Below are 56,828 nucleotides of genomic sequence, written 5' to 3' on the forward strand. Positions count from 1 at the left end.
CAAGCAGGGCATCAAGGAAAAGTTCGCGCAACTGCGGGCGATGGGCATCAAGACGGTGATGATTACCGGCGACAACCCGCTCACCGCCGCCGCAATTGCCGCCGAAGCCGGCGTGGACGACTACATCGCGCAGGCACGCCCGGAAGACAAGCTGGCACGCATCCGTGCCGAGCAGACCGGCGGGCGGCTGGTGGCGATGGTTGGCGACGGCACCAATGACGCACCGGCGCTCGCGCAGGCCGACGTTGGCCTGGCAATGAACTCCGGCACGCAGGCGGCCAAGGAGGCCGGCAACATGGTCGATCTGGATTCGGATCCGGCCAAACTGCTGGCGGTGGTCGAAGTGGGCAAGCAGCAGCTGATTACCCGCGGCGCATTGACCACCTTCTCGCTGGCCAATGACGTGTCGAAGTACTTCGCGATTTTGCCGGCGCTGTTTGCCGCGGCGATTCCGTCGATGACCGCGCTCAACGTGATGCAGCTTTCCAGCCCGCGGCATGCGGTGCTGGCGGCGCTGATCTTCAATGCCTTGATTATTCCGGCATTGATTCCGCTGGCGCTACGCGGCGTGCGTTTTCGTCCTTCCAGCGCCACCGCGCTGTTGCGCCGGAACATGCTGATCTACGGCCTGGGCGGCGTGTTGCTGCCGTTCGTGGCCATCAAGTTGATCGACCTGGCGCTGGCCGCCACCCTGGGAGCCTGAGTCATGACCACTTCTTCCAAGAGCACTGCCGTGTCTATCTCCCTGCCATTGCGCGACGATGGCGTCCTGCGCGCCTCCATTGGCCTTGCCGCGTTCACGCTGCTCGGCCTGGGCCTGGCGTATTCGCTGGTGGCCACCGGCATCACCGGCGCGCTGTTCCCGGCGCAGGCGCAGGGCTCGCTGGTGCGCTCGCAAGCGCATGTGGTGGGCTCGGCGCTGGTGGCGCAGCCCTTCACGGATGCGCGTTACTTCCAGCCGCGCCCGTCGGCGGCCAAGTACGATCCCACCGCCGCCTCCGGCAGCAACCAGGCGCGTTCCAATCCGGACCTGCAGGCGCGCATTGCCACCACCCGAGCAGAAGTCGCCGCACGCGACGGCATCGCCCCGGACGCGGTGCCCGGCGAGTTGCTGACCCAGTCTGGCAGCGGCCTGGACCCGCACCTGAGTCCGGCCGGCGCACAGGTACAGGTCCGCCGCATCGCCGCCGCCCGCGGCTGGCCGGAACAACGCGTCGCCTCACTCCTGCAGGCCACCACCGAGCAACCCCAGTTCGGCCTGCTTGGGCAGCCACGAGTGAATGTGCTGGCGCTGAATCTGGCTTTGGATGAAGCTGGGAATGGAGAATCGAGAGTCGGGAATGGGGCAACGCAACAGCGCTAGCATTGCCGGGCCGCGATAAGCTCTTCGATTCCCGATTCCCGATTCCCGATTCCCGAATGTCCGACGCCCGCACCCAACAAGCCGACGCACTGATCGGCGAACTGCAACGCGAACACGGCGGGCGGCTCACGGTCTTCCTGGGTGCTGCGCCGGGCGTGGGCAAGACCTACGCCATGCTGTCGCGGGCGCGCGAGCGTCTGCGGCAGGGCATGGACGTGGTGGCCGGGGTGGTGGAAACCCATGGGCGCAGCGAAACCGCTGCGCTGCTGGAGGGTCTGCCGCTGCTGCCGCGCATGCGCGTGAACTACCAGGGTCGGGTACTGGAAGAGCTCGATCTGGATGCATTGCTGGCGCGCAAACCGCAGCTGGCGTTGATCGATGAGCTGGCCCACCGCAACGTGCCCGGCAGCCGGCATGAGCGACGCTGGCAGGACATCGTGGAATTGCTCGATGCCGGCATCGATGTCTACACCACGGTCAACATCCAGCACCTGGAAAGCCTCAACGACATCGTGCTGCGCATCACCGGCGTACGCGTGTCCGAAACCGTGCCCGACGCGGTCTTCGACCGCCTGCGCGACATCGTGCTGGTGGACCTGCCGCCGCGCGAACTGATCGAGCGCCTGCAGCAGGGCAAGGTGTATCTGCCCGAACAGGCCACCCAGGCGCTGCAGGCGTTTTTTTCGCCGTCCAATCTCACCGCCTTGCGCGAGCTGGCGATGCAGACCGCCGCCGACCGCGTCGACAGCGATCTGCGCGACACCCAGGCCGCGCGCGGGCTACCCGGCACGGCCGCGTTGCGTCGCCGCGTGGTGGTGGCCATCGATGGGCGCGGTAGTTCGGAATATCTGGTGCGGGTGGCGCGGCGCCTGTCCGAACGCCGCGATGCGCCGTGGACGGTGGTGACGGTACAGACACGCACCGTCACCGATGCCGACTGGCAGCTGGAGATCGACCGCGCCTTCGCGCTCACGCGCCGGCTTGGCGGCGATACCGCGCTGCTGCACGGCGCCAACGTGGCCGAGGCCCTGCTGGATTACGCCTCGCAGAATGGTGTGTCCACGCTGTTGCTGGGGCGCACGCGCGAACGCCCGCTGGCGCGCATGTTCAATCGCACGCTGACCCAGCAGTTGTTGCAGCGAGGCGCGCATTACGAACTGGTCATCGTCAGCTCCGCCGACGCGCGCGCACGCGCACGCCAACGCTGGCGTAATCCGCGCAATTGGTTGCAACGCTACGACCTGGCGTTTGCGGCGATCGCGGCCGCCGGTGCGGTCGGCGTGGCCTGGCTGCTGCAACGCTGGACCGATATCGACGATCTGTCGATGGTGTTCATCGTCGCGGTGGTGCTGGTCGCCTCGCGCACGCGCATGGCCGCAGCGGTGATCGCGGCGCTGCTGAGTTTTGTCGCCTACAACTTCTTCTTCATCGAACCGCGTTTCACCCTGCACATCAGCGCCCGCCAGGGCGTGGTCACGGTGTGCCTGTTTCTGCTCGCCGCGCTGGTGGCCGGGCGGCTGGCTTCGCGCCTGCGCAGCCAGGTGCTGGCGCTGCGCGCGGCCAATGCGCACGCCAATGCATTGCAGGCGCTGGGCCGCCAGCTCAGCACCGCCGCCGACCTGGGGCAGGTGCTGGAGGCCGGGCGGCGTGCGCTGACTACCGCACTGGACGCCGAGGTGTGGTTGCGGCTGGAACAGCGCGAAAGCGAGGCGCCGGCCAGCCTGGGTGCACTGGATCGCAGCGCTGCCGACTGGACCCAGCGCCACGGCCAGCCGGCCGGGCGCTTCACCGACACCCTGGCCGGCGCGCAATGGTGGTGCCTGCCGGTACGCCATGAGCGCGGCACCCTCGGCGTGGCCGCGCTGCGCCTGCGCCAGGGCGTGCAGCGGCCGGGGCTGGAGCAGCGTCGGCTGGCCGAAGCGATGGTGGAAGACATCGGTCAAGCCGCGCTGCGCACGCGCCTGGTCGCCGACCTGGAAGGCGCGCGCGTCAGCGGCGAAACCGAGCGCCTGCGCTCGGCGCTGCTGTCGTCGGTCTCGCACGACTTGCGTTCGCCGCTGGCCTCGATGATCGGCTCGGCCAGCAGCCTGGCCAGCTATGGCGATGCGATGGACACGCAGGATCGCCACGCGCTGCTGGACACCATCCAGCTCGAAGGCGAACGGTTGGACCGCTACATCCAGAACCTGTTGGACATGACCCGGCTCGGCCACACCGGGCTGACCTTGAATCGCGACTGGATCGGCGTGGACGAATTGATCGGCTCGGCCACCCGCCGCCTGCAGCGCTACCAGCCTGAGGTGCGCCTGCAACTGGAGCTGGCCACCGATCTGCCGGCGATCTGGGTGCACCCGGCGCTGGTGGAGCAGGCCATCTTCAACGTGCTGGAAAATGCGGCGAAATTTTCGCCGCCAGGCATGCCCGTCACCGTGCAGGCGCAACTGCGCAGCGGTGCCCTGCAGATTGACATCGGCGACCAGGGGCCGGGCATTCCCGAAGACGAGCGTGCACGCATCTTCGACATGTTCTACAGCGTGGAGCGCGGCGACCGCGGCCGCCACGGCACCGGCCTGGGCCTGACCATCTGCCAGGGCATGATCGGCGCGCACGGCGGCAGCGTGGAGGCATTGGCCGGTGCGCATGGTCAGGGCACCACGATTCGCATTACGCTGCCGTTGCTCGTTCCTGCCGCGCCACCCCGCCCTGATGCCGACTGACGCCACTGCCATCCCCCCCGCCCGTGTCCTCATCATCGACGATGAGCCGCAGATCCGCCGTTTTCTCGACATCAGCCTGCGCGCCCAGGGCTACCGCGTGCTGCAGGCCGGCACCGCCGAAGAAGGCCTGGCCACGCTGGCCGGGCAGGGCGCCGAACTGGTGGTGCTGGATCTCGGACTGCCCGATCGCGACGGCCACGAGGTGCTGCGCGAGATCCGCCAGTGGTCCAGCGTGCCGATCATCATGCTGACCGTGCGCGCGGGCGAAACCGAAAAGGTCGCCGCGCTGGACGCCGGTGCCAACGACTACGTGACCAAGCCGTTCGGCGTGCAGGAATTGATGGCGCGCATCCGCGCATTGCTGCGCCAGTCCGGTGCCGGCAGCACGGTGGAAGAAAGCGTGTTCGACGACGGCCGCCTGCATATCCATCTGGGCTTGCGCGAAGTCAGCCTCAATGGTGAAGCGGTGCCGCTGAGCCGCAAGGAATACGCCTTGCTCGCGCTGCTGCTCAAGCACGCCGGCCGGGTGGTCACCCAGCCGCAACTGCTGCGCGAAGTGTGGGGCCCCACCCACGAAGACGACACCCATTACCTGCGCATCCTGGTCGGCAAGCTGCGCCAGAAACTGCACGACGATGCCGCCGACCCGCACTACATCGTCACCGAACCGGGCGTGGGGCTGCGGTTTATCGGTGTGGCGCGCTGAGCGCAGGCGTGGATGGCACGCAGGAATCAGCCTGCGGCGATACGCGCGCAGACCGGATGCAGTTGCCGCCGCGTCGATGCTGCCCGACCGAGATGGCTGCCGCCCCGGCCAAGCAGTGCTGCTACGTGCTTATGGAGCGCGCACGCTTGTCTACGGTGCGCGACGCAGCGTGATCCGGGTCAGCTCCGATGGGCGACCCAACCGCAATGCCAGTCCAGGCCAGAGTGCAGTGCCATTGTTGACGTACAGCTGCATGCCCGCGACCTCGTACAGCCCCGACACGAAGCCCGCGTTGGCCAACGCGAACAACCGGTCCACGCCCAGGATCAGACCACCATGCGTGTGGCCGGACAGTTGCACGTCCACGCCTTGCGCCGCTGCCTGGCGTGCCTGCCTGGGTTGATGGTCCAGCAGCACGATGGGCGTGTGCGGCGGTGCCCCGTGCAGGGCGGCGTGCAGGTCCGGTGGCGGCAGGCCCGCCTCGGGCGCGGACAGATCGGTGACACCGGCGATGATCAGCGCGGCATCACCGCGACGTAGCACCGTATGGCTGTTTTCCAGCGGAATCATGCCCAGCGTGCTCAGGTAGCGCGTCCATGCCGTGGCCTCGAAGAAATATTCGTGATTGCCGGGGATGAAGTAGACCCCGTCGCGTGCGTGCAGCGCGCGTAACGGCTCCACGTCCTGGCGACGGTGTTCGATGCTGCCGTCGATGACGTCGCCGGTGACCACGATCAGATCGGTCTGCAGACGGTTGCCGCGTTTCACCACCTCCTGGGCCCAGGACGCGTCGAACAGCCGGCTGATGTGCAGGTCGGTCAATTGCAGCAGTGTGTAGCCGTCGAACTGCGGCGGCAGGTTCCTGATCCGGATCTCGACCTGCTTGACCGCCGGCACGCGGATCGCCTGGTGCACGCCCACGGCAGCCAGAACACAGGCGCCAAGGCCGATGGCGTAGCGCAGGCCCGCCGGCACCGTGAGCGGGTGGCGTCGTAGCCAGCCGGCCAGCGCGACCAGATCGAGCAGGGGTTGCAGCAACGCCAGCAGCAGGATCGCGGCAAATGCCCAGTTGAAGAAGATCACCAGGCTGCGCGGCATCTCCGGCGAAAACACGCTGCCGGAAGAGAGCCGGCAATACAGGTGGTATTGCGAGGCCAGCAGCAATGCCGCCGCGACAGCCAGTTTCAGTGCCGGTGACCATGGCAGCGGCCAGAGGAATCTGCCGATGACGTAGATGGACGGGAGCGCAAAGACTATATGGAACATTGGAGGTTTCGTCGGTTGGAGGCGAAGGATGGCGCAGGCCATGCAGTCGGATGGTCGGCCTTGGGCTGCGAAGGTGTGGGCCGGATGCGTGCGTGCGCCATTTCCGGGTCGCTGGCGAAAACTGCCTGCGGTAGGGATATGCCAAATGCAGCGGCAAGCGGTCTGTGCGCGCCAAGCCAAGGTGCGCCACGGATCGCGATCGACCCGGCCGCCGCGCACGACGCCTCATGCGGTAGCGGCGCGGCAGAGGTCGAACGTGTCAGCGATGCGATGCCTGCTGCGCCGAAGGCCAGCACAGGCCTCTCACCTGACACGACATGCGCTAGCCGGGCAGCATGCCGGTCGCCAGTAATGCATCGCGCGCAGCACTGCCATTGGCGATCATCCAGCCAGGATATTCGGGGGGAAGTGCGCTTGCCTGGTCCAGGGCAGCCAATGCGTCCGCGCTCAACGTCACATCGCTGGCCAGCAGGTTGGCGTCCAGCTGCTGCACCGAGGTGACGCCCAGCACGATGCTGGTCACCACCGGCTGCTGCCGCAGCCAGGCCAGCGCGACCGCTTCGAGTGTGCTGCCATGCGTGCTGGCCACCTCATCCATCACTGCGAGCAAGCCCTCGCCCCTGGCCTCATCCACCGGAGGAAAGGGGACGGTGGCGCGACGGCCTGCCTGCTGGCCCTGGCGGTACTTGCCGGTGAGATAGCCGCCCGCCAGCGGGCTGAAGACCAGCAGCGCCATCTGCTCGGCGGCGAGCAGCGGCACCAGCTCGCGCTCGGCATCGCGGCCGGCCAGCGAGTAGTAGCCTTGATAGACCTGTGGGCGGGTCAGGTTGAGGCGTTCGGCGATTCCCAGTGCCCTGGCCGCCTGCCACGCGGCCCAGTTCGACACGCCGACATAACGCACATGCCCCTGCCGCACCAGATCGTCGAGTGCACGCAAGGTTTCTTCGATCGGCGTTGCCGGGTCCCAGCCATGCAGTTGATACAGATCGATGTGGTCGGTGCCAAGGCGCTTCAGGCTTTGCTTGACCTGATGCATCAGGTGATGCCGCGAGGTGCCGGCGTCGTTGGGCCCGGCGCCGGTGGCGTGCGCAGCCTTGGTCGCAAGCACCACCTCATGCCGTGCGATACCGTGCCGCTGCAGCGCCCGCCCGATCATGGCTTCGGACTGGCCGTTGGAATAGACATTGGCGGTGTCGATGAGGTTGATGCCGGCGTCGTACGCGCGGCGGACCAGCGCGTCCACCTGAGCCTGGTCCAGGCCGCCGGCGGCCGCATACTTGGCTTCCGGAATGCCGAAAGTCATCGAGCCAAGGCTCAGTTCGGAGACAAACAGCCCTGTCGTTCCTAATCTGTTGTAGCGCATTTCCGTGTCTCCGGTCGTTGGTGAGTGGCGCCATGAAGACATGCATAAACGAGAATTGCAAGTTCCGGAACTAATCGGTACCGTATTTATTCATGAAAAAGACAACACCGTTGGACAACCCGTTGCATGTTCCATCGCCGCCGCACGACCCCGCAGCCGTCGCAACAGCACGCGGCCGCAGGCGTGACCACGGGCGCGACGCTGTCATCCTCGATGCCGTGATCGACGTGCTTGCCGAGCACGGGTACGAGGGCATGACGATGGATCTGGTGGCGCAGCGCGCCAAGGCCGGCAAGGCCACGGTCTACCGGCGCTGGAAATCCAAGGCCGACCTGGTGGTGGACGCGGTTGCGCACGCCAAGCGCGGCCAGGTTGATCCCGCCGCGCTACCCGACACCGGAACGCTGCGTGGAGACCTGCTCGCCCTGTTCAAGCCCAGCTCGGTCAAGGAGGGGGAGCGCACGCTGCAACTGATGGCCGGGCTGGCGGCTGTGCTGGCACAGCACCCGGAGCTGGCCGACGCGGGCAATGCCGCCATCGTCGAGCCGTGGGTGGTGGCCAATCGTGTCTTGATGCGGCGCGCACTCGCGCGCGGCGAGTTGTCTGCGCATGCCGACATCGAGTGCGCCGCGCAGGTGGTGCCGTCGATGGCCGCGTATCGGGTGCTGATCCAGCGCAAACCGTTCGACCTGGCGTTCCTGGTCCGCATGCTCGATGGCCTGCTGCTGCCGGCGCTGTGCAATGCGCCGGCGGCGAGCGAGCCAGGCGACCGCCACGTCCAGGGCGAGCGCTAGCCGGTTGAGGTGCCAGTTTAGTTGGGTGCCTGGCGATGACGTTCGGACGGTCACGATTCCAGGCCGCGCCGCAGTGCACGAACGCATGACCGCGGCTGCATCGTCGCTCAACTGTGCATGTCGTGGCTCAAGCGTCCGGCAGCACCTTACCCGGATTCAAGATCCCATCCGGATCCAGCGCGGCCTTGATCGCACGCATCGCCGCCAGCGTGGCCGGGTTGAAGGCCTGGGTCATGAAATCGCGCTTGGCCACGCCGATGCCATGCTCGCCGGAGAGCGTACCTTCCAGCGAGAGCACCAATGCGAACAGCCGCGGTAATGCAGTGTGTGCGCGTGCATCTTCGTCGGCATCGGCGGGGTCGTACATGATGTTGACGTGCAGGTTGCCGTTGCCGGCATGGCCGAAGGCGACGATCGGCAGCGCGCATTCCACAGCAAGCGCCTCCACCCCGGCCACCAGGTCGGGAATGCGCGAGACCGGTACCACCACGTCTTCGTTGATCTTGCCGGGCTTGATGGTGCGCAGTGCCGGCGACAGCGCGCGGCGCGCGGCCCACAGTTTTTCGCGCGCGCTGCCATCGGCGGCGATGTCCAGGCTCAGCACGCCCTCGCCATCGGCGGCGGCGTGCAGTGCTTGCAGTGCGTAGGGCAAGGTGTCGTGATCGCCATCGGCTTCGATCAACAGCATCGCGCCGGCCTCGGGCACATCGCTGCCGTTGCGGCGTAGTAGCGCAATCGCGCTGGCATCCATGAATTCCAGCATCGTCGGCGTGGTCGGTTGCGCCATCACCCGCGACACCGCCGCCGCCGCGCTGGCTGCGTCGCGATACAACGCGCGTAGCCCCGCCTGCGCCACCGCGCGCGGGGTCAGCTTCAAGGTCGCTTCGACGATGATCGCCAGGGTGCCTTCGCTGCCGATCAACAGATGCGTGAGGTCGTAGCCGGTGGAATTCTTGGTGTAGGCACCGCCGCAGCGGATCACTTCGCCGGCACCGGTGACGGCCACCAGGCCGAGCACGTTGTCACGGGTAGTACCGTACTTCACCGCGCGCGGGCCGCCGGCGTTGGTGGACAGATTGCCGCCGATACTGCAGATCTCCGCACTCGATGGATCTGGCGGCCAGAACAGCCCATGCGGCTGCAAGGCCTGCTGCAGATCGCCATTGAGCACGCCGGGCTGCACCACGGCGCAGCGGTCTTCCGGGCGCAAGGCCACGATGCGATTCATGCGCGTCATCGAGATCACCACGCCGCCGGAAAACGGCACCGCCGCGCCGGTGGTGCCGGTGCCCGCGCCGCGCGCCACGATCGGCACGGCATGCGCGCGGCAGGCCTGCACGATGGCCACAACATCCTCGGTATCGCGCGGCAGCGCCACGGCGGCGGGCAATGCCCAGCGACGCGAATCGTCTTCGCCATAACGGCGGCGCGCGTCGTCGCCGGTCAGCCAGCCGTCGGGTCCAAGCCGGGTCGCCAATAACCCGGACAGCATGGTGGGAAGTAGGTCGGTCATCGCAGGTCGCTACGTGCGTTGGGAGTCATCTAGCAATCGTCGGCGCGGAAGGCGTCGCGGATCCAGTTCAGCACCGGCGGCTCGCCGCTGGCGTCCACCACATCGAAGCGGCAAGGTAGCGATGCCAGCGCCGGGTGTGCGCCGAGGAACAATTGCGCGGCCAATACCAGCTTGCGGCGCTTGCGCAGATCCACCGACGCCGCGCCGCTGCCGAAGCGGGCATCGCGGCGGTAGCGCACTTCCACGAACACCAGCATCTGGCCGTCGCGCATCACCAGATCCAGTTCGCCGCCGCGGTAGTTGGCATTGCCCACCACCAGCAGCAAGCCGGCCTGCTGCAGCAACGCGCAGGCCGCCGCTTCCACCGCCGCCCCGCGTTGCTGGCGCGCTGCCGGCATGGGCCTCAGCGGCCGTCGGCGATCGGTACCGGGCGGCCACCGTTGAAGGTGGACCAGGCCGGCGTGCGCAGCACGTTGCCGAAGCCGTCCAGATGCAGGGTGCCGGTGGCGCCACGCAGCCCGCCATCGCTACCGGTGGCGAGTTTTTCCAGATACGCGCTGATTTTCCAGGCGTCGTAGCCGAACGCGAACAGGCGTGCGGCCGGTCCGCGCGCGCTGGGCAGCGTGCTGGCCACCTGGCTGGCCGCCGGCAGGCCGGACACCCCGAGCGCGGTCCAGGTTTCGCTGGGGTAGATGATGCCGTCCAGTGCCAGGTCGTCCTCGGCCTTGCCGGTGCCAGCGATCAGCTGCGAGGTGGCCACGCGCGACTTGCCGGCAAACCCCGACAGCGCCAGTTGCGGTGCCAGCGCGCGGGCGGTGTTGCCGCGCACGGCCAGGAACACCGCGTCGGCGGTGCCGTAATTGCGCAGCTGCGCGCCAATGTCGCCGGGCGCATCGGCCACGCTGATGCTGCCGGCGACAGCGCCGCCGCGCTCGCTGAAGCGGTCGCGGAAGGCCTTGATGGTGCGCTTGCCGTTGTCGTCGCTGGTGCCGACGATCAGCACGTTGCGGCGCTCGCGCGAGAGCAGGTATTCGGCGGCCATGATGCCGTCGTCTTCCGGCGCCAGCGAGAAGCCCGCGCTGCCGGTCGGCGGTGCCTTGTTGTCGGTGGGGCGGTTGAGTGCCAGCACCGGCACCGCGAGCTGGCCGCGCGCGAACAACGCGCTGACCTCGTCGCGACCCAGCGGGCCGACCACGTAATCGACGCCGGCACCCACGGCCTTGTCGTAGGCGGCATTGGCACCGGCGGCGGTGCCGGCGGTGTCGAAGAACTGCACCTCCGGGCGGCGGCGGGTTTCGGCGTAGTAGCCGGCCAGCAAGCCGTCGCGCACCGGCGCGGAGGCGGTGGCCAGGTTGCCGGTGAGCGGCAACAGCACGCCCAGCTTGACCGGCGGGCGATAGCCGTCGCGTTCGGCTGGCGGCCGCTTGCTGGTGTCGAAACCCCATTGCGCATCACGCTCGAACGCGCGCGGCAGCGCCAGGCCGCGGCTGATGAGGGCGCGCCCAGCAAAGTTGTACAGCGGGTCGCCGGCCGGCAGCGCGGTGGTGCGGCCCTTCAAGGTGGCATCGTCCAGCGCGGCCAGCAGGCGCACGATGGCGCGCTGGTTCTCGCTGCGCGCGGTGCCGGTCAGGCTGGCATCGGCACGCGCACGCACTGCGGCCGCGCCGAACAGGTCGCCGGTGGCTTCCAGCGCGGCGGCGTGGGCTACCAGCCAGCGCGTCTGCAGCGGTTGGGGTAGTCCCTGTGGACTGTCGCCCAGGGCCTGAAGCGCTTGCGCTCCCTGCTTGTCGATCACCGCCAGTTCGCCGGTCAGCAGCCCGAAGCGGGCGCGGTCTTCGCCACTCAGGTGGCGTGCGTTGACCTGCGCCAGCAGCGTGCGGGCACGCGCATCGTCGCCGGCGTCGTGCCAGCCGAAGGCGGCGGCGGCCAGCTGGCGGCTGCGCTGCGCACCACTGGCGCTGGCGGCGTCGGCTTCCAGCTGCTGCGCCGCCTCGCGCGGCTTGCCCTGGTCCAGCAGCGCCAGCGCCGCGCTCTGCGTCGGCGAGGCAGTCTGGGTGATGCTGCTGGTGGCACAGCCGGCGGCCAGCATGACCAGCAGCGACAGGGCGGAGATCCTTGCAACACGCTTGTTCATTTCAGATCCATTGGACAGGGGCCGCCAGGGCGGTCCGTGGAAAACCGCTACGATTCTACCCTTTGCCCCTGGAAGACCGCTGATGATGTCCCCTGGAACCCTGCACGTGGTCGCCACGCCGATCGGCAACCTGGCCGACCTGTCGCCCCGCGCGCAGGAGGTGTTGCGTGGCGTGGCCGCGATCTGCGCCGAAGACACCCGCCACACCCGCCAGTTGCTCAGCCACTTTGGGATCGACCGCCCGCTGCTGGCCCTGCACGATCACAACGAAGAGGCCATGTCCGAGCGCATCGTCGCGCGCCTGCGTGAGGGCGAATCGCTGGCCATCGTCAGCGATGCCGGCACCCCGCTGGTCAGCGACCCGGGCTTCAAGCTGGTGCGCGCCGCGCGTGCGGCTGGCATCAAGGTCAGCCCGGTGCCGGGGGCATGCGCGGCGATTGCCGCGCTCAGCGTGGCCGGCCTGCCCAGCGACCGCTTCGGCTTCGAGGGATTTTTGCCGGCCAAGAGCGCCGCCCGCCGCGAGCGCCTGGCGCACCTGGCCGGCGAGACCCGCACCCTGGTGTTCTACGAATCCTCCCACCGCATCGTCGAATCGCTGGCCGACCTGCGCCTGGCCTTCGGCGACGAGCGCCCGGCGGTGATCGCCCGCGAACTGACCAAGCTGTTCGAAACCGTGCTCGACGGCAGCCTGGCGCAGCTGCAGGCCCAGGTCGAAGCCGACGACAACCAGCGCAAGGGCGAGTTCGTGGTGATGGTGCAGGGTGCTGCCGATGCCGCCGACGGCCAACTGGCCGAAGGCCGCCGCGTCTACGCCACGCTCGCCGAACACCTGCCGCCGTCCACCGCGGCCAAGCTGGCCGCCGAACTGACCGGTGCGCCGCGCAAGGCGTTGTACGGCGGCTAATCTTGCCGTGGTAGGAGCGCACCCGGGCGCGAGGGAGCGTTCCCGATCAAGCCCGTCGCGCCCGGGTGCGCTCCTACGATGTGCGCTGCGCCGTTTTGCATGGCGGCGATAGCGTAGAATGCTCCCCGGCGGAGTCGGCCAGACAGTCGCGTCACTCGCAAGGGTGCCGAGGAAAGTCCGGGCTCCACAGGGCAAGGTGCCAGGTAACGCCTGGGCGGCGCAAGCCGACGGAAAGTGCAACAGAAAGATACCGCCTACGTCCCTCGTCACCCCTCTGCCGCCACTGGAACGTGCCAGCGATGCATCGCATCGCCAAGTGCGCTCGGAGGCCGCAGAGGGGTGGCGAGGGGCCGGTAAGGGTGAAATGGTGCGGTAAGAGCGCACCGCGAGTCCGGTAACGGAACGGCACGGCAAACCCCACCTGGAGCAAGACCAAATAGGGATCCATTGGCGTGGCCCGCGCTGGATCCGGGTAGGTTGCTTGAGCGCTGCGGTGACGTAGCGCCTAGACGAATGACTGTCCACGACAGAACCCGGCTTATCGGCCGGCTTCGCCGCCTTTTTTGGGCGTAGGCCCAAAAAAGGCGCCCACGCTTCGTACCGCCGCAGGCGGTACAAAACGCGGGTCCCGGCTCCGGGCATGCCAAAACCCGCGGCTGTCGCCGCGCCCCCTTGACTCAAGGGGGCTTGCAGTTAGTTGGTTGGTCGAGGAACTCTCGCTACGCGATCAACTCCCTTCCACCGCCTGCGGGGGAAGGTGCCCGAAGGGCGGATGGGGGCGAGCACTTAGCGCAGGCTTCAGCAGTACGAGGCGCGGTTTCCGCTCCGGGCATGCCAAAACCCGCGGCTGTCGCCGCGCCCCCTTGACTCAAGGGGGCTTGCAGTTAGTTGGTTGGTCGAGGAACTCTCGCTACGCGATCAACTCCCTTCCACCGCCTGCGGGGGAAGGTGCCCGAAGGGCGGATGGGGGCAAGCATTTAGCGCAGGCTTCAGCAGTACCAGGTGCCGGCCCCGGCTCCGGGCATTCCATACCCCTCGCAGCCGTGTCCGGTGCTAGCCGAACGAGCGGGTGAACAGCTCGTCCAGGGCGTCGACGATGCGCCGCCCTTCGTCCTTGAGTGAGCCAGCCGGCTGGGTGAGTACCGCGAGCGGGACCGACGTCATTTCCAGCGGTTGCAGGATGACGCGGTGGCCGGCGACCACGAATTCGGGAGTGAAGCGGGAGGGGGTCGGGGAGTGCGCAGACTTGCTGACCAATGGCACGACGACGCGGCGCGGGGAGGCACCGAAGATCTTCGACTGCACGACCACCACATAAGGAATGTTCTTGTTGCGTCCGACGTTGGCGTAGACATCGAACTGGTCGGTCATAGCGTGGAAAACTCGTCGGCGAAGGAGCCGTGCGCGTCGGTGAAGGTTTTCCATTCGCTCGCGGCGCGCTGCAACTCCATCGCCCTGGCGCTGTGGGTGTCGCGCTCCCTGGTCACGTACTCGGCCAGCAGTTCCTCCACCTTGGCCGACAGGTTGCCGGTCATCGCGCGGGCCTGGGAGGCCAAGTCAGCGTTGATGGTCAGGTTGAGCGGCTTCTTCTGTGCAGAAGCATCGTAATAGCGGTTCATGCGTTGCCTCCTAGGTCATGCGCACGCTATGCGCATGATTGTGGGTTGTCAACGTGTTCGGGGATGTCCAGCCGCGTTTCGCCCTGGAAGATGCCATTCGGGCCGAAGCGGCGCTCGTGGATGAAACCGCCGCCGTGATGGTCCACCGCTACGATGGTGCTGGCGCGGGTGCCGTAGGTCGGGCCGGCAATGAAGGCGGCCGAAAGCAGGCGCTCGGTAGGCAGGTCCACGCCGGTGTCGGGCAGGGCGTGATCGGGCGCGGTGGCTCGGTCGCCCAGCGCGTCCCACAGCGGTTGCAGGTCGTCGCTGTCGTGGGTGCACCAGTTGTGCAGGGCGCCGGTCAATGCGCGCGTCTTTGGCCACTGCATGTCCAGCGGACCGTTGGACATGCCATGGATGCCCGGTGCCAGTAGGCGTGCCAGTGGCGGGTGATTGCTCAGATGCGCGCAGCGCTCGGCGTCGCATAGCAACAGATTGAAGGGTGGGAAGGCGTGTGCGGCGCCGGCCAGGTCGTCGGCGTAGGCGGCGGCGCCTGGGCTGCCGGACAGGTAGTCCGCGATCAGATGCCCGCGCGAGCGGCCCGAGGCGGTGGCGAGCGGATCGCGCACGTTGGTCACCACGGCAACGCGGTCGTCGCTGCCCAGTCCGACCCAACTGCCGCCCGAGCGCAGGTCGCGGCCCGCCAGCACGCTGTCGGCAGGCGCCGCCCACCGCGCCAACGGGGCGGTGGGCCGCTCGTGGAATTCGTCGCGGTTGCCGGCCAGCAGCAGGCGCCAGCGCGGGTGGGTTTTCCAGGCAAGGGCGACCAGGCACATGCCGGCCATTGTCGCCGCTTTGCGCAGTTGCGGCGTGGCGCTGGCGCAGCGTGAAGTGAGATCCAGGTCGAGTTTACATGGCCTTCACAGCGCTGAATTTCCGTTCAATCTCAAAATATGAGATGAAACAGCAACTTGTGGATAAGCTTTGAACAAGTCTCTAAAGAGTGGCGCAACTCATTGATGTGACTAGCGATTTGCGGCCGTCAAAGTTGTTGACAACCTTGGGCGCACTGCTACTGTGGGCATCGGAGGGAAAACCAGGTGTTTTGTGGTTTTTCGTGGTTCAATAACCCCTAGCGGTATTCGAGGTTGCATTCGGTGTTTCAAGGCGAAACTGCCATCACGGTGGACGACAAAGGGCGCATGGCGGTTCCTACCGCGTATCGCGACCTGGTCGCGCGCGTGAGCGGCAATCGCCTGGTGCTCACCTACAACCCCTTCGAAGCCGGCTGTCTGTGGCTGTACGCGGAGAAGGAGTGGGAACGGGTGCGCGACGATGTGATGTCCAAGCCCAACACCCAGCGCGTGGTGCGCACGCTGCAGCAGAAGCTGGTGGGTTCATCGGCCGTGCTGGAACTCGATGCCAATGGCCGTCTGAGCATTCCGGCCAGCCACCGCAATGCGGTCGGCATCGAGAAGAAAGCCGTGCTGCTCGGCATGGGCGACAAATTCGAACTCTGGAGCGAGCAGGCACATCGCGCACTGATCCAGCAGACCTTGTCTGACGGGGATCTGGGCGATGAATTGCTCGATCTCAGGTTGTGAGCCGGGGTGCCCGGATGCGCGGTGAAGCGCAGCCCGGTCACCCGGTGTCGCAGCCGCCGGCGGCGCATGTGCCGGTGCTGTACACGCAGGTTCTAGAGGGCCTGCAGGTGACCGAAGCCGGAACTTACCTCGATGGCACGTTCGGTCGTGGCGGGCACGCACGCGGCGTGCTGGAACACCTTGGGCCGGGAGGTCGACTGCTGGTGATGGACAAGGACCCTGAAGCGATCGCGGTGGCCGAACAGCGGTTCGGTGGCGATGCGCGCGTGTCCATCCGTCGCGGCAGTTTCGCCACGCTTGGCCAGATGGTTGCGGCCGCAACGGTGGACGGCATCCTGCTGGACCTCGGCGTGTCTTCGCCGCAGCTGGACGTGGCCGGGCGCGGTTTCAGCTTTGGCAAGGACGGCCCGCTGGACATGCGCATGGACCCGGACAACGGCCAGAGCGCGGCACAGTGGCTGGCGCAGGCGAGTGATCGCGAGATCGCCGATGTGCTGTGGACCTACGGCGAAGAACGTCAGAGCCGGCGCATTGCGCGGGCCATCGTGGCGCGTCGCGCCGAACAGCCGCTGCTGCGGACTGCGCAACTGGCCGATCTGATCGCCTCGGTCATGCCGCGCGGCGACAGCAAGACGCATCCGGCCACGCGCAGCTTCCAGGCCATCCGCATCCACATCAACCGCGAGCTGGCCGATCTGGAAGCCGGGCTGGACGCCGCCCTGGACGCGCTCAAGCCGGGCGGCCGCCTGGCGGTCATCAGCTTCCATTCGCTGGAAGATCGCATCGTCAAGCAATTCATGGCCCGCTACGCCAAGGCCCCGCCGAGCAACCGTCGCCTGCCCGAAGCGCAGCCGTTCGTGCCCACGTTGCAGCTGGTGAGCGGCGCCATCAAGGCCGACGACGCCGAATTGAACATCAACCCCCGCGCCCGCAGCGCGGTGTTGCGGGTGGCTGAGAAGCTGGGAATGGGGAATGGGGAATCGAGAATGGGTAAAGGCGACAGCGCCGCTGCTTCCCGATTCCCGACTCCCGATTCCCGATTCCCGGCGTTTCCGAACGGAGACGCTGCATGAGTCGCCTGCTGCTCATCGTGCTGCTGGCCTGCAGCATCGCCTCGGCCATCGGGGTGGTGTACATGCGCCACATGCATCGCAAGCTGTTCGTGCAGTTGTCCAAGCTCGAACACACGCGCGATGAACTGAATATCGAATTCGGCCGGCTGCAACTGGAGCAAGCCACCTGGGCGGAAAGTAACCGGGTCGATCAGGTCGCGCGCGCGCGCATCGGGATGAAGTTCCCGGAGACCAACGACATCGTGGTCGTGCGTCCATGATCCAGCGGCAGCACAGCTCGGTTGCACGGCGTAGCCGCCCGCAGGGTGGCGCACTGGATGGTGCTGCGCCCATGACAAAACGGCAGGACAGCCGTTTTGCACGGCGTAGCCGCCCGCAGGGTGGCGCACTGGATGGTGCTGCGCCCATGACAAAACGGCAGGACAGCCGTTTTGCACGGCGTAGCCGCCCGCAGGGTGGCGCACACGGAGGTGCGCCATGAAGGCTGGTCGCAACCGTCCCCGCAGCAACTTCAACCTGCGCGGTCGCCTGACCCTGGTCGGCATCGCGCTGGGCCTGTGTTCGGTCACTCTGATCGGGCGCGCGGCATTCGTGCAGCTGGTCAACCGCGATTTCTACCAGCGTCAGGGCGAGGCGCGTTACTTGCGCGAACTGCCCATCGCCACCTCGCGCGGCATGATTACCGACCGCAACGGCGAGCCGCTGGCGGTGTCCACGCCGGTGGAATCGATCTGGGTCAATCCACAGGAATTGCTGCGCAATCCGGACCGCATTCCCGAGCTGGCCACCGCGCTGGGCCAGCCGCTGGACGAATTGAATGCCCGGCTGGCGCAGAAGGCCGGCAAGGAATTCATGTACCTGCAGCGTCGGATCAACCCGGACAAGGCGCATGCGATTGTCGATCTGAAGATCCCCGGTGTGTTCTCGCAGCGCGAGTTCCGCCGCTTCTATCCGCAAGGCGAGGCGATGGCCCACGTGCTGGGCTTCACCAACATCGACGACCGCGGCCAGGAAGGGCTGGAATTGGCCTTCGACGAATGGTTGCGCGGCAAACCCGGCTCCAAGAAGGTGGTGCGCGATGCGCGCGGCGCCATCGTGGAGAGCGTGGACCTGGTGCGTCCGGCGCAGCCGGGCAAGGACCTGACCCTGAGCATCGACCGCCGCATCCAGTTCCTGGCCTACAAGGAACTGCGCAACGCGCTGGTCGAAAACAACGCCGCCGGCGGCTCGATGGTGGTGATGGACGTGGCCACCGGCGAAGTGCTGGCGATGGTCAACCTGCCCACCTACAACCCCAATTCGGTGACCGGCATCAATCCGTCGGCGCGTCGCAACCGCGCGGTCACCGATCTGGTGGAGCCGGGTTCGACGATGAAGCCGCTGACCGTGGCCACCGCGCTGACTGCCGGCGTGGTGACCAAGGACACCGTCATCGACACCAACCCCGGCTACATGTCGGTGGGGCGCTTCACCATTCGCGATGTGCCGCGCAACAACGGCGTGCTCAACGTGACCGGGGTCATTACCCGCAGCTCCAACATCGGCGCGGCCAAGATCGCGGCCAAGGTGCCGGACCAGACCTTCTACCAGTCGATCCGCAACTTTGGTTACGGCAGCGCGCCGCATAGCGGATTTCCGGGCGAATCGTCCGGCGTGGTGCTGCAGCCGCAGCGGTGGAGCGGCCCGTCCAAGACGACGATGTCCTACGGCTACGGCCTGTCGGTGACACCGCTGCAGATCGCGCAGGCCTATGCCACGTTGGGCAATGGCGGCAAGCTGACGCCGCCAACCTTCGTGCGTGGCCAACATAACGAATCGCGCCAGGTGGTCACGCCGGAAGTGGCGCGCGAAGTCATCGACATGATGGAAACCGTGGTCACCCAGGGCGGCGCCAAGGGCGCGGCGATCCTGGGCTATCACGTGGCCGGCAAGACCGGTACCGCGCGCAAGAACGGCGCCGGCGGCTACGAGCGCGGCCACTACAATGCGCTGTTTGCCGGCCTGGTGCCGGCGACTCGCCCGCGCTTTGCCACCGTCATCGTCATCAACGATCCGCAAGGCAAGGTGTACTACGGCGGCCTGGTGTCGGCGCCGGTGTTCCACAAGGTGATGGAAGGTGCGTTGCGCCTGATGGACGTGCCGCCGGACGACATCCAGTCGTGGCTGGCCGCACAGGCCGCAGGCAAGACCGGTCAGCCGGTGGTCAAGCCGCAGCCGGCCGATCTGGATCCGGCACTGGTGCCGGACCCGGTGGACGAAGTGTCCGCCGGCATTCCGACGGCGATCGCAGCGCCGGCCGCGCCCGCGCAGCCGGCGCCGTTGCAGGAGACCCGCCAGTGAGCCGCAGCATGCCGCTGTCGCAGCTATTGCCGGACCTGACGCTTGTGCGCGATGTGCAGGTCTCCGGCCTGGTGATGGACAGCCGTGCGGTGCGTCCGGGCGATGCCTTCGTGGCCATCGCCGGGTTCGGTGCGCATGGGCTGGGTTTTGTCGCGCAGGCGCGCGCCAATGGCGCAGTGGCGGTGTTGTTCGAACCACCGGCGCCGGCCGAGCTGCCTGTGCCTGCCGATGCGATCGCGGTGCCCGGCCTGCGGATGCGCCTGGGTGCGATGGCCGATCAGTTTCATGGTCACCCCTCGCGTGCGCTGCGCACGGTTGGCGTCACCGGGACCAACGGCAAGACCTCCACCGTGCAGCTGCTGGCGCAGGCCTTGACCTTGCTCGGCACACCGACCGGTACGCTGGGCACGCTGGGCGTAGGCCTGTACGGCGCGACCGTGCCCACCGGATTCACCACGCCGCTGGTGCTGCCCATGCACGCCTTGCTGGCGCAGCTGCGCGAGGAAGGCGCGCAGGCGGTGGCGATGGAAGTCAGCTCGCATGCGCTCGATCAGGGCCGCGTGGATGCGGTGCATTTCGACGTGGCGGTGTTCACCAACCTCACCCGCGACCATCTCGATTACCACGGCGACATGGCGCAGTACGGCGCCGCCAAGGCCAAGCTGTTCTCCCGCGCCGGATTGAAGGCGGCGGTGGTGAATCTGGACGATGCGTTCGGCCGCAGCCTGTTTACCTCGCTCGATCCGGCACTGCGCGCGGTCGGGGTGAGTTCGCGTGGGCAGGCCCAGGCAGGCGTGCGTGCGCAAGCCCTGCAGCTGGACCACAACGGGATTGGTTTCGCGCTGCATCTCGCTGGCGCGGTGCATCCGGTGCACTCGCCGTTGCTGGGCCGCTTCAACGTGGACAACCTGCTGGCGGTGGCCGGCGCGCTGCATGCGCTGGACTACGCCCCGGCACAGATCGCGCAGGTGCTTGGCCAACTGCAGCCGATCCACGGCCGCATGAATCGCCTCGGCGGCGCGCATGGCGCACCCCTGGTGGTGGTCGATTACGCACACACCCCCGATGCGCTGGAGCAGGCGCTGAGCAGCCTGCGCGCGCATGCGCAGGACCGGCTGATCTGCGTGTTCGGCTGCGGTGGCGAACGCGATGCCGGCAAGCGCCCGCAAATGGCGGCCATTGCCGAAGTCAACGCCGACGTGGCGATCGTCACCGACGACAACCCGCGCGGCGAAGAAGGCGATGCGATCGTTGCCGACATCCTGCGCGGTTTCGCGCGTCCGGATGCGGCCATCGTGCAGCGCGACCGCGCCGCGGCCATCCACCAGGCCATCGGCATGGCGAGTGCCTCGGATATCGTGCTGATCGCCGGCAAGGGCCACGAGCCCTACCAGGAAGTGGCCGGCGTGCAGCATGCCTTCGATGATGCAGTGGTGGCGGCGCAGGCCTTGCTGCCACGCACCGTACTGGGAGTGCGCGCATGAAGCTCACCCCGCTGTCGCTGATCGCGCATTTTGCCGGCGGCGAACTGCATGGCGAGGACGCCATGATCGATGCGGTCGGCAACGATACCCGCACGCTCGCCAGCGGCAGCCTGTACGTGGCGCTGCGTGGCGAGCGTTTCGACGGGCACGACTTTGCCGCCGACGCGGTGGCGCGGGGTGCCAGCGGTGTGCTGGTCGAGCGCCTGCTGCCGGCGCTGGGCGTGCCGCAGGTCCTGGTGGCCAACACCGAACTGGCCCTGGCGCGCATTGCTGCCGGCCTGCAGCGCGACCGTGCCACCCGCGTGATCGCGCTGACCGGCTCCAACGGCAAGACCAGCGTCAAGGCGCTGCTGCTGGCGATCCTGACCGAAGCCGGGCGGGTGGATGGCACCACCGTCTACGCCACGCCGGGCAATCGCAACAATGAAATCGGCCTGCCGCTGGCAGTGATCGCCGCGCCGGACGATGCCGATGTGGCGGTATACGAAATGGGGGCCGGCAAGCCCGGCGATATCGCCTATCTCACCGAAATCGCGCGGCCGCACGTGGCCCTGGTCAACAATATCGCCCCGGCTCATCTGGAGCGCCTGGGCAGCCTGCTTGGCGTGGCACGGACCAAGGGCGCCATCTACACCGCGCTGCCGGCCGATGGCGTGGCGGTCGTCAATGCCGACGATGCCTTTGGCGCCTGGTTCGAGCAGCAAGTGCTGGCGCAGCCGGTGCACGGCCGTCGCGTGCTGCGCTACGGCCTGCAGGCCAGCGCCGAGATCACCGCGCGCGGGCTGCGGCTACATCCCGAGGGCGCGCAGTTCACGCTGGTGACCCCGCAAGGCCAGGCGCAGATTGCGCTGCCGCTGCCGGGTCGCCACAACGTACTCAACGCGCTGGCCGCCACCGGCCTGGCGCTGGGTGCGGGCATTGCCTTGCCGGTCATTGCCGCCGGCCTGGCGCAGGCGCGCCCGGTGGCGGGCCGGCAGATTGCCCACCCGCTGCCCGGTGGCGCGCTGCTGATCGACGACAGCTACAACGCCAACCCCGGTTCGCTGGATGCCGCCATCGATGCGCTGGCCACCGCCCCGGGCAAGGGTTGGCTGGTGCTGGGCGACATGCGTGAACTCGGCCCGGAAGGCGCCGCATTGCATGCCGCTGCCGGTCGGCGCGCACGCGCGGCCAAGCTGCAGCGCCTGTACGCACTGGGCGAGCTCAGTGCCGCGGCTGCGCAGGCGTTCGGCGCCGGTGGGCGGGTGTTCGCCACGCACGCCGAATTGATCGATGCGTTGCAGAGGGATCTGGCCGGGACCGGGGAGCGGGGACCGGGGACCCGGGATACGCAACAGCAAGTACCAGAAAATACGCAGGGAACTGTTTTGAGTCACCATCAGCAAACGCAGTCTACGGATGCCCTCCCGGCTCCCGGCTCCATCACCATCCTGGTGAAAGGTTCCCGTGGTAGCGCCATGGACCGCATCGTCGCCGCGTTGCTCGCCGCTGCGGGGAAGGCCTCCCATGCTGCTTGAATTGGCACGCTGGCTGCAGCAACTGGAGAGTTTCTTCGGGCTGTTCAACTACCTGACCTTCCGCGGCATCCTGGCGGCGCTGACCGCGCTGTTCCTGTCGTTGTGGATGGGCCCGGCAGTGATCCGCAAGCTGGCCCAGTTCAAGGGTGGCCAGCCGATCCGGCAGGACGGCCCGCAGACGCATTTCTCCAAGGCCGGCACGCCGACCATGGGCGGCTCGCTGATCCTGCTTACCGTGACCCTGTCGGTGCTGCTGTGGGGCGACCTGCGCAACCGCTACGTGTGGCTGGTGCTGGCGGTGATGCTCTGCTTCGGGGCGATCGGCTGGTACGACGACTGGATCAAGATCGTGCGTCGCGATCCCAACGGCCTGAAGTCGCGCTCGAAGTACCTGCTGCAGTCCATCTTCGGCCTGGCCGCCGGCCTGTTCCTGTACTACACCGCCGACGTACCGGCGGCGATCACCTTCTACATCCCGATGTTCAAGTCGATCGCGCTGCCGCTGGCCGGCGTGAGCTTCGTGGTGATTGCCTACTTCTGGATCGTGGGCTTTTCCAATGCGGTCAACCTCACCGATGGCCTGGACGGCCTGGCGATCATGCCCACCGTGCTGGTGGCCTGCGCGCTGGGTGTGTTCGCCTACGCCTCGGGCAACGTGGTGTTTGCCGAATACCTGAAAATCCCGCTGATTCCCGGAGCTGGCGAGCTCATCATCATCTGTGCGGCGATTGCCGGGGCAGGGCTGGGCTTTCTGTGGTTCAACACCTATCCGGCGATGGTGTTCATGGGCGATATCGGCGCGCTGTCACTGGGCGCGGTGCTGGGCACCATCGCGGTGATCGTGCGCCAGGAAATGGTGCTGGTCATCATGGGCGGCGTGTTCGTGATCGAGACGCTGTCGGTGATGATCCAGGTGGCCAGCTTCAAGCTGACCGGCAAACGCGTGTTCCGCATGGCGCCGATCCACCACCACTTCGAACTCAAAGGCTGGCCGGAACCGCGCGTGATCGTGCGCTTCTGGATCATTTCGGTGGTGCTGGTGCTGATCGGCCTGGCTACGTTGAAGGTACGCTGATGAACGACCTATCCCGCCAGGCCACGCGACTGGACGCCATTGGCGGCCGTTACGACCCGTGGCTGCTCGGCGCGGCGGCCACGCTTGCCTCGCTGGGCGTGGTGATGGTGGCCTCCAGCTCGATCGAGCTGTCCGAGAACCCGTTCTATTACCTCACCCGCCACCTGCTGTTTCTGGGCATCGGCGTGGGCCTGGCGTTCTGGGCGATGCGCACCGAACTCAAGACCATCGAGCAGTACAACCAGGTCCTGCTGCTGGCCTGCTTCGGTCTGCTGGTGGTGGTGTTCGTGCCTGGGCTGGGCAGCAGCGTCAATGGCGCCAAGCGCTGGATCAACCTGGGCGTGTCCAAGTTCCAGACCGTCGAAGCGGTCAAGGTGCTCTATATCGTGTGGTTGTCCAGCTACCTGGTGCGCTTCCGCGACGAGGTCAACGCGACCTGGCCGGCGATGCTCAAGCCGCTGGGCGTGGCGGTCGCGCTGGTGGGCCTGTTGCTGATGCAGCCGGATTTCGGTTCGTCCACGCTGCTGCTGGCCATCACTGCCGGCATGCTGGTGCTGGGCGGCGTGAACCTGCCACGCATGTCGATGCCGATCGTGATCGGCCTGCCGGTGTTCGCCTTCATCGCGATCCTGGAGCCGTACCGCCTGCGTCGCATCACCTCGTTCCTGGATCCGTGGGCCGACCAGCTGGGCTCTGGCTACCAGCTGTCGAATGCGTTGATGGCGGTTGGCCGCGGCCAGTGGACCGGTGCCGGCCTGGGCGCCTCCGTGCAGAAGCTCAATTATCTGCCCGAAGCGCATACCGACTTCATCTTTTCGGTCATTGCCGAGGAGCTGGGTTTTGTCGGTGTATGCGGGGTCATCGCACTGTATGCACTGCTGGTCGGCCGTGCGTTCTGGCTGGGCATGCGCTGCGTGGAAATGAAGCGCCACTTCTCCGGCTACATCGCCTTCGGCATCGGCCTGTGGATCAGCCTGCAGAGCTTCGTTTCGGTCGGCGTGAACTTGGGAATTCTGCCGACCAAGGGCCTGACCCTGCCGCTGATTTCTTCCGGCGGTTCATCGGTGCTGATGACCTGCGTGGCGATGGGCCTGCTGCTGCGCGTGTCCTATGAAATGGACCGTGCCGAGCGGCTGCGCAGCAAGCTGTCGCCGCAGGGCGTGGGCACTGCACCCTCCGAGCCGGCTGAGCCGGCGGCCGACCCGGCTCCGCCGGCGTATACCGCGGGACGCAAGCCGCAGCGTGAGACGGCGGCAGCGCCGGCACCGGTGGCGGCGGCGTCACCTGCAGCACCTTCAGTGGCACCGGCGTCGGCGATCCTGCGCGGCACCAGCCGCATGCAGCCGCGCGTGGAACCGACATTCGGGAGGATTGCGTGAGCGTTCATGCGAATCCCTCGCAAGAGCCCGCACATGCATGTGCGGGGAATCAACCAGTGATGATTCTGGCCGGCGGCACCGGTGGGCATATCTTCCCTGGTCTGGCCGTGGCCAAGGTACTGCGCGCGCGTGGCGTGCCGGTGACCTGGCTGGGCGCCGACGGCGCGATGGAAACGCGCCTGGTTCCGCAGCATGGGATCGCCATCGACACGCTGGCCATCAGCGGCCTGCGTGGCAAGGGTGTGCTGAAACTGCTCGGTGCCCCGGTACGAGTGATGCGCGCAGTGCGCGCGGCCGGCTTCGCGCTGCGCAAGCGCCAGCCGTGCGCGGTGGTCAGCTTCGGCGGGTTCGCCGCCGGCCCGGGCGGCCTGGCCGCTCGCCTGCTTGGCGTGCCCTTGCTGGTGCACGAACAGAATCGCGCGCCCGGCATGACCAACAAGGTGCTGTCGCGGTTTGCGCGCCGCGTGCTGACCGGATTTCCCGGCAGCTTCGCAGGCGAAGAGGCAGTGGGCAATCCGGTGCGCGCGGAAATCGCCGCGCTGCCCGCGCCGGCCACGCGCCTGGTCGGTCGTAGTGGGCCGGTACGTGTGCTGGTACTCGGCGGTAGCCAGGGCGCACGCGTGCTCAATCAAGCGGTGCCGTTGGCGCTGGCCGCGCTCGCTCACCCCGACGTGCAGGTGCGCCACCAGTGCGGCGAAAAGCTGCGCGGCGAAGCCGATGCGGCGTATGCACAGGCCGGCGTCGATGCCAGCGTCGAACCGTTCATTGCCGACATGGCCGCTGCCTACGCCTGGGCCGATCTGGTGGTGTGCCGTGCAGGCGCCTCCACGCTGGCCGAACTATGCGCCGCCGGTGTCGGCAGCGTGCTGGTACCCTTTGCCGCCGCCGTGGACGATCACCAGACCCGCAATGCCGAATACCTGGTCGGCGCGGATGCCGCGGTGCTGCTCAAGCAGGACGACAGCTTGCCGGTGCGCCTGCAGCAGGTCCTGCAGACCCTGCTCGCCGACCCCGCACGCCGCCTGTCGATGGCGCAAGCTGCCCGCACCCTGGCCAAGCCAGATGCCGCCGAGCGCATTGCCGACATCATTCTGCAAGAGGCCGGGAATGGGGAATCGGGAATGAGGAATCGGCAGAGCTCAGAACACTTGCAGGAACCTATCTCGATGCACGCAGACAAGCGCACCGACCAAGCATCCGTTGCCGTTGGCGCTCCGCTCCACACGATTCCCGATTCCCGATTCCCGATTCCCACCTCCACCGGAGGTGCCCAGTGATCCGTCGTCTGCAGGATAGTGGCGATCTGGTGCGTGCATTCCCGCGCGTGCATTTCGTGGGTATCGGCGGTACCGGCATGAGCGGGATCGCCGAGGTCATGCTGACGCTGGGCTATGAAGTGTCCGGCTCCGACAACTCCGATAACACGGCCACGCGACGGCTGGCCAAGCTGGGTGCGCGCGTGATGCGTGGGCATTCGGCCGCCAACGTGCTGGGAACCGATTGCGTGGTGGTGTCCAGCGCGATCCGCGAAGACAACCCAGAGCTGATGGAAGCGCGCAGCCAGCGCATTCCGATCATGCCGCGCGCCGCAATGCTGGCCGAGCTGATGCGCTTCCGTCGCGGCATCGCCGTCGCCGGTACGCACGGCAAGACCACTACCACTAGCCTGGCCGCAGCGGTGTTGAGTGAAGGTGGGCTGGATCCGACCTTCGTCATCGGTGGCCAGCTGCTGGCCGCCGGTGCCAACGCCAAGCTCGGTGGCGGCCAATGGCTGGTGGCTGAAGCCGACGAGAGCGACGGCAGCTTCCTGCGCCTGAATCCGTTGATGGCGGTCATCACCAACATCGACGCCGACCACCTGGAAAACTACGGCAACGATTTTTCGCGTATCCAGGCGGCATTCGCAGAATTCCTGCAGCGCCTGCCGTTCTACGGTCTGGCGCTGCTGTGTATCGACGATGCGGAAGTCGCCGCACTGGCCGGCAAGACGCCGCGTCATGTGATGACCTACGGCATGAGCGAGAACGCCGACGTGCGCGCCGAAGACGTGGTGCAGGATGGCCCGCGCATGCGCTTCACCCTGCGCCTGCCCGAAGGCACCACCACGCCGGTGACGCTGGCCTTGCCGGGCCGCCACAACGTGCTCAACGCCTTGGCCGCTGCCGCGATCGGCTGGCAGCTGGGTGTGGCACCGGAGACCATTGCGCGCGCGTTGGAAAACTTCGCCGGCATCGGCCGGCGCTTCAACGACCTGGGCGAAGTCACCACCAGCAACGGCGCACGCGTGCGGGTGATCGACGATTACGGCCATCATCCGCGCGAGCTGGAAGCGGTGTTTGCCGCCGCCCGTGGCGGCTGGCCGGACAAACGCCTGGTGGTGGCCTTCCAGCCGCACCGCTACAGCCGTACCCGCGATCAGTTCGATGCGTTTGCCGCCGTGCTCAGCACCGTCGATGCATTGGTGTTGAGCGAGGTCTACCCGGCCGGCGAAGCGCCGATTCCCGGCGCCGACTCGCGCGCACTGGCGCGTGCGATCCGCGCACGCGGCCGCAGCGAGCCGGTAGTGGTCGGGCAGATCGCCGGCCTGGCCGAAGTGTTGCCGGACGTGCTGCAGGATGGCGACCTGTTACTGATGATGGGTGCTGGCGACATCGGTTACGTGGCGCAGCACATCATCCATCACGGCTTTGTCGGAGAGCAGGCATGAGCGCGGCCATCGCCGCCGCACGCAGCAACGGTCCGGCCGTGTTCGGCCGCGTCGCCGTGCTGCTGGGCGGTACCTCGTCCGAGCGCGAGGTGTCGTTGAATTCCGGCAGCAACGTGCTGGACGCCTTGCGCGCCTGCGGTGTCGATGCGCAGCCGGTGGACGGCATTCCCGCGCTGGCGCAGGCGCTGGTCGCCGGCCGCTTCGATCGCGTGTTCAACGTGCTGCATGGCCATAACGGCGGCGGCGAAGACGGCATCGTGCAGGGCTTGATGGAAGCCTTCGGCATCCCGTACACCGGCTCGGACGTGCTGGGTTCGGCCCTGAGCATGGACAAGATCCGCACCAAGCAGGTGTGGCTGTCGCTGGGCCTGAGCACGCCGCGCTATGCGCGCCTGGCTGCCGGTGCCAGTGCCGCCGACATCCACACCGCCGCCCGGCAGATCGGCTTGCCGGTGATCGTCAAGCCGGCCAACGAAGGCTCCAGCGTCGGCGTCAGCCGCGTGTTCGACCAGGCCCAGCTCGAAGAAGCGGTGCGGCTGGCTGCGCGCTACGACGGCGCGTTGCTGATGGAGCAATTGATCGAGGGCGACGAACTCACCGTGGCCGTGCTCGGCGACACCGCGCTGCCGTCGATCCGCATCGTGCCCAAGGGGCAGTGGTACGACTACAACGCCAAGTACATCGCCGAGGACACCCAGTATCTGTGCCCGGGTCTGGAAGGCGAGGCCGAAACGCAGATCCGCCAGCTCGCCCTGGACGCCTTCCGTGCTGCGGGCTGCCGCGGCTGGGGCCGCGTGGACGTCATGCGCGATCGCGCCAGTGGTCAGCTCTATCTGCTGGAAGTGAACACCGCCCCGGGCATGACCAGCCACTCGCTGGTGCCCAAGGCCGCACGCCAGCTCGGCATCGATTTCGAAACGCTGGTCTGGCGCGTACTGGAGCAGACGCTGTGAAGCCGGGAATCGGGAATCGGGAATCGGGAATGGGTAACAGCGGATGCGCTGTTGCCGTTGCGATTCCCTATTCCCGATTCCCCATTCCCGCGCGCGGAGCGCGCGCATGAACGCTACCCTACGCATCCTGGCCTGGCTGCTGGCGGTGGCGCTGGTCGCGTTGCCGGTGGTGGCCGTGCTCAATGGCTGGGTCGGTGCCGAGCGCTGGCCGTTGGCCAAGTTGCGGGTGTCCGGCGATTTCAAGCGGGTGCCGGCCGAAGAGTTGCGCGCGGTGGTGCTGCCGTATGCGCGCGCCGGCTTTTTTGCGGTGAAGCTGCAACAGGCGCAGGACGCCATCGCGCGGCTGCCGTGGGTGGAAAGCGCGCAGGTGCGCAAGCGTTGGCCGGACGTGCTGGAAGTGCATGTCACCGAGCACAAGCCGTTCGCGCGCTGGGGCAGCGACCGCATGCTGTCCGAACAGGGCCGGTTGTTCCGCACCCCGCCGTTGTTGAAGGATTTCAAGTTGCCGCAACTCGGTGGCCCGGACAGCAAGACCCAGGACGTGGTGGCGCTGTACAACGAGTCGCGCGCGCTGTTCGCACCGACCGGCCTGGACGTGGAACGTCTGGAAATGGACGCACGCGGCAGCTGGTCGCTGGGGCTGAGCAATGGCGTGCAGATCATGATCGGCCGCGACGATGCGCGCGCCCGCCTGCAGCGGTTTGCCCGTGTGTTGCCGCAGTTGGCCGACCCGCAGCGCCCGATCGCGCGTGCCGACCTGCGCTACACCAACGGATTTACCGTTGAACGGCGAATGGAGAATGGGGAATCTGGAATGGAGAAGAAGCCCAAGCAGGCATCGCCCGCTGCGCCTCACGCACTTGTTCTGAATTCTCCCCGCATTCGTGCACCGCTGTTGACGATTCCCCATTCCCCATTCGCTATTCCCGGCTTTAAGACATGAATCGCAAAGGCGACAAATCCCTCATCGTTGGACTGGACATCGGCACCTCCAAGGTCGTTGCGCTGGTCGGCGAGTATTCGCCCGGCAATCCGATCGAAGTGATCGGCATCGGTTCGCATGAATCGCGCGGCCTCAAGCGCGGCGTGGTGGTGGACATCGAGTCCACCGTGCAGTCGATCCAGCGCGCGGTCGAAGAGGCCGAGCTGATGGCCGGGTGCGAGATCCGCTCGGTGTATGCCTCCATTTCCGGCAACCACGTGCAGTGCAAGAACTCGCCCGGCATCGTGCCGATCCGCGATGGCGAAGTGACCTGGAGCGATCTGGAACGCGTCCTGGATGCGGCCAAGGCGGTGGCCATTCCGGCCGATCAGCGCATTCTGCACGCGATTCCGCGTGAGTACGTGCTGGACGATTCGCAGGAAGGCATCCGCAACCCGGTCGGCATGACCGGCGTGCGCCTGGAGGTGCATGCGCACCTGGTGGTGTGCGCGCAGTCGGCCGCCGCCAATATCACCAAGTGCGTGCAGAAGTGCGGCCTGCAGGTGGACGATCTGGTGCTGTCTTCGCTGGCCTCCTCGGTGGCGGTGCTGACCGCCGACGAACGCGAGCTGGGCGTGGTGCTGGTGGACATCGGCGCCGGCACCACCGATCTGGCGGTGTATGTGCAGGGCGCGATCTGCCACACCGCTTCGTTGCCGATCGCCGGCGACCACGTCACCAACGACATCGCGCACATGCTGCGCACGCCCACGCCGGAAGCCGAGCAGATCAAGGTCCGCTACGCCTGCGCGCTGGCACAGCTGGCGACCGCCGAAGAGAGCATCCAGGTGCCGTCGGTGGGCGACCGCCCACCGCGTCGCATGCCGCGCCACGCGCTGGCGCAGGCAGTACAGGGCCGTTACGAAGAAATTTTTGAAATGGTGCAGGCCGAGCTGCGCCGTTCCGGCTTCGAGGAAATGGTGCGCGCTGGCATGGTGCTCACCGGTGGCGCCTCGAAGATGGAAGGCGTGGTGGAGCTGGCCGAAGAAATGCTGCAGATGCCGGTGCGCGTGGGCATTCCCCAACACGTCACCGGCCTGGGTGAAGTCGTCGGCAACCCGGTGCACGCCTCTGGCGTGGGCCTGTTGCTGATGGGCAGCCAGATCGAACATCCGCGTCGCCCGTCGATCCCGACCGGGCGTGCGGGCAGCTTGTTCAAGAAATTGAAGAATTGGTATCGCGGCGAATTCTGACGAATCGGGAGTCGGGAATCGGGAATCGGTTGAAGCAAAAGCAAAGCGGTTGCAGCAGGTTTGAGTGGAGAGCGGCGAGAGCGGATAGGGCGTAATTTTTTGTGTTTCCGCCGAGGAGGCGGTGGTTGGTGTGGAGGTGATTCGCTGTTGCGATTCCCCATTCCCAATTCCCGATTCCCGGCATTCAAACAACAACATTCGCCGACATGCGGGTGTTGGGCTGGCGAACGGAGCAATCCGATTCCCCATTCCCGATTCCCCATTCACGGCATCTAGAGAGGACACTGACATGGCACATTTCGAACTGATTGAAAAAATGGCTCCCAACGCGGTCATCAAGGTCGTGGGCGTGGGCGGCGGCGGTGGCAACGCGGTCGCGCACATGGTCAATACCAATGTCGATGGCGTGGAATTCATCACCGCCAACACCGACTCGCAGGCGATCAAGAACTGCGGTGCCAAGCTGCAGCTGCAGCTCGGCACCAACGTCACCAAGGGCCTGGGCGCGGGCGCTAATCCGGAAGTCGGCCGTCAGGCCGCGCTGGAAGATCGCGAGCGCATCATGGACGCGCTGCAGGGTGCGGACATGGTGTTCATCACCGCCGGCATGGGCGGCGGTACCGGCACCGGTGCTGCACCGGTCGTTGCGCAGCTGGCCAAGGAAATGGGCATCCTGACCGTGGCGGTGGTCACCAAGCCGTTCCCGTTCGAAGGCCGCCGCCGCATGCAGGTGGCACTGAAGGGCATCGAGGAACTGAGCCAGCATTGCGACTCGCTCATCACCATCCCCAACGAAAAGCTCATCACCGTGCTGGGCCGCAACGCCACCATGATCCAGGCCTTCCGCGCTGCCAACGACGTGCTGCAGGGCGCCGTGCAGGGCATCGCCGACCTGATCGTGCGTCCGGGCCTGATTAACGTCGACTTCGCCGACGTGCGCACCGTGATGTCGGAAATGGGCCTGGCCATGATGGGCACCGGTTCGGCACGCGGCGACGACCGCGCGCAGGCCGCTGCCGAAGCGGCCATCCAGAATCCGCTGCTGGACGATGTGAACCTGGCCGGTGCCAACGGCATCCTGGTCAACATTACCGCCGGCCCGGACTTCACCATGTCCGAGTTCGACGAAATCGGCCGCACCATCGAAGCGTTCGCTTCCGAAGATGCCACCGTGGTCGTCGGCACCGTGCTCGACCCGGACATGCAGGACGAAGTGCGCGTGACCGTGGTCGCCACCGGCCTGAACCGTGCGGTTGCCCGCCAGACCCAGCGTCCGGACCAGCGCGCGCCGATCAAGCTGGTGCGCAATGCCACCACCGGCCAGCCGGAATTCGGCGACTTCGACACCAGCAGCGGCGACGCGGTGTCCAAGGCCGTCGGCGGCAGCATGGGCCTGGGCCTGCGTCGTCCGAGCAGCGACTCGGTCGGCAGCAGTTCTGCCGGCAACTCGGCGCCGCCGGCAGCCGATCTGCCCAACGACTACCTGGATATCCCGGCGTTCCTGCGCCGTCAGGCCGACTGACGGGCGCCGGCTGCGTCGCCACGGTGGCGCAGCCCGTCCAGCCCGACGATCGTGTCGGGTCCGCTATGCCATGTCTTTTCTGCCGGGTCGGACACGATCCGGCAGCTTTTGCAATAGCGTGACTGCCGGGTGACACCTGCCATCACGCATGACTTGTTAAAATTCGGCTAACCTCACCGAATTAGACAGCCTGTTCAGCGTCTGTCTGCATTGTTCCCCCAGACTCCATCCTATGACCCAGCAACGCACCCTCAAGAACACCATTCGCGCCACCGGCGTCGGCCTGCACAGCGGCGACAAGGTGTACATGACACTGCGGCCGGCCCCGGTCGACTACGGTGTGGTGTTCCGGCGGGTGGACCTGGAGCCGGTGGTCGAAGTGCCCGCCGACGCCGAACTGGTCACAGAAACCACGCTGTGCACCGGGCTGACCTGCAACGGCGCCAAGATCCAGACGGTCGAACACCTGATGTCGGCGCTGGCCGGCCTGGGCGTGGACAACATCATCGTGGAGCTGTCCTCGGCCGAGTTGCCGATCATGGATGGCTCGTCCGGTCCGTTCGTGTTCCTGCTGCAGTCGGCAGGCATCGTCGAACAGAACAAGCCCAAGCGTTTCATCCGCATCAGGCAGCCGGTGGAAGTGCGCGAAGGCGACAAGATTGCCCGTTTCGAGCCGTACGAAGGCTACAAGCTGGGGTTCAGCATCGAGTTCAACCACCCGATGATCCCGGCCAGACAGTCGCGCCAGGAGATCGAGTTCTCCACCTCGGCCTACGTCAAGGAGATTTCGCGCGCCCGCACCTTCGGCTTCATGCGCGACCTGGAATACATGCGCGAGCGTAACCTGGGCCTGGGCGGCTCGATGGACAACGCCATCGTGCTGGACGAGTTCCGCGTGCTCAACGAGGACGGTTTGCGCTACACCAACGAATTCGTGCGCCACAAGATCCTGGATGCCATCGGCGACCTGTATCTGGCGGGGGGCGCCATCCTGGGCGCATACGAAGGCTTCAAGTCCGGCCACGCGCTCAACAACAAGCTGGTACGTGCCCTGCTGGCGGACCAGAGCGCCTGGGAATGGGTCAGCTTTGCCGACGGCGCCGAGCCGCCACCGGTCACCTACGCCAGCCCCGTCTACGCCTGAGGACCCGGTGGCATGGGCCACCTGCCCAGTCGTCAGGGGATTCCAATGTGCGGGGGGGGGGCGGCTGCAGCGGATGTCTCCAGTCCGCCCTGTGTGTTGCAGCGGCGTCGTTAGGTTCGCTCGGCGGCTGTTCGCTGTCAGGGAATGCCGCAACTGGCGGTCAAAGTGTGAATTCTGTCAGATTCTTGGCCCGTTATTAACTTTTATTTAAGGCTTCCCTAACTCCTGCACGGCGTATGCCCGCTAGGATGCCTCGGGTCGTGAGCGGTCTTCGCGCGCTTTTCACGTGGTGACCGCCGTCACGTCACACGGTAAGTGACCTACCGCTTGGTCGGCAGGACATCCTGCAGGGAGGCAAGCGCCTCACGCAGGCCCTTGTGTGTGGCTTCGGATACCGGCCGTGGACGGTCGCGGCTTTGCTGCGTTGGGGAATGCGGCGAGATGCTTGCCGTCTTGACGGTCACTGCGGTGGCCTTCAGCCCGATGGATCGGGCGGCATCGAGGATGTTGGTCTCGGCAAGCCGCACCTTGGCATGCCAGATCGGTGAATCAACCAGAAAAACGAGCTGTTCGCCTCGGACATTGGCCAACCGGCAACGGGTGGCCAGATGAGGTGGTAACAGGGGGCGCAACTGCCGGTCCAGCGCATCGAGCCACAAGGCGCGACGCAAGGGGTCGCCAGCCTTTTCGCCCAGCGCGGCCTCGATGGCCGGCTGCGGAGCGGACGGGTTGCGTGCGTTGGACTTGGGCTTGGACATGACACTCATATGGCGTTGAAGAAAGTTGTAATCAAATCCCGTCAGACACGGGCAGAACGATTGGCCCAACAGATTCAGGGTTTTGCTGCGGATCGGCCGATGCTGGTCCTGGGTGCGGTTCTTGGCCTTGGCATGTTGATGGGCGTCGGTGCCAGCACCGCCACCGGCATGGTGACCAATTCCGCGCTGCAGGCCAAGGTGGCCCGGCAGCAGGCCGAGCTGGCACAGGCACAACGCGCCTCGCAGACGCAGGTCAATGCGCTGGCCGCACGCCTGGGCGAGCTGCAGGCGCAGGCCACCCGACTCAATGCGCTGGGCGAGCGGTTGACCGACATGGGCAAGTTGAAGGACGGCGAGTTCGACTTCGACGCCCCTGTCGGCGTCGGTGGCGGCGACGAGCCGGCCAGCGACATGCCGGTCGAGTCGCTCAAGCAGAGTCTGGGGGAGGTGGAGCAGCAGTTCTCCACCTCCGGCCAGCAGCTGAACGTGCTGGCCTCGCTGCTGTTCGATCATCAGCTCGAGCAGAATGCGGTGCCGTCGCGGATGCCGATCCGCAACACCTACATCACCTCCGGCTTCGGTGGTCGTGCTGACCCGTTCGATGGCGGCTCGGCCTTCCACAAGGGCGTGGACTTCCATGCCAACGTGGGCGACCCGGTACTGTCGGTGGCCGATGGCGTGGTCAGCTACGCCGGCGTGCGTGGCGGCTACGGCAACGTGGTCGACGTGGATCACGGCAACGGCTATGTCACCCGCTACGCGCACAATTCGCGGCTGGTGGTGAAGGTGGGCGATCTGGTGCGTGCCGGGCAGCAGGTGGCCAAGGCCGGCTCCAGTGGCCGCTCCACCGGCGCGCATGTGCACTTCGAGGTGTGGGCCAACGGGCGTGTGGTCAATCCACGCAAGTTCCTGGGCGATACCGCCGCAACCCCGGTGGGCCGTCGCGGGCGCGGTTGACGGTGCGGGGGGGCGGTGCTTGATTCGTGAAGCCCCGCCCCAAGCTACAATGGGGTGTTGCCATCGACAGGGCGCAGTGCGCCCTGTTTCGTTTACGGCGGTCGGCTCCAGGGGACCGGCGTCGGTCAAACCGTTCCTTTTCAACCGGTTTCTTCAATGATCAACAGTCTGCTTACCCGTGTCTTTGGCAGTCGTAACGAACGCCAGCTGCGCCAGCTCAACCGCCTCGTCACCCAGATCAATGCGCTGGAGCCGACGATCGAGAAGCTCTCCGACGCCGAGCTGCAAGCCAAGACCCCGGAGTTCAAGCAGCGGCTTGCCGCTGGCGAGTCACTGGACAAGGTTCTGCCCGAAGCCTTCGCCGTGTGCCGCGAGGCCAGTCGCCGCGTGCTGGGCATGCGTCACTACGACGTGCAGCTGATCGGCGGCATGGTGCTGCACCTGGGCAAGATCGCCGAAATGCGCACCGGTGAAGGCAAGACCCTGGTGGCGACGTTGCCGGTGTACCTCAACGCACTCCAAGGCCAGGGCGTGCATGTGGTCACCGTCAACGACTACCTGGCGCGCCGCGACTCGGCGCAGATGGGCAAGTTGTACAACTGGCTGGGCCTGAGCGTGGGCGTGGTGTATCCGGGCATGCCGCATAGCGACAAGCACGCCGCCTATGCCGCCGACATCACCTACGGCACCAACAACGAGTTCGGCTTCGACTATCTGCGCGACAACATGGCGCTGTCGCGTGCAGACCGCTATCAGCGCCAGCTGCATTACGCCATCGTCGACGAAGTGGACTCGATCCTGATCGACGAAGCGCGTACGCCGCTCATCATCTCCGGCCCGGCCGACGAATCGCCGGAGCTGTACATCCGCGTCAACCGCATCGTGCCGCAGCTGACCAAGCAGGACAGCGAAGAAGGTGACGGCGATTTCTGGGTCGACGAGAAGGGCAAGCAGGTGCATCTGTCCGAGGCGGGCATGGGCCACGCCGAAGAGCTGCTGATGCAGGCCGGCATCCTGGAAAACGCCGACGACGGCCTGTACGCCGCGCAGAACCTGAGCGTGGTGCATCACCTCAACGCCGCGCTGCGGGCGCACGCGATCTACCAGCGCGACGTGGACTACATCGTGCGCGATGGCGAAGTGGTGATCGTGGACGAATTCACCGGCCGCACCCTGGCCGGGCGCCGCTGGTCCGACGGCCTGCACCAGGCCGTCGAGGCGAAGGAAGGCGTGCCGGTGCAGCGCGAGAACCAGACGCTGGCCAGCATCACCTTCCAGAACCTGTTCCGCATGTACAAGAAGCTGTCCGGCATGACCGGTACGGCCGATACCGAAGCCTACGAATTCCAGAGCATCTACGGCCTGGAAGTGGTGGTGATCCCGACCAACCGCCCGACCGTGCGCAAGGACCACCCGGACCAGGTGTTCCTCAACCGCAAGGGCAAGTTCAATGCGGTACTGGCCGACATCGAAGACTGCGCCAAGCGCGGCCAGCCGGTGCTGGTGGGAACCACCTCGATCGAAACCTCGGAGATGTTGTCCGAACATCTGCGTAAGGCCGGGGTCAAGCATGAAGTGCTCAACGCCAAGCAGCACGAGCGCGAAGCCATCATCGTGGCCAACGCCGGCCAGCCGGGTGCGGTGACCATCGCCACCAACATGGCCGGTCGCGGCACCGACATCGTGCTGGGCGGTTCGCTGGAGTCGGAATACCACGCCCTTGGCGAGGACGCCAACGAAGAGGCACGCTTGCGGATCAAGACCGAGTGGCAGCGTCGCCATGACGCGGTCAAGGCCGCTGGCGGCCTGCACATCATCGGTACCGAGCGGCACGAATCGCGGCGTATCGACAACCAGTTGCGCGGCCGTGCCGGTCGCCAGGGCGATCCGGGTTCCTCGCGCTTCTATCTGTCGCTGGAAGACAACCTGATGCGCATCTTCGCCTCGGACTGGGTCCAGAAGGCGATGCGCATGATGGGCATGAAGGAGGACGACGTCATCGAAGATCGCCTGGTCAGCCGGCAGATCGAGAAGGCGCAGCGCAAGGTGGAAGCGCACAACTTCGACATCCGCAAGAACCTGCTGGACTTCGACGACGTCAACAACGACCAGCGCAAGGTGATCTACGCCCAGCGCGACGAATTGCTGGATGCCGAATCGGTCAGGGACAACGTGGATGGCATCCGCGGCGACGTGATCTACGACCTGGTCGCGCGCTTCGTGCCGCCCAATTCGGTGGACGAGCAGTGGGACCTGCAGGGCCTGGAGGCCACGCTGGAGTCGGAGCTGGGCATGCTACTGGCGCTGCGCGAGATGGCACGCACGCAGGAAGAGCTGGACGCCGAACAGATTGCTGCCAAGGTGCAGGCCGCAGTGGATGCGCACTTTGCCGAAAAGGAAGCGGCGGTGGGCAACGACACCATGCGCGCGCTGGAAAAGCACGTGATGCTGACCGTGCTGGACCAGGGCTGGAAAGAACATCTGGCCAAGATGGATTACCTGCGCCAGGGCATTTATCTGCGCGGCTACGCGCAGAAGCAGCCCAAGCAGGAATACAAGAAGGAAGCCTTCGAGCTGTTCTCCGAGATGCTGGAGAACGTCAAGCGCGAGGTCATCAACCTGCTGGCGCGTGTGCGTATCCGCAGCGAGGAAGAAGTGGCCGAACTGGAAGAGCAGGAACGTCGTCAGGCCGAAGCACGCCTGATGGCCTCGCAATTCCAGCACCAGGATGCCGGCGGCTACGGCACCGACGAGGAAGTGGCGCAGATGCAGGGCCGCAACGCCCCGGTGCCGGTCTCGCAGGTCACCCGCGACGAGCCCAAGGTGGGCCGTAACGATCCGTGCCCGTGCGGCAGCGGCAAGAAGTACAAGCACTGCCACGGTCAGCTCAGCTGATGCTGAGCTGACCGTGGGGCAGCCCGCGAAGCGGGCTGTCTACCCGCTATCCGCTGTGCGGATAGCGGGTGCACGGTTCTTGCCCCCGATCCCCGCGCCTTCGGCGCGCCCCCCTTACCAAGGGGGCTGTTGTTTCAGAAAGTATCCGTGGACCCCCAGCTGGGCTGTTCGGGTGCTGCATCTGTGGGTGCATGATGCCGATGCGTGGTGGCAGCACATCCACGACATGGGGCTGGACGAGCAGTTCGGCGTGAGCTTCAGTGCGCCGGAAGACCGGCCTTCTGTGGAGCATCGGGCATCCGCTTTAATGGGGAATAGGGAATAGGGAATAGGGAATTGCAACGGCGCGGCATTGGTGCGTGCTCCTGAAGTTCCGATTCCCCATTCCCCATTCCCCAGCGATTGCGCTGGACCGCTCACTCGCGGCACTCTTATTGCATGCCCGACTCCCTTAGATCCATTCACGTCGTTGCCGGCGTGATGACCGACCCCCGCGGCCGCATCCTGCTGACCCGCCGTACCGAAACCCGCGACATGCCTGGCCTCTGGGAATTCCCGGGTGGCAAGCGCGAGGCCGGCGAAACCTCCGAACAGGCGCTGGTGCGCGAGCTCAACGAAGAACTGGGCATCGAGGCCCAGGTGGGCGAGTGGATCATGGATGTTCCGCAGCTGTATCCGGACAAGCGCCTGCGCCTGGAAGTGCGCCATGTCGTCGCCTGGAAGGGCAGCCCGCGCGGCCGCGAGGGCCAGGCGATGACCTGGGTGACGGCCGACAAACTGGTCCGTTATTCGATGCCGCCGGCCGATGTGCCGGTGGTGGGCGCGCTGCGCCAGCCCGATCGCTATCTGATTACGCCCGAGCCGGACGACGATGCGCACTGGCTGGACGGCCTGGAGCGGGCATTGCAGGCGGGCGTGGCGCGTCTGCAGTTGCGTGCGCGGCACTGCGCGCCAGCGCGTTGGCAGGCGTTGCTGCACAAGGTGATGCGCCTGCGTGGCCGCCACCGTGCGCAGTTGCTGCTCAATCGCGATATCGCGCTGGCCACCGAGCTGGGCATCGGTGTGCACCTGGGCGCCGAGCAACTGGCCGGCCTGCAGGAGCGCCCGCTGCCGGCCGGGCAATGGGTGGCCGCGTCCTGTCATGGGGTGGAAGACCTGCGCCACGCCCAGCGGCTGGGCTGCGATTTCGCCGTGCTGGGACCGGTGCAGGCCACCGCTTCGCATCCGGGTGCCACGCCGCTGGGGTGGGAGGGCTTCGAGCGCTTGCGCGAGCAGGTCTCGCTGCCGATCTACGCGCTCGGCGGCATGGGCATCGACGATCTACGCACGGCGCGTTCGCACGGGGCGCAGGGCATCGCGGCGATTCGGGGCCTGTGGCCGGACTGACGGCGGCGTTCGACGCTGTCGCGTGGCCGGTCTCATCCGGTGCCGTAATGCAGCCAGTACAGAGCCAGGCCAACGCGGTCGGCAGGCGTGCGTCGCACGCGGCCCGCTGCCGCTAGAACGTCACCCAGAAACAGTTGTACTGACGGCGCAGCCGCAACACGCTGCGTGCCGGTGTGCCGCTGGCCAGGTTCTGTTCCAGGCGCAGGCCCCAGGGGCGCGGGCGCGTGGGAGCCGGTCGCGGTGCGTCGATCGTGCTGCCATCCAGCGAGGGCGTTGCCGCCGCGCCGCCGGCATCCCCGGTGGGCGCATCGGTTTGCGGATACATCGGCACGATGTCCAGCAGCGGGCGTTGCACGATGGCCTCCAGCCGGCGCAGTACCTGGTTGGCGGCGGCATCGGATTGGTCGCTCCACAGATACAGGCTGGACAGGCGATTGACGTCGCGGCTGTCCACTGCTGCTTGCAGCAGCGACACCAGCTCGCTCAGCCGACGTGGACAGCCGTCGCGATACGGGGCGGTGTTGCCTTGGCGGGGGAGCGCCGGCGGCGCGCGCGTGGCGGCGCCGACGTCCTCGCAGCGACGGTCGGTGAACAGGGTCTGCCCGTCCGGCGTGACGCAGCGGCGGATTTCCTGCGCCTGCACGCGCAGGGTGGGAGGCAGGCACAGCAGCAGCGCTAGCAAGGGCAACAGGGGGCGAGGCATCGGCGCAGCGTAGCCGTACGCGCGTGAGCAGGCGAGGAAGACGCCGGACGCAGGCGCTGCGCCGGGCATCACTTTGCTGCTGCGTCTGCCTAGCGTCGGCAGGCGCAGCAACGTTCAGCGCCCGAGCAGTTGCAATACCTGGGTGGTCGGCTTGGCCAGGTTGAGCGTGTAGAAATGCAGCGCCGGCACGCCGCCGGCGATCAGGCGCTCGCACAGGGAGGCCACCACGTCCGCGCCAAAGGCGCGCACGGCATCGGCGTCGTCGCCGTAGGCCTGCATCTTCTTGCCGATCCAGCGTGGAATCTCCGCGCCGCACTGTTCGGAAAAGCGGCGCAGCTGCGAGAAGTTGGAGATCGGCATGATGCCGGGGATGATCGGGATGTCCACGCCCAACCGCTGCACCGCATCGCGGAAATGAAAGTACGCATCGGCATTGAAGAAGTACTGGGTGATCGCCGCATCCGCGCCAGCATCGACCTTGGCCTTGAAGTAGCGCAGGTCACTGAGCGCATCGATCGCCTGCGGGTGGGTCTCGGGATAGGCGCCCACCTCGATGCGGAAGGCATCGCCGTGCTCGGCGCGAATGAAGGCGATCAACTCCGAGGCATAACGCAGGTCGCCGGGGTGGCCCATGCCCGAGGGCAGGTCGCCGCGCAACGCGACGATGCGGGTACAGCCAATGGCGCGGTACAGTTTGAGCAGCTCGCCGATCTCCTGGCGGCTGCCGCCGACGCAGGACAGATGCGGTGCCGCTTCGAATCCATGCTTCTGCTTGAGGTGGCGCACGGTTTCGGAGGTGTAGCTGAGCGTGGAACCGCCGGCGCCGAAGGTGCACGACACGTATTCCGGCGCATAGCCCTTCAATTTGGCGGCCGTGCGGTCCAGCTGCGCGCGCTGCTCGTCGGTCTTGGGCGGGTAGAACTCGAAACTCAGGTGCGTCATCGCGGCGGATCCGGCGGGGCGTAGGGGCATAATATCGCTTCATCGCGATGAATGCATATTTGAGTGCGCATGTCCGGATTGCCGCAGTGCCCGTGTGCACGGATCGCAGTCCGGCCTGCTGGGAGCGCTTGCCCCGATGCCCGGCGCACGCGGTAAGCTCTAAGGACCCCACGCCACTTGATCGGAGCGCGACATGCAAGAAGAGGAAATGGACGTAATCGCCGAATCGTTGGGCCGCATCTGGGTCGCGCTGGCGCGTAGCGTCGGCGACCTGGCGCTTGCACTGGCCGAGCAGCCCGGCGTGGACGGCGACAAGTTGTTGAGCGACTTCGCCGCGCGGCTGCCGTCTGGTCAGGACGATGGCACCTCCAAGGTGTTCGAAGCGATTCGCCAGTACATCGATCGGGACACCGCCCCCAGCGAGGAGTAAGCGCCTGCCACGCGCGTCCGCCCCAGGCCGGCGCGCGTGGTGCAGGCGTTGCCTTGCACAGGCCTGCGCCTGGCATCACGTCCGCCTGCCTACACTGGGTGCTTTCTCACGGAATGTGCGCATGCGCCACACCACCATGACCGCCATCGCCATCCGCGACGGCAAGGGCGACGCCGAGGCGTTGTATCCGACCGAGCAACCGCTGCCGCGTCCCGAGGCGGGGCAGGTGCTGATCCGCGTGCATGCTGCCGGTGTCAATCGCCCGGATCTGCTGCAACGCGCTGGCCACTACCCGCCGCCGCCGGGCGCGCCGCAGACGCTGGGCCTGGAAGTAGCTGGCGAGATCGTGGAGCCGGCCGGCCGCTGGAAGGTGGGCGACCGCGTCTGCGCGCTGCTCGGCGGCGGTGGCTACGCGCAGTACGTGGCAGCCGACGCGCGACATGTGCTGCCGATTCCGCCGGGCATGGACCTGGTCCACGCTGCCGGCTTGCCGGAAACCGTCTTTACCGCCTACGCCAACCTGTTCGAACACGGCCGGCTGGCGGCAGGGCAGTGGCTGTTGCTGCATGGCGCCACGTCCGGCATCGGGGTGACGGCGATCCAGATGGCCAAGGCGGCGGGTGCCCATGTGCTGGCCACCGCCCGCTCGGCCGGCAAGGCCGCGCAGGCGCGTGAGCTGGGTGCCGACGTGGCGATCGATTCCACCGCCGCCTCGTTCGTGGACGTGGCCAGGGCACATGGCGGCGTGGACGTGGCGCTGGACATGGTGGGCGCGGCGGTCTTCGCCGACACCCTGGACGCGCTCAACCCGGGCGGGCGTATCGTATACATCGCCTCGCAGGCCGGCGCGAATATCCAGGTGCCGATCCCGCAGCTGATGCGCAAGCAGGTCGTGCTCACCGGCTCCACCCTGCGTCCGCGCAATGCCGACGAGAAGGCGCGGCTGGCCGCAGAGGTGGAACGGGTGGTGTGGCCCTGGATCGCGCAGGGCAAGCTCCGCGTGCTGCTGGACAAGCGCTTCGCGCTGGCCGACGCCGCCGCCGCGCATCGGTATCTGGAGCAGGGCAGTCACCTGGGTAAGGTGGTGCTGGAGATGTGAGTGCTGCCGCTGCCGGTATGCAGAGCGTTGCGTCGCGGCACGCCGTTTTGCAGCGGGCTGCGCCTGCCGCTTGCCGCCGGCAGATGCCTACGCGGTGGCCTGCACCACCGCTTCGATGGGATGCCCCTCCGGGTCGATGACAAACGTGGCGTCGTCATCATCGCCGTCGTCGGGGCGCAGGCCCGGCGCGCCGTTGCGATGGCCGCTGTGCCGTGGTCACCATCGCAGCGGCGCGGCGTGTGGCGTGCGATCCGGCTGTGTGCAGCTATAGCAAAACAAGCGGGAGCGATATCTCGCAGCGGCCGGGGTGCGACCGTACACTGCGCCTTCGCATGCAGCGCGCTGGCGATGCCGGCGCTGTGCTGATGCCGTGCATTGCAGCGGGCGGTGCCGGCATTCGTGCGACCCCCTCCTTATCAGCACGAAGGTTTCGATGAAGCATCCAGACGCATTGCGCATTGCCCTTGTCGGTATCGGCAAGATCGCCCGCGACCAACATGTGCCGACCATCGCTGCACGTCCGGACGTGGACTTGGTCGCCACGGTGAGCCGGCACGGCACGCTGGAGGGCGTGCCGGCGTATCACACCCTGCAAGAGGCCTTCGCCGCGCAACCTGAGATCGAGGCAGTGGCCTTGTGCACGCCGCCGGTGGGGCGGCATGCGCTGGCGGCCACCGCATTGGCTGCCGGCCGCCATGTGTTCCTGGAAAAGCCCCCGGCCGCCACGCTTGCCGAGATCGAGGACCTGCGCAACGTGGCGCAACGGGCGCAACGCAGCCTGTTCACCAGCTGGCATTCGCGCTGCGCGGCCGGTGTGGCACCTGCGCGTGCGTGGTTGGCCGACAAGCAGATCCTGCGCGCGCACATTACCTGGAAGGAAGACATCCGCCATTGGCATCCAGGGCAGGACTGGATTCTGCAACCGGGCGGCATGGGGGTGTTCGATCCCGGCATCAACGCGCTGTCCATCGCCACCCATGTGTTGCCGCGCGCCTTCGCTCTGCGCGAGGCCGAGCTGCACACGCCCGAGAACCGCCAGGCGCCGCTGTATGCCCGGCTGGCCTTCGTCGATACCGCCGGCGTGCCGGTGACGGCTGAATTCGACTTCCTGCAGACCGGCCACCAGCGCTGGGATATCGAGGTGGACACCACCCAGGGCCAGTTGCTGCTCGGCGAGGGTGGCGCAACCTTGCACATCGACGGCCAGGCGCAGCGTCTGCCTGCGTCCAGCGAATACGACGGCCTGTATCGGCGGTTCGTGGAGCTGGTGCGGGCCGGCGAGTCAGAAGTGGAGATCGCGCCGTTCGTGCATGTCGCCGACGCGTTCCTGCTGGGCGCACGCAAGACCAGCGCGCCGTTTGCCTGGTAAGCGCCGTGTGCGTGCCGGCGCTCGACCTGGCCAGGAGCGGCGCCTGCGCCTGCGCCGCACCGGCTGTTCACCTGCCGAGGCGTGCCTTCAGCGACGCCACATGCGTGCGCCACGCGCCTGCAGGGTGAAGGTGTAGGAGCTGCTGGAGATACGCACGACATTCCCGGAGCCCAGTGCATCGGTGTAATCGGCATTCCAGTACAACACGCTATTGTTCATGCCCACCGTGGTGGTGACCGGGTTGCCGCACTTGTTGATGCCGACGATGCCCAGGCTGCCGCGGCGGAACAGGATGTGGCAGGAACTGGACGAGAGCACCTGCATGTCGGTGCCCTGCACGCCGTTGTGGAAGCCGATCATGCGACGCAGATCGTCGCGTTGGTAGGCATTGACCCAGCGGTTGTCGCCGCTTTCGTTGTTGTCGGTGTAGATCATCGGCATGCCGCCGTTGCGTCCGATCAAATACGCATAGGCCAGCGTTTCATCGACCGGGTCGAGAATGGCGTAGCGGAAGCCGGCGTTGTTGGGAATGTCGTGGGTGACGGCGAAGGTCACCGCGCGGTTACCCGGCAATGCCTGCCCGGAAGCGGCCGGGTCCACCAGCTGCTGCAGGCTGGCACCGATGGCGAATGCATTGCGCACGGCGTTGAACAGCGGAAAGTCGTAGGCCGCATGCGGGGTGGATTGCAGGTATGGCGCCAGGAACTGGTCGTAATCGCCATTGCCGGTACCGCCGCCGGTGATGACTTCGCCAAACACGTACACGCCGGAGCGGATGCTGGCATCGAACACGCGGTTGAGGTGGTCGAAGCTCATGTGCTTGGCCGCGTCCACGCGGAAGCCGGTCACGCCCAGGCCCTTGAGCGCCTGCAGGTACGCGCGCTGTTGTTGCACCACCCAATCGTTGCCGACCAGATCGGGCAGGCCCGGGTCGCTGCCACCGCCACAGATGCGGTAATTGCGCACCTGGAAGGCGTCGTTGTAGTTGGTGATGCACTGGCCCGGGCCGAAATCGCTGGCGCCGAGGACGTTGGATTGCAAGGTGCCGAACAGGCGCAGCGAGTCGTACCTGCCCGGGTTGGCGGCGTACTGTGCCAGCACGGCGCTGCCGGGATAGTTGAGGTCCGAGCGCATGGCCGCTTCGTTGGCCATGTGGTTGAACACGATGTCGGCGTAGGTTTCCACGCCGTTATTGGCCAGTGCCTGCACCATGCGCTTGAATGCAATGGTGTCGCCGAGCGGATTGTCGATCAGGCGGATGTCCTGCGGCTGGTAGCGCGCCCACCAGGCACTGCCTTCGGAACGGTACGCCGGCGCAACCAGCACCTTGCGATACCCGGCATCGGCGATCTGCTTGGCGCGTGCTTCTACAGTGGCATACGGCCAGTTGAACGCGTGCAGGATGACATCGGCCTGCACGTTGGCCGTCATCAGCAGCAATGCCAGCGCCGTGAGCAAGGCACGGGCGCCGCGCTGCAGGGCCGAGGGGGGAGTGTGTGCAAGTGTGGTGCGCATCGGGTGGTTCTCCAGTGGTAGGCGTCAGGCTGACGTGTGCATCACGCTGCCCGCAGCAAGGCCTCCGGCCCCTGTTCCGGAAAGCGCGCGCACGGCGTGCAGCGCGCGGTGATGCTAAGCGCCCATCGCGGCGCAGCATCGGTGTTGTGCATACGTATTCACTGCGGTACTGCACCGAATTGCGTGCGCTGTTCGGATGCAACGGGGTGATCGGTCGCAGATGTGTTCAGGCCGATGCCGCTCGCCAACGCGGGGTGCGGGCTGGCGTGCTTCAGCGTCTGGCGCATCGCGCAGCCAGCTGCGCGTGGCCGTCCGATACTGCCACCCACACCCTGTCATGGGCGTCGCAGGCACTGGGCGCGACTTGATCCCCGCATCGTCATGGCGCGTTCCTGCATGCGTGCCGGCGTTTGCAGTGCAGGCGCGGATAGGCCATCCGGCTGGTGCCGTGTGCGACGGGCTTGCATCGGTCCGCTTGCGCGGCGATAGGCGCTGCCGCTTGGCGCGCTAAACTGGCGACCAGTTCATTGCCGATGCTTCCCATGCGTAATCCATTGCAAGAACAACTGCTCAAGGCCGGGCTGGTCAAGAAGGCCCAGGTGGACAAGGTGGCGCGTGAGCAGGTCAAGCAGCGCCATGCGAAGGGCGGGGCGGCCGTGCCGGCCGATACCGACAAGGTGGATGCGGCGCGCTTGCAGGCCGAGCGTGCCGAGCGTGATCGGGCGCTGGCCGAAGAGCGCAATGCGCAGTTGCGCAAGCAGGAAGTGCTGGCCCAGGTGCGGCAGATCGTGGAGACCAGCAAGGTCAAGCGCGAAGGCGAGATCGACTACCGTTTCAACGATGGCAGCGTCATTCGCAGCGTATTGGTCAATGCCACCTTGCGTAGCCAGCTGGCCAGCGGTGCGTTGGTGATCGTGCGGCATGGCGAAGGCTTCGAGCTGATTCCGCGCGCCGCGGCCGAGAAGGTGTATAGCCGCGACGCAGCGACCGTGGTGCTCGATCATGGCCGCGGCACGGCACCGGCCGCCAGCGATGGCGACGACGACTATTACAGCCAGTTCAAGGTGCCGGACGATCTGATCTGGTGAGGCTGCGCGGCGAGCGCTGACGCGGCGTAGCGCTCGATGCATGCAGCGATACGTCGATGGCAGCGTGGCATGCCTTGCATCGCCGTTCGTTCGCCAGCGCAGGCCTGCGGGTAAGAGCCACATGCAGCGGTTACCCTTGACGACCCAGCCGCTGCCCGCACTGCCATGTCCATCGTGCTTACTGCGTTTGCCCGCCCCCGTCTTTTCCCGCGCGGTGGCCGGCGCAATGCCATCCAGGACTGCACCCCCGAGCAGTTCATCCAGCATCTCAACGACACCCCACCGTTGCGCGTGATCGAAGGCTACGCCCCGTTCTGCCAGCTGCATGTGCACCGCAACTGGACCAGCACGCGCTGCCTGACGGTACCGATCACTGCCGACAACCGGCATCTGCTGCGCTCGGGCTATGAGGCGCGCAACACCCAGGAGCTTGCCGTCCTGGTGCGCTGGTTCGAAGGCGTCGAGCCGCCGGTTGCGCAGTACATGGTGCCGATCCTGTACAGCCGCGATCAGCTGGCCAAGGAAGGCGCGCCGATCGATGCAGACTGGGGCGTGGTGGGTTGCCTGTACACCGCCGAGCCCGAGGACATCCCGATGGCGCCGATCACGATGTTGCGCAATGCGCTGGGCGTGGAAGAGGGCGGCTCCGGCGTGCCGCTGGACCGCGAGGCCTACCGGCGCAGCGTGGCGTTCTGGGAGGGCAACGCGAACTGGCGGCCGTGAGCCTGATCGCGCCGCTGCGTTGCATGCGTTCGCGGGTCAGCGAAACCAGTGCGCCTGGATCCCCGGGTATGTATTGCATCGCACCGGGTCGATGCGGCTGGCGCGGGTGTCGGCCTCGGTTTTATGCATCGCGTGCATAGCCTGTCTCGCGCTGTGCGCGGAGTGCCAAGACAAATACGGTGTCCAGCGCCGTTACATACTGGTAGAGGGCGATGTATCCGCGAGCGCCTTGGCCAATGACCAGTTCACGCAAATCGTTGTGCGTCAGGCGCCCGATCGGCGGATTGTTCGTGAGCACATCGGATGCGCTGACGATCTCGCCAAGACGCTCTTGGATGTGCGCCGCCTCGTGCTGTTCCAGGTGGCCGATGATGCGCCGCAGGTCCTCGTTGACAGAGGGTAGGAACTCGACGCGCGCCATGCTATTTCGCGAACTTGCGGGGGACGGGAAGTGGAGTGTCCTTGCCCTGAATGCGTCCCATCAGATAGCGACGCATCTCGTCCCAGGGAATGCTCTCGCCGGTCTCGAGGAATTCGGCCCAACGGCGTTCGGCCTCTGCATGGAAGTCGGCGCGCCGTTCGGCCAATTCGGCCTTCTCCGCAATGGCTTCCAGGATGAAGTTGTGTGAGGTGGTGCCGGCCGCTTCCGCCGCCTTGGCGATGCGGGCCTTGAGCGCGTCCGGCAGGCGGATGGTGGTGGTGCTCATGTGGGGCTCCCGATCAGGATACCCGAATGTAGCACAGCAGTGTCACAGGGGCGCCAGCGTCTCGAACCATGTGCGCATCGCAGTTTTGATGATGCATCTTGGCGATTCAACGCCCGCTCGGTTAGCCTCGCCGCAACACGACCCCCGCCTCTTGGTTCCCTCGGAAATCTACGCGGGGGGTCTTATTGCCTGTTGCCCGTGAGAGCCACCAGTCTTTCCAACGCTGGGCGCCCGCATGGCCGCAGCGGAATCGGTTCTTGCTGGTCATGTGGTCCGGAAAACAGGCTTCGGTCTCCAATACACCGGTTGTCCGCCACTGATCGCACGAAAAAAACGGGCGCCTCGCGGCGCCCGTTCCTGTCTGCATGGCGATGGATTGCCGATGGATCAGTAGCGGTAGTGATCCGGCTTGAACGGGCCGTCCACCGGCACGCCGAGGTAGTCGGCCTGGTCCTTGGTGAGGGTGGTCAGCTTGACGCCGATCTTTTCCAGGTGCAGGCGGGCCACTTCTTCATCCAGGTGCTTGGGCAGGATGTAGACCTTCTTCTCGTAGCTGTCGCGCTTTTCCCACAGGTCAATCTGCGCCAGGGTCTGGTTGGCGAACGAGTTGGACATCACGAAGCTCGGGTGGCCGGTGGCGCAGCCCAGGTTGACCAGGCGGCCGTCGGCCAGCAGGAAGATCGCGTTGCCGTTCGGGAACACGTACTTGTCCACCTGCGGCTTGATGTTGATCTTCTGCACACCCTTGAGCGCATTGAGCGCATCGACCTGGATCTCGTTGTCGAAGTGGCCGATGTTGCAGACGATGGCCTGGTCCTTCATCGCCTGCAGGTGCTCGGCGGTGATGATGTCCTTGTTGCCGGTGGTGGTGACATAGATGTCGCCACGGCCCAGGGTGGATTCGATGGTGTTGACCTCGAAGCCTTCCATCGAGGCCTGCAGGGCGCAGATCGGGTCGATCTCGGTGACCACAACGCGGGCGCCATAGGCACGCAGCGAGGCGGCGCTGCCCTTGCCCACGTCACCGTAGCCGCAGACCACGGCCACCTTGCCGGCCAGCATCACGTCCATCGCGCGCTTGAGGCCATCGGCCAGTGATTCGCGGCAGCCGTAGAGGTTGTCGAACTTGCTCTTGGTGACCGAGTCGTTGACGTTGATGGCCGGGATCAGCAGCTTGCCGGCGTCGGCGATCTGGTACAGGCGGTGCACGCCGGTGGTGGTCTCTTCGGAGACGCCCTTCCAGTCCTTGACCACGCGCGCCCAGTAACCCGGGCGCTCGACCGCCACGCGCTTGAGCAGCGCCTTGATGACGCCTTCTTCGTGCGAGGACGCCGGCTCGTCGACCCAGGTGCTGCCGTTCTCCAGCTCATAGCCCTTGTGGATGAGCAGGGTGACGTCGCCGCCGTCGTCCACCACCAGCTCCGGGCCGGTGAGGGTGCCGTCGGGCAGGGTGAAGGTCAGCGCGTCCAGGGTGCAGTCCCAGTACTCTTCCAGCGTCTCGCCCTTCCAGGCGAACACGGGGGTGCCGGTGGCGGCGATCGCCGCGGCCGCGTGGTCCTGGGTGGAGAAGATGTTGCACGAGGCCCAGCGCACGTTGGCGCCAATGTCCTTGAGCGTTTCGATCAGCACGGCGGTCTGGATGGTCATGTGCAGCGAGCCGGTGATACGCACGTCCTTCAGCGGCTTGGCCTGCGCATGCTTGCGGCGGATCGACATCAGGCCCGGCATCTCGTGCTCGGCGATGTCCAGCTCCTTGCGGCCCCAATCGGCCAGGGAGATATCGGCGATCTTGTAGTCGTCGTTTGCAGCGGTTTTTGCGACAGCGTTCATGCAATGGCTCCGGTAGGCAGGCGAATGTCTGCAGTTCCGGGCGCCGTTGAACGGTGAATGCTGGTCGAGCCTGGCCGTAGCGTCCGCACCTGTGGTGCGGCTGGCGGATCAGTCCGCCCTACCGGTCGCAGCGCCCCTCGACAACAGCGTCGATTATATCGGCAGCACCCCAGTCCGGCATGAATTGGTCCCGACCCCCACCAACGGCAGGGGGAACCGGCAGCGGGTGGCTGCTATGGTTGGCAGTCGATGACCAACGGGAACGGACAATGCGGGCGAAACGGCAGGCGCACGGCTGGCGGCAGCACACGTGGATGGCAGCAACGCTACTGGCGTTGAGCGTGCCGGTGTTGGGCCGGGCGGCAGACGCGCCGGTAGGGTCGGCGTCCACGGCGGCAGACAGCGGTTACCGGCTGCCGTCCGCGGCGCTGCAGGCGGTGGTGGATGCACCACGCGCCCCGTTGCTGCAGCTGTCGCCGCAGCGCGACCTGGCGGCCATGCTGCAGTTGCCGGCGCTGCCGGACATCGCGGAGGTGGCCCAGCCCGAACTCAAGCTGGCCGGCGTGCGTATCCATCCCAAGACCTTCGCCAGCAGCCGTTTCTCTTTCGCCAGCAAGCTGTGGCTGCAATCAATCGGTGACGGGAGCGAGCGGCAGATCGCCGGACTGCCGTCGCCGCTGTCGCTGGCCGATCTGAGCTGGTCACCGGATCAGCGCTATCTCGCGTTCCGCCGCGAGGACGCGAGCAGCGGCGCCAACGAGCTATGGCTGGTGGACGTGACCACCGCGCAGGCGCGGCGGCTGGTGGCTGGCCTGAACACCAGCGTCAACGACGCGCTGCGCTGGTTGCCCGACAGTAGCGGCCTGTTGTTGCAGCAGCAGGTACCCGGGCAGGGGGCGCCGCCGCCGCGTGATGCCATTCCGCAGGGCCCGGCGATCCAGCAGGCCACTGCTGCGGCGGGTGTGCGTTCGCTGCCGACCTATCAGGACCTGCTGCGCAACGAAGCCGATGCGCGCGTGTTCGAGTACTACGCCACCGGCCAACCGATCATCGTGGGCGTGAACGGGCAGGTGCGCCCGATCGCTGCGCCCGGCATCTATCTCGATCTGTCGGTGTCGCCGGATGGCCGCTACATCCTGAGCGAACGCAGCGAGCGGCCGTTCTCGTATCTGGTGCCGGTGGACCACTTCCCGCGCCGCATCGAGGTGCTCGACCTGCAGGGCAAGCGGGTGCGCCAGATCGCGCAGCTGCCGCTGGTGGAAGGCCTGCCCACCGGCAACGATGCGGTGCCCACCGGCGTGCGCGACATCGGCTGGCGGCACGATGCGCCGGCCACGCTGGTGTGGGCCGAAGCGCAGGATGGCGGCGACCCGGCGCGCGTGAGCAAGATCCGCGACACGGTGCGCATGCAGGCCGCGCCGTTCACGCGCGCACCGGTGACGCTGGCGCAGCTGGACAGTCGCTTCGACGGTATCCAGTGGGGCCGCGGCGACCTGGCCGTGGTGAGCGAGAGCTGGTGGAAGACGCGCCGCACCAAGCAGTGGCGCATCGCTCCCGATCAGCCGCAGCGCGCGCCCGAGCTGCTCTGGGACCGCTCTTCGCAGGACCGCTACAACGATCCCGGTACGCCGGCGGCCATCATCGACGCACGGGGGCAGTCGGTGTTGCAGACGGGTGCCGATGGCAACAGTCTGTTCTTGCTGGGCAAGGGCGCCTCGCCAGAAGGCGACCGACCGTTCGTGGACCGTTTCGATCTGCGCAGCAAGCAAGCCACGCGGTTATTCCATTCGCAAGCGCCCACCTACGCCGCACCCATTGCCCTGCTGGATGCGCAAGGCACGCAGCTGCTGCTCAGCCGCGAATCGCCGGAAGAACCGGCCAATTATTTCGTGCAGTCACTGGGGGATGGCGCCACCGCCGCGCGTGCGTTGACCCACTTCGCGCACCCGCTGCCGCAGCTGCGTGGAGTGCAGAAGGAACAGATCCGTTACAAGCGTGCCGACGGCGTGGATCTCACCGCCACGCTGTTGCTGCCGCCCGGCTACGACCCCAAGCGCGACGGCCCGCGGCCGTTGCTGATGTGGGCCTACCCGGGTGAATTCAAAAGTGCCGACACCGCCAGCCAGGTCACCGACTCGCCGTATCGCTTCAATGCCATCAGCTACTGGGGTCCGCAGGCCTTCCTGGCGATCGGCTATGTGGTGCTCAATAACCCGACCATGCCGATCGTCGGCGAAGGCGATGCCGAGCCCAACGACACCTACGTGCCGCAGCTGGTTGCCGACGCGCAGGCGGCGGTGGATGAGGTGGTGCGGCGCGGTGTCACCGACCGGCAGCACATTGCCATCGGCGGCCATTCCTATGGCGCGTTCATGACCGCCAACCTGCTGGCGCACACGCGGCTGTTCAAGGCCGGTATCGCGCGCAGCGGCGCCTACAACCGCACGCTCACGCCGTTCGGTTTCCAGGCCGAAGAGCGCAACTACTGGCAGGCGCAACCGGTGTACCAGGCCATGTCGCCGTTCAATTACGCCGACAAGATCAAGGACCCGCTGCTACTGATCCACGGCCAGGACGACAACAACACGGGCACCTTCCCGATCCAGAGCGAACGCCTGTTCGCCGCGATCAAGGGCCTGGGCGGCACCGCGCGCTTGGTACTGCTGCCCAATGAAGCGCATGCCTACCGCGCCCGGCAATCGATCCTGCAGATGCTGGCCGAAAGCGAACAGTGGTTGAAGAGCCATGTTGGCGATCCTTCTGCACAGGCTGCAGCGCCATCCAGGCGATGATCGAAGGGCGTGCGACAGCACGTCGGATCAACGCATCGTACGTAGGAGCGCACCCGGGCGCGATGGAGCTTTGCCGATAAAGCCTCGTCGCGCCCAGGTGCGCTCCTACGCATCGGGCGACGGATTTCATCGGCGATCCTTCTGCACAGGCTGCAACGCCATCCAGGCGATGATCGAAGGGCGTGCGACAGCACGTCGGATCAACGCATCGTACGTAGGAGCGCACCCGGGCGCGATGGAGCTTTGCCGATAAAGCCTCGTCGCGCCCAGGTGCGCTCCTACGCATCGGGCGACGGATTTCATCGGCGATCCTTCTGCACAGGCTGCAACGCCATCCAGGCGATGATCGAAGGGCGTGCGACAGCACGTCGGATCAACGCATCGTACGTAGGAGCGCACCCGGGCGCGATGGAGCTTTGCCGATAAAGCCTCGTCGCGCCCAGGTGCGCTCCTACGCATCGGGCGACGGATTTCATCGGCGATCCTTCTGCACAGGCTGCAACGCCATCCAGGCGATGATCGAAGGGCGTGCGACAGCACGTCGGATCAACGCATCGTACGTAGGAGTGCACCCGGGCGCGATGGAGCTTTGCCGATAAAGCCTCGTCGCGCCCAGGTGCGCTCCTACGCATCGGGCGACGGATTTCATTGGCGATCCTTCTGCACAGGCTGCAACGCCATCCAGGCGATGATCGAAGGGCGTGCGACAGCACGTCGGATCAACGCATCGTACGTAGGAGCGCACCCGGGCGCGATGGAGCTTTGCCGGTAGAGCCTTGTCGCGCCCAGGTGCGCTCCTACGCGGAGCGCAACGGATTTGATGGTGGCTACGAACGCAAGTAGGACTGGCACGGAATGGTTCACTCTGAAACCGTCTTGTGCAGCGCAACCCCCTAATCCTTTTGGGTTAGTCTTCGACGACTTTGCGCTGGAAGAGGGTGTGCGTTTCCGATGAATGAGTACCGCAGCAGTCTTGTGTTCGCTCCCCCCGATCTGCCCTTGCGCGACGATGTTCGCCGGCTTGGTGCGCTGGTCGGCGACCTGCTCGCCGAGCAGGTGTCTGCGGAATTCCTCGACGAAATCGAACGCGTCCGGACCACCGCCATTTCGCGCCGCGAGAGCGATGCGCCGCCTTCCACGCTGAGCGAACAACTCACCGGGCGCGCACCACGCGATGCCGAGGCGCTGGTGCGTGCCTTCAGCACGTATTTCCAGGTGGTCAACATCGCCGAGCGCGTGCACCGCATCCGCCGCCGCCGCGAGTACCAGCGTAGCGGCACCGACACGCCGCAGCCCGATGGCCTGCACGATGCCTTGCGCCGGCTCAAGGCGCAGGGCGTGACCCTGGACGAACTCAGCCACTGGCTGCCGCGCATCGATGTGGAGCCGGTGTTCACCGCGCATCCCACCGAGGCGGTGCGCCGCGCGCTGCTGGAAAAAGAGCAGCTGATGGTCGCCAGCCTGGTCGACAACCTGGACGGCATGCGCACGCCCAACGAGCGCGCCAGCGATGCGGCGCGCTTCCGCATGGCCTTGACCGCCTCCTGGCAGACCGCCGATTCCTCGCCGGTGCGGCCCACCGTGGACGACGAGCGTGAGCATGTGGGCTTCTACCTCACCCAGGTGCTCTACCGCGTCATCCCGGTGATGTACGAAACCCTGGAACACGCCATCGCCGAAACCTACGGCAGCGTGCCGCCGCTGCCGCGCCTGTTGCGCTTCGGCACCTGGGTGGGCGGGGACATGGACGGCAATCCCAACGTGGATGCTGCCACCATCGCCGGCACCCTGGATGCGCAGCGCCGCGCGGTGCTGGACCGCTACCAGAAGGAACTCTGGCAACTGGCCAGCCTGCTCAGCCAGTCGACCACGCTGGTGCAGGTCAGCCCCGCACTCACCGCGCAGCTGGAACGCTACCGCGCGCTGCTGCCGGAAGCCGCTGCGCGTTCGCGCCCGCGCCACGGCGACATGCCGTATCGCCTGCTCAACGACCTGATGCGTGCACGCCTGCAGGCCACGCTGGACGATGCCGACGGCGCCTACGCCGCACCGTCCGAACTCGAACACGACCTGCAGCTGATCCTCGACAGCCTGCAGGTCAACAAGGGCTTGCACGCCGGCTGGTTCGCGGTGCGCCGGTTGTTGTGGCGCGTGCGCAGCTTCGGGTTTCATCTGGCGCGGCTGGATGTGCGCCAGGAATCGAGCGTGCATGCGCGCGCGGTGGCCGATGCAGTGGGGCAGGGCGACTGGGAGGGGCAGGACGCCAAGCAACGCGCCGCCGTGCTCGGCCCGTATGCCGCCGGCGAACAGGCGCTGCCGCGCGTGGACGACGAGGGCAATGCGCGGCTGGACGCGGTGTTTGCCGCGCTTGCCGATGCCCGCACGCGCCACGGCGCCGATGCGCTGGGCAGCTACATCATCTCGATGGCGCACAACCGCGCCGACGTGCTCACCGTGCTGGCGCTGGCGCGCCGCGGCGGGCTGGTCGACGCCGCCGGTGCGGTGCCGCTGGACATCGTGCCGCTGTTCGAAACCGTGGACGACCTGCGTGGCGGTACCGGCACCGTGCAGGACCTGCTGGCCGACCCGGTGTACCGCCAGCATCTGGCCGCGCGCGGCGACACCCAGATGGTGATGCTGGGCTATTCGGACAGCGGCAAGGATGGTGGCATTGCCGCCTCGCGCTGGGGCCTGCAACGCGCGCAGGTGGAATTGCTGGAAGCCGCTGCCGATCTGGGCGTGCGGTTGACCTTCTTCCACGGCCGCGGCGGCTCGATCGCGCGTGGTGGCGGCAAGACCAGCCGCGCGCTGGATGCGGCCCCGCGCGGCAGCGTGGATGGCCGCCTGCGTGTCACCGAGCAGGGCGAGGTGATCCACCGCAAGTACGGCATCCGTGCGTTGGCGCTGCGCTCGCTGGAACAGATGACTGGCGCTGTGCTGTTGTCCAGCCTGCGCCCGCGTGCGCCGGAACCGCGCGAGGAGCGCTGGCGGCCGGTGATGGATCTGGTCGCCGAACGCAGCACGCTGGCCTACCGCGCCTTCGTCGGTGCGCCGGACTTCATGCAGTACTTCCGCCTGGCCACGCCGATCGATGTGATCGAACGCATGACGCTGGGCTCGCGCCCGGCGCGCCGGCTGGGCCAGGACGCCGCGTTGTCGAACCTGCGCGCGATTCCGTGGGTGTTCGCCTGGAGCCAGGCGCGTGCGGTGATTCCGGGCTGGTATGGCGTGGGCAGCGGGCTGCAGGCTGCGGTGGCGGCGGGGCATGAAGACACCTTGCGCGAGATGGCCCAGGACTGGCCGTTCTTCCGCACCTTCCTGGACGATGTGGCGATGGTGCTGTCCAAGGGCGATCTGAATATCGCCGAGTTGTTCTCGCGCTTGTCGGGCGATCTGCACACGCAGTTCTTCCCGCAGATCCGCGACGAGCTGGCGCTGACCAAGGGCTGGGTCAAGGCGCTGCTGCAGCAGCGGTCGCTGTTGCAGCACGACCCACGGCTGGCCTTGTCGATCCGCCTGCGCAACCCATACATCGACCCGATCAGCGTGCTGCAGGTGGACCTGCTGCAGCGCTGGCGGGCCACCGATGGGCAAGACGAGGAATTGCTGCGCGCGCTGGTCGCCTGCGTCAACGGGGTCTCGCAAGGGGTACAGAACACTGGCTGATCCGACCGTTGGTCGGCGCATGCGCAGAATCGGCAAGCGGGCTCTGGCATTGTCGGACAAACATGTCCGACAATGCCAGCATGATGACCTCCCGCCCCGATGCCGCGCTGCGCCGTCGGCAGCTTCTCGATGCCGCCGACGAAGTGTTCAGCGAACGCGGCGTCAACGCCCCGTTGGAACTGGTGGTGGAGCGTGCCGGCCTGGGTCGCGCCACCTTGTACCGCAACTTCCCTGACCGGCTTGCCCTGATGACCGCGCTGATGGCGCGCGGGCTGGACGGCCTGGAGCGGCTGGCGGCCGACCTGATCCACCGCCCGGATGGATTGGCCGTGCTGCTGCACGACGTGGCCGAGCACATCGCCCAGTCGGCGCCGCTGGTGGACTTCTGGCGCTCGATCGAACGCGCGCACCCGGCGGTGGAAGCCGCCGACCGGCGCGTGGTGGCGATCTTCCTGCCGTTCGTCCACCGCGCCCGCGATGCCGGCCTGTGCCGGGCGGACGTCGATGATGAACAACTGCTGCTGGTGATCGGCATGCTGGGCAGTTGCCTGCGCGGCAACGATGAGTCCGAACGCAAGCGGCTTGCCCATCGCTCGGCGGATCTGCTGATGCACGCATTGGGCATGCAGGTGCCGGA

General features: G+C 66.7%; 47 protein-coding genes, 1 other RNA gene, 1 pseudogene and 1 riboswitch (2 of these 50 only partly in view). Of the genes and pseudogenes, 34 read left to right on the forward strand and 15 right to left on the reverse strand.

Annotated elements, in window-relative coordinates:
• The 4 genes in view from kdpB to ACCQ13_RS02855 are tightly spaced (at most 56 nt apart) and all read left to right on the forward strand, a layout consistent with a single transcriptional unit that may run on beyond the window.
• Nucleotides 1-703: the end of a potassium-transporting ATPase subunit KdpB gene (gene kdpB, locus ACCQ13_RS02840; protein WP_104602329.1), read on the forward strand. Its footprint begins 1,346 nt before the window's first position; the window shows 703 of its 2,049 coding nt (coding positions 1,347-2,049); the start codon falls outside the window, past its left edge; the stop codon is at nt 701-703.
• A 30-nt stretch (nt 704-733) separates the two neighbouring features.
• On the forward strand, nt 734-1,363 hold the full coding sequence (gene kdpC / locus ACCQ13_RS02845; RefSeq protein WP_104602375.1) for a potassium-transporting ATPase subunit KdpC: 630 nt from the start codon (nt 734-736) through the stop codon (nt 1,361-1,363).
• A 56-nt stretch (nt 1,364-1,419) separates the two neighbouring features.
• A complete protein-coding gene (locus ACCQ13_RS02850) occupies nt 1,420-4,080 on the forward strand; it encodes a DUF4118 domain-containing protein (RefSeq protein WP_104602330.1) in 2,661 nt (886 codons plus the stop codon).
• Nucleotides 4,070-4,786, forward strand: a complete 717-nt coding sequence (locus ACCQ13_RS02855) for a response regulator (protein WP_104602331.1) — start codon at nt 4,070-4,072, stop codon at nt 4,784-4,786. The genes ACCQ13_RS02850 and ACCQ13_RS02855 overlap by 11 nt, the downstream gene beginning before the upstream one ends.
• 150 nt (nt 4,787-4,936) lie before the next feature.
• Here ACCQ13_RS02855 and ACCQ13_RS02860 read toward each other — a convergent pair whose 3' ends face one another.
• Entirely contained in the window at nt 4,937-6,094 is a 1,158-nt protein-coding gene (locus ACCQ13_RS02860; RefSeq protein WP_208800452.1) for a metallophosphoesterase, read from the reverse strand.
• 280 nt (nt 6,095-6,374) lie between these two features.
• Nucleotides 6,375-7,415, reverse strand: a complete 1,041-nt coding sequence (locus ACCQ13_RS02865; RefSeq protein WP_104602332.1) for an aldo/keto reductase — start codon at nt 7,413-7,415, stop codon at nt 6,375-6,377.
• A 92-nt stretch (nt 7,416-7,507) separates the two neighbouring features.
• On the opposite strand from ACCQ13_RS02865, the gene ACCQ13_RS02870 reads away from it, so the two are divergent.
• Nucleotides 7,508-8,209, forward strand: coding sequence for a TetR/AcrR family transcriptional regulator (locus tag ACCQ13_RS02870; RefSeq protein WP_104602333.1), 702 nt, complete (start codon nt 7,508-7,510; stop codon nt 8,207-8,209).
• 127 nt (nt 8,210-8,336) lie between these two features.
• On the opposite strand, the gene ACCQ13_RS02875 is transcribed toward ACCQ13_RS02870, so the two are convergent.
• Genes ACCQ13_RS02875 through ACCQ13_RS02885 form a run of 3 tightly spaced genes read right to left on the reverse strand, consistent with a single transcriptional unit; the run spans nt 8,337 to nt 11,856 of the window.
• Complete coding sequence (locus ACCQ13_RS02875) at nt 8,337-9,722, reverse strand: FAD-binding oxidoreductase (protein WP_104602334.1); 1,386 nt, start codon at nt 9,720-9,722, stop codon at nt 8,337-8,339.
• 29 nt (nt 9,723-9,751) lie between these two features.
• Entirely contained in the window at nt 9,752-10,120 is a 369-nt protein-coding gene (locus ACCQ13_RS02880) for a YraN family protein (RefSeq protein WP_104602335.1), read from the reverse strand.
• A 5-nt stretch (nt 10,121-10,125) separates the two neighbouring features.
• The gene (locus ACCQ13_RS02885; RefSeq protein ID WP_159406608.1) at nt 10,126-11,856 is read right to left on the reverse strand and encodes a penicillin-binding protein activator; all 1,731 of its coding nucleotides are present in this window, start codon (nt 11,854-11,856) and stop codon (nt 10,126-10,128) included.
• An 82-nt stretch (nt 11,857-11,938) separates the two neighbouring features.
• On the opposite strand from ACCQ13_RS02885, the gene rsmI reads away from it, so the two are divergent.
• Complete coding sequence (gene rsmI / locus ACCQ13_RS02890; RefSeq protein WP_159406609.1) at nt 11,939-12,760, forward strand: 16S rRNA (cytidine(1402)-2'-O)-methyltransferase; 822 nt, start codon at nt 11,939-11,941, stop codon at nt 12,758-12,760.
• 130 nt (nt 12,761-12,890) lie between these two features.
• Nucleotides 12,891-13,317: RNase P RNA component class A (gene rnpB / locus ACCQ13_RS02895), an RNA gene on the forward strand.
• Between the two features lie 496 nt (nt 13,318-13,813).
• Here rnpB and ACCQ13_RS02900 read toward each other — a convergent pair.
• From ACCQ13_RS02900 to ACCQ13_RS02910, 3 genes are read right to left on the reverse strand one after another with little or no spacing between them, the layout of a single operon-like run.
• Entirely contained in the window at nt 13,814-14,131 is a 318-nt protein-coding gene (locus tag ACCQ13_RS02900) for a CcdB family protein (protein ID WP_104602338.1), read from the reverse strand.
• Nucleotides 14,128-14,379: a type II toxin-antitoxin system CcdA family antitoxin gene (locus tag ACCQ13_RS02905; protein WP_029219051.1), complete on the reverse strand. Its 252-nt coding sequence runs from the start codon at nt 14,377-14,379 to the stop codon at nt 14,128-14,130. Before ACCQ13_RS02905 ends, ACCQ13_RS02900 begins: the two co-directional genes overlap by 4 nt.
• Before the next feature lie 26 nt (nt 14,380-14,405).
• Nucleotides 14,406-15,194 (reverse strand): NRDE family protein, encoded by a 789-nt coding sequence (locus tag ACCQ13_RS02910; RefSeq protein ID WP_159406610.1) that lies wholly within the window; start codon nt 15,192-15,194, stop codon nt 14,406-14,408.
• A 321-nt stretch (nt 15,195-15,515) separates the two neighbouring features.
• Here ACCQ13_RS02910 and mraZ point away from each other — a divergent pair, with 321 nt between their 5' ends.
• The 15 genes from mraZ to lpxC all read left to right on the forward strand — a co-directional run bounded on the left by mraZ (nt 15,516) and on the right by lpxC (nt 33,331).
• Nucleotides 15,516-15,962: a division/cell wall cluster transcriptional repressor MraZ gene (gene mraZ / locus ACCQ13_RS02915; protein WP_003485296.1), complete on the forward strand. Its 447-nt coding sequence runs from the start codon at nt 15,516-15,518 to the stop codon at nt 15,960-15,962.
• Between the two features lie 14 nt (nt 15,963-15,976).
• Complete coding sequence (gene rsmH / locus ACCQ13_RS02920; RefSeq protein WP_167526819.1) at nt 15,977-17,035, forward strand: 16S rRNA (cytosine(1402)-N(4))-methyltransferase RsmH; 1,059 nt, start codon at nt 15,977-15,979, stop codon at nt 17,033-17,035.
• Nucleotides 17,032-17,295 (forward strand): cell division protein FtsL, encoded by a 264-nt coding sequence (gene ftsL / locus ACCQ13_RS02925; RefSeq protein ID WP_005991913.1) that lies wholly within the window; start codon nt 17,032-17,034, stop codon nt 17,293-17,295. The genes rsmH and ftsL overlap by 4 nt, the downstream gene beginning before the upstream one ends.
• Nucleotides 17,296-17,512: 217 nt before the next feature.
• A complete protein-coding gene (locus ACCQ13_RS02930; protein ID WP_104602339.1) occupies nt 17,513-19,375 on the forward strand; it encodes a peptidoglycan D,D-transpeptidase FtsI family protein in 1,863 nt (620 codons plus the stop codon).
• An 8-nt stretch (nt 19,376-19,383) separates the two neighbouring features.
• Entirely contained in the window at nt 19,384-20,859 is a 1,476-nt protein-coding gene (locus tag ACCQ13_RS02935) for a UDP-N-acetylmuramoyl-L-alanyl-D-glutamate--2,6-diaminopimelate ligase (RefSeq protein ID WP_208800616.1), read from the forward strand.
• Nucleotides 20,856-22,376: a UDP-N-acetylmuramoyl-tripeptide--D-alanyl-D-alanine ligase gene (locus ACCQ13_RS02940; RefSeq protein ID WP_104602341.1), complete on the forward strand. Its 1,521-nt coding sequence runs from the start codon at nt 20,856-20,858 to the stop codon at nt 22,374-22,376. Before ACCQ13_RS02935 ends, ACCQ13_RS02940 begins: the two co-directional genes overlap by 4 nt.
• Nucleotides 22,366-23,451 carry a phospho-N-acetylmuramoyl-pentapeptide-transferase gene (gene mraY, locus ACCQ13_RS02945; protein ID WP_159406612.1) on the forward strand — a complete coding sequence of 362 codons (1,086 nt, stop codon included), beginning with the start codon at nt 22,366-22,368 and terminating at the stop codon, nt 23,449-23,451. Before ACCQ13_RS02940 ends, mraY begins: the two co-directional genes overlap by 11 nt.
• Nucleotides 23,451-24,830: a putative lipid II flippase FtsW gene (ftsW, locus tag ACCQ13_RS02950; protein ID WP_104602343.1), complete on the forward strand. Its 1,380-nt coding sequence runs from the start codon at nt 23,451-23,453 to the stop codon at nt 24,828-24,830. The genes mraY and ftsW overlap by 1 nt, the downstream gene beginning before the upstream one ends.
• Nucleotides 24,827-26,107 carry an undecaprenyldiphospho-muramoylpentapeptide beta-N-acetylglucosaminyltransferase gene (murG, locus tag ACCQ13_RS02955; RefSeq protein ID WP_104602344.1) on the forward strand — a complete coding sequence of 427 codons (1,281 nt, stop codon included), beginning with the start codon at nt 24,827-24,829 and terminating at the stop codon, nt 26,105-26,107. The genes ftsW and murG overlap by 4 nt, the downstream gene beginning before the upstream one ends.
• Nucleotides 26,104-27,537 carry a UDP-N-acetylmuramate--L-alanine ligase gene (gene murC, locus ACCQ13_RS02960; protein ID WP_159406613.1) on the forward strand — a complete coding sequence of 478 codons (1,434 nt, stop codon included), beginning with the start codon at nt 26,104-26,106 and terminating at the stop codon, nt 27,535-27,537. The genes murG and murC overlap by 4 nt, the downstream gene beginning before the upstream one ends.
• Nucleotides 27,534-28,490 carry a D-alanine--D-alanine ligase gene (locus tag ACCQ13_RS02965; protein ID WP_159406614.1) on the forward strand — a complete coding sequence of 319 codons (957 nt, stop codon included), beginning with the start codon at nt 27,534-27,536 and terminating at the stop codon, nt 28,488-28,490. Before murC ends, ACCQ13_RS02965 begins: the two co-directional genes overlap by 4 nt.
• A 106-nt stretch (nt 28,491-28,596) precedes the next feature.
• Nucleotides 28,597-29,433, forward strand: coding sequence for a cell division protein FtsQ/DivIB (locus tag ACCQ13_RS02970; RefSeq protein WP_159406615.1), 837 nt, complete (start codon nt 28,597-28,599; stop codon nt 29,431-29,433).
• Entirely contained in the window at nt 29,430-30,665 is a 1,236-nt protein-coding gene (gene ftsA, locus ACCQ13_RS02975) for a cell division protein FtsA (RefSeq protein WP_003485272.1), read from the forward strand. Before ACCQ13_RS02970 ends, ftsA begins: the two co-directional genes overlap by 4 nt.
• A gap of 289 nt (nt 30,666-30,954) precedes the next feature.
• A complete protein-coding gene (ftsZ, locus tag ACCQ13_RS02980) occupies nt 30,955-32,187 on the forward strand; it encodes a cell division protein FtsZ (RefSeq protein ID WP_104602348.1) in 1,233 nt (410 codons plus the stop codon).
• Between the two features lie 232 nt (nt 32,188-32,419).
• A complete protein-coding gene (gene lpxC, locus ACCQ13_RS02985) occupies nt 32,420-33,331 on the forward strand; it encodes a UDP-3-O-acyl-N-acetylglucosamine deacetylase (RefSeq protein ID WP_159406616.1) in 912 nt (303 codons plus the stop codon).
• A gap of 320 nt (nt 33,332-33,651) precedes the next feature.
• Here the strand turns inward: lpxC and ACCQ13_RS02990 are convergent, their stop codons facing one another.
• Complete coding sequence (locus ACCQ13_RS02990; protein ID WP_104602350.1) at nt 33,652-34,098, reverse strand: DciA family protein; 447 nt, start codon at nt 34,096-34,098, stop codon at nt 33,652-33,654.
• Between ACCQ13_RS02990 and ACCQ13_RS02995 the strand changes: the two genes are divergently transcribed.
• From ACCQ13_RS02995 to ACCQ13_RS03010, 4 genes and pseudogenes are all read left to right on the forward strand, one after another.
• On the forward strand, nt 34,099-35,046 hold the full coding sequence (locus ACCQ13_RS02995; RefSeq protein ID WP_159406617.1) for a M23 family metallopeptidase: 948 nt from the start codon (nt 34,099-34,101) through the stop codon (nt 35,044-35,046).
• A 156-nt stretch (nt 35,047-35,202) separates the two neighbouring features.
• Nucleotides 35,203-37,941: a preprotein translocase subunit SecA gene (gene secA / locus ACCQ13_RS03000; RefSeq protein WP_159406618.1), complete on the forward strand. Its 2,739-nt coding sequence runs from the start codon at nt 35,203-35,205 to the stop codon at nt 37,939-37,941.
• 172 nt (nt 37,942-38,113) lie between these two features.
• Nucleotides 38,114-38,221: pseudogene (locus ACCQ13_RS03005) on the forward strand (VOC family protein); the annotation flags it as partial.
• 158 nt (nt 38,222-38,379) lie between these two features.
• Nucleotides 38,380-39,327, forward strand: coding sequence for a Nudix family hydrolase (locus ACCQ13_RS03010; RefSeq protein ID WP_104602353.1), 948 nt, complete (start codon nt 38,380-38,382; stop codon nt 39,325-39,327).
• 112 nt (nt 39,328-39,439) lie between these two features.
• On the opposite strand, the gene ACCQ13_RS03015 is transcribed toward ACCQ13_RS03010, so the two are convergent.
• Nucleotides 39,440-40,099: a hypothetical protein gene (locus ACCQ13_RS03015; RefSeq protein ID WP_159406619.1), complete on the reverse strand. Its 660-nt coding sequence runs from the start codon at nt 40,097-40,099 to the stop codon at nt 39,440-39,442.
• Between the two features lie 45 nt (nt 40,100-40,144).
• Entirely contained in the window at nt 40,145-40,972 is an 828-nt protein-coding gene (metF, locus tag ACCQ13_RS03020) for a methylenetetrahydrofolate reductase [NAD(P)H] (RefSeq protein ID WP_104602355.1), read from the reverse strand.
• Between the two features lie 193 nt (nt 40,973-41,165).
• On the opposite strand from metF, the gene ACCQ13_RS03025 reads away from it, so the two are divergent.
• From ACCQ13_RS03025 to ACCQ13_RS03035, 3 genes are all read left to right on the forward strand, one after another.
• Nucleotides 41,166-41,402, forward strand: a complete 237-nt coding sequence (locus tag ACCQ13_RS03025) for a hypothetical protein (protein WP_104602356.1) — start codon at nt 41,166-41,168, stop codon at nt 41,400-41,402.
• 121 nt (nt 41,403-41,523) lie between these two features.
• Nucleotides 41,524-42,501: an NAD(P)H-quinone oxidoreductase gene (locus ACCQ13_RS03030; protein WP_104602357.1), complete on the forward strand. Its 978-nt coding sequence runs from the start codon at nt 41,524-41,526 to the stop codon at nt 42,499-42,501.
• A gap of 433 nt (nt 42,502-42,934) precedes the next feature.
• Complete coding sequence (locus ACCQ13_RS03035) at nt 42,935-43,870, forward strand: Gfo/Idh/MocA family protein (protein WP_159406620.1); 936 nt, start codon at nt 42,935-42,937, stop codon at nt 43,868-43,870.
• An 87-nt stretch (nt 43,871-43,957) separates the two neighbouring features.
• Here the strand turns inward: ACCQ13_RS03035 and ACCQ13_RS03040 are convergent, their stop codons facing one another.
• Nucleotides 43,958-45,328, reverse strand: a complete 1,371-nt coding sequence (locus ACCQ13_RS03040) for an alpha-amylase family protein (protein WP_208800618.1) — start codon at nt 45,326-45,328, stop codon at nt 43,958-43,960.
• Nucleotides 45,329-45,927: 599 nt separating this feature from the next.
• On the opposite strand from ACCQ13_RS03040, the gene ACCQ13_RS03045 reads away from it, so the two are divergent.
• Both ACCQ13_RS03045 and ACCQ13_RS03050 read left to right on the forward strand, forming a co-directional pair.
• Nucleotides 45,928-46,473 carry a DUF2058 domain-containing protein gene (locus ACCQ13_RS03045; protein ID WP_104602360.1) on the forward strand — a complete coding sequence of 182 codons (546 nt, stop codon included), beginning with the start codon at nt 45,928-45,930 and terminating at the stop codon, nt 46,471-46,473.
• A gap of 165 nt (nt 46,474-46,638) precedes the next feature.
• Complete coding sequence (locus ACCQ13_RS03050; protein WP_104602361.1) at nt 46,639-47,196, forward strand: DUF3228 family protein; 558 nt, start codon at nt 46,639-46,641, stop codon at nt 47,194-47,196.
• 121 nt (nt 47,197-47,317) lie between these two features.
• Here the strand turns inward: ACCQ13_RS03050 and ACCQ13_RS03055 are convergent, their stop codons facing one another.
• From ACCQ13_RS03055 to ahcY, 3 genes are all read right to left on the reverse strand, one after another.
• On the reverse strand, nt 47,318-47,617 hold the full coding sequence (locus ACCQ13_RS03055; protein ID WP_159406622.1) for a type II toxin-antitoxin system RelE/ParE family toxin: 300 nt from the start codon (nt 47,615-47,617) through the stop codon (nt 47,318-47,320).
• A gap of 1 nt (nt 47,618) precedes the next feature.
• The gene (locus ACCQ13_RS03060) at nt 47,619-47,903 is read right to left on the reverse strand and encodes a CopG family ribbon-helix-helix protein (protein ID WP_104602363.1); all 285 of its coding nucleotides are present in this window, start codon (nt 47,901-47,903) and stop codon (nt 47,619-47,621) included.
• A 387-nt stretch (nt 47,904-48,290) separates the two neighbouring features.
• Nucleotides 48,291-49,733 carry an adenosylhomocysteinase gene (gene ahcY / locus ACCQ13_RS03065; protein ID WP_104602364.1) on the reverse strand — a complete coding sequence of 481 codons (1,443 nt, stop codon included), beginning with the start codon at nt 49,731-49,733 and terminating at the stop codon, nt 48,291-48,293.
• A gap of 31 nt (nt 49,734-49,764) precedes the next feature.
• Nucleotides 49,765-49,878: riboswitch (S-adenosyl-L-homocysteine riboswitch) on the reverse strand.
• Between the two features lie 124 nt (nt 49,879-50,002).
• Here ahcY and ACCQ13_RS03070 point away from each other — a divergent pair.
• From ACCQ13_RS03070 to ACCQ13_RS03080, 3 genes are all read left to right on the forward strand, one after another.
• On the forward strand, nt 50,003-52,525 hold the full coding sequence (locus ACCQ13_RS03070; RefSeq protein ID WP_159406623.1) for a prolyl oligopeptidase family serine peptidase: 2,523 nt from the start codon (nt 50,003-50,005) through the stop codon (nt 52,523-52,525).
• Between the two features lie 951 nt (nt 52,526-53,476).
• Nucleotides 53,477-56,191 carry a phosphoenolpyruvate carboxylase gene (gene ppc, locus ACCQ13_RS03075; RefSeq protein ID WP_104602718.1) on the forward strand — a complete coding sequence of 905 codons (2,715 nt, stop codon included), beginning with the start codon at nt 53,477-53,479 and terminating at the stop codon, nt 56,189-56,191.
• A gap of 80 nt (nt 56,192-56,271) precedes the next feature.
• A protein-coding gene (locus ACCQ13_RS03080) for a TetR/AcrR family transcriptional regulator (RefSeq protein ID WP_167526820.1) crosses the window boundary here: on the forward strand, nt 56,272-56,828 show its 5' portion. Its footprint extends 16 nt past the window's final position; 557 of the gene's 573 nt are visible here — the first part of the coding sequence; the start codon lies at nt 56,272-56,274; its stop codon lies beyond the right edge, outside the window.

It is taken from the genome of Xanthomonas sp. NCPPB 1638, from assembly GCF_041475635.2.
In the GTDB taxonomy this organism is placed as follows: Bacteria; Pseudomonadota; Gammaproteobacteria; order Xanthomonadales; family Xanthomonadaceae; genus Xanthomonas; species Xanthomonas cucurbitae.

Excerpts from the sequence above, each read along its gene's own strand:
- ACCQ13_RS03060 (WP_104602363.1), bottom strand. The coding sequence starts at position 47,903 with ATGAGCACCACCACCATCCGCCTGCCGGACGCGCTCAAGGCCCGCATC.
- ACCQ13_RS02910 (WP_159406610.1), bottom strand. The coding sequence starts at position 15,194 with ATGTGCCTGGTCGCCCTTGCCTGGAAAACCCACCCGCGCTGGCGCCTG.
- secA (WP_159406618.1), top strand. The coding sequence starts at position 35,203 with ATGATCAACAGTCTGCTTACCCGTGTCTTTGGCAGTCGTAACGAACGC.
- ACCQ13_RS03015 (WP_159406619.1), bottom strand. The coding sequence starts at position 40,099 with ATGCCCGGCGCAGCGCCTGCGTCCGGCGTCTTCCTCGCCTGCTCACGC.
- ftsZ (WP_104602348.1), top strand. The coding sequence starts at position 30,955 with ATGGCACATTTCGAACTGATTGAAAAAATGGCTCCCAACGCGGTCATC.
- ACCQ13_RS02870 (WP_104602333.1), top strand. The coding sequence starts at position 7,508 with ATGAAAAAGACAACACCGTTGGACAACCCGTTGCATGTTCCATCGCCG.
- rsmH (WP_167526819.1), top strand. The coding sequence starts at position 15,977 with ATGCGCGGTGAAGCGCAGCCCGGTCACCCGGTGTCGCAGCCGCCGGCG.
- ACCQ13_RS02855 (WP_104602331.1), top strand. The coding sequence starts at position 4,070 with ATGCCGACTGACGCCACTGCCATCCCCCCCGCCCGTGTCCTCATCATC.
- ACCQ13_RS02940 (WP_104602341.1), top strand. The coding sequence starts at position 20,856 with ATGAAGCTCACCCCGCTGTCGCTGATCGCGCATTTTGCCGGCGGCGAA.
- lpxC (WP_159406616.1), top strand. The coding sequence starts at position 32,420 with ATGACCCAGCAACGCACCCTCAAGAACACCATTCGCGCCACCGGCGTC.
- ACCQ13_RS03030 (WP_104602357.1), top strand. The coding sequence starts at position 41,524 with ATGCGCCACACCACCATGACCGCCATCGCCATCCGCGACGGCAAGGGC.
- ftsW (WP_104602343.1), top strand. The coding sequence starts at position 23,451 with ATGAACGACCTATCCCGCCAGGCCACGCGACTGGACGCCATTGGCGGC.
- ACCQ13_RS02970 (WP_159406615.1), top strand. The coding sequence starts at position 28,597 with ATGAACGCTACCCTACGCATCCTGGCCTGGCTGCTGGCGGTGGCGCTG.
- rsmI (WP_159406609.1), top strand. The coding sequence starts at position 11,939 with ATGATGTCCCCTGGAACCCTGCACGTGGTCGCCACGCCGATCGGCAAC.
- ACCQ13_RS02880 (WP_104602335.1), bottom strand. The coding sequence starts at position 10,120 with ATGCCGGCAGCGCGCCAGCAACGCGGGGCGGCGGTGGAAGCGGCGGCC.
- ACCQ13_RS03010 (WP_104602353.1), top strand. The coding sequence starts at position 38,380 with ATGCCCGACTCCCTTAGATCCATTCACGTCGTTGCCGGCGTGATGACC.
- ACCQ13_RS03070 (WP_159406623.1), top strand. The coding sequence starts at position 50,003 with ATGCGGGCGAAACGGCAGGCGCACGGCTGGCGGCAGCACACGTGGATG.
- ACCQ13_RS02885 (WP_159406608.1), bottom strand. The coding sequence starts at position 11,856 with ATGAACAAGCGTGTTGCAAGGATCTCCGCCCTGTCGCTGCTGGTCATG.
- ACCQ13_RS03045 (WP_104602360.1), top strand. The coding sequence starts at position 45,928 with ATGCGTAATCCATTGCAAGAACAACTGCTCAAGGCCGGGCTGGTCAAG.
- ftsA (WP_003485272.1), top strand. The coding sequence starts at position 29,430 with ATGAATCGCAAAGGCGACAAATCCCTCATCGTTGGACTGGACATCGGC.
- ACCQ13_RS02935 (WP_208800616.1), top strand. The coding sequence starts at position 19,384 with ATGCCGCTGTCGCAGCTATTGCCGGACCTGACGCTTGTGCGCGATGTG.
- ACCQ13_RS02995 (WP_159406617.1), top strand. The coding sequence starts at position 34,099 with ATGGCGTTGAAGAAAGTTGTAATCAAATCCCGTCAGACACGGGCAGAA.
- ACCQ13_RS02860 (WP_208800452.1), bottom strand. The coding sequence starts at position 6,094 with ATGGCCTGCGCCATCCTTCGCCTCCAACCGACGAAACCTCCAATGTTC.
- ACCQ13_RS02905 (WP_029219051.1), bottom strand. The coding sequence starts at position 14,379 with ATGAACCGCTATTACGATGCTTCTGCACAGAAGAAGCCGCTCAACCTG.
- metF (WP_104602355.1), bottom strand. The coding sequence starts at position 40,972 with ATGACGCACCTGAGTTTCGAGTTCTACCCGCCCAAGACCGACGAGCAG.
- ACCQ13_RS02930 (WP_104602339.1), top strand. The coding sequence starts at position 17,513 with ATGAAGGCTGGTCGCAACCGTCCCCGCAGCAACTTCAACCTGCGCGGT.
- ACCQ13_RS03025 (WP_104602356.1), top strand. The coding sequence starts at position 41,166 with ATGCAAGAAGAGGAAATGGACGTAATCGCCGAATCGTTGGGCCGCATC.
- ahcY (WP_104602364.1), bottom strand. The coding sequence starts at position 49,733 with ATGAACGCTGTCGCAAAAACCGCTGCAAACGACGACTACAAGATCGCC.
- ftsL (WP_005991913.1), top strand. The coding sequence starts at position 17,032 with ATGAGTCGCCTGCTGCTCATCGTGCTGCTGGCCTGCAGCATCGCCTCG.
- ACCQ13_RS03050 (WP_104602361.1), top strand. The coding sequence starts at position 46,639 with ATGTCCATCGTGCTTACTGCGTTTGCCCGCCCCCGTCTTTTCCCGCGC.
- ACCQ13_RS03035 (WP_159406620.1), top strand. The coding sequence starts at position 42,935 with ATGAAGCATCCAGACGCATTGCGCATTGCCCTTGTCGGTATCGGCAAG.
- mraY (WP_159406612.1), top strand. The coding sequence starts at position 22,366 with ATGCTGCTTGAATTGGCACGCTGGCTGCAGCAACTGGAGAGTTTCTTC.
- ACCQ13_RS03055 (WP_159406622.1), bottom strand. The coding sequence starts at position 47,617 with ATGGCGCGCGTCGAGTTCCTACCCTCTGTCAACGAGGACCTGCGGCGC.
- ACCQ13_RS02865 (WP_104602332.1), bottom strand. The coding sequence starts at position 7,415 with ATGCGCTACAACAGATTAGGAACGACAGGGCTGTTTGTCTCCGAACTG.
- ACCQ13_RS02965 (WP_159406614.1), top strand. The coding sequence starts at position 27,534 with ATGAGCGCGGCCATCGCCGCCGCACGCAGCAACGGTCCGGCCGTGTTC.
- ACCQ13_RS02900 (WP_104602338.1), bottom strand. The coding sequence starts at position 14,131 with ATGACCGACCAGTTCGATGTCTACGCCAACGTCGGACGCAACAAGAAC.
- ACCQ13_RS02990 (WP_104602350.1), bottom strand. The coding sequence starts at position 34,098 with ATGAGTGTCATGTCCAAGCCCAAGTCCAACGCACGCAACCCGTCCGCT.
- ACCQ13_RS02850 (WP_104602330.1), top strand. The coding sequence starts at position 1,420 with ATGTCCGACGCCCGCACCCAACAAGCCGACGCACTGATCGGCGAACTG.
- ACCQ13_RS02875 (WP_104602334.1), bottom strand. The coding sequence starts at position 9,722 with ATGACCGACCTACTTCCCACCATGCTGTCCGGGTTATTGGCGACCCGG.
- ppc (WP_104602718.1), top strand. The coding sequence starts at position 53,477 with ATGAATGAGTACCGCAGCAGTCTTGTGTTCGCTCCCCCCGATCTGCCC.